The sequence below is a fragment of the Micromonospora sp. NPDC023644 genome (assembly GCF_040640115.1).
Lineage (GTDB): Bacteria > Actinomycetota > Actinomycetes > Mycobacteriales > Micromonosporaceae > Micromonospora.
In genome coordinates this window covers 1-56705 of the sequence record NZ_JBFABA010000036.1, presented here as the reverse complement: position 1 = coordinate 56705, position 56705 = coordinate 1, and the positions used below count along the sequence as shown (strand labels likewise).

54 protein-coding genes and 1 riboswitch (1 of these 55 running past the window's edge) are annotated in these 56705 nt (G+C 72.8%); of the genes, 39 read left to right on the top strand and 15 right to left on the bottom strand.

All coding sequences use genetic code 11. From position 1 onward, the window contains the following. The 3 genes in view from mqnE to AB0G08_RS22280 are tightly spaced (at most 44 nt apart) and all read left to right on the top strand, a layout consistent with a single transcriptional unit that may run on beyond the window. A protein-coding gene (mqnE, locus tag AB0G08_RS22290; RefSeq protein WP_358091080.1) for an aminofutalosine synthase MqnE crosses the window boundary here: on the top strand, positions 1–339 show its end. 831 nt of this gene lie to the left of the window's left edge; only the last 339 of its 1170 coding nucleotides appear in the window; the start codon falls outside the window, past its left edge; its stop codon occupies positions 337–339. Between the two features lie 23 nt (positions 340–362). Beyond that, positions 363–785, top strand: a complete 423-nt coding sequence (locus AB0G08_RS22285) for a hypothetical protein (RefSeq protein ID WP_358091078.1) — start codon at positions 363–365, stop codon at positions 783–785. 44 nt (positions 786–829) lie between these two features. Next, positions 830–1105, top strand: coding sequence for a DUF4229 domain-containing protein (locus tag AB0G08_RS22280; RefSeq protein ID WP_358091076.1), 276 nt, complete (start codon positions 830–832; stop codon positions 1103–1105). 185 nt (positions 1106–1290) lie between these two features. On the opposite strand, the gene AB0G08_RS22275 is transcribed toward AB0G08_RS22280, so the two are convergent. Continuing rightward, positions 1291–2646 carry a C39 family peptidase gene (locus AB0G08_RS22275; protein WP_358091074.1) on the bottom strand — a complete coding sequence of 452 codons (1356 nt, stop codon included), beginning with the start codon at positions 2644–2646 and terminating at the stop codon, positions 1291–1293. Positions 2647–2859: 213 nt separating this feature from the next. On the opposite strand from AB0G08_RS22275, the gene AB0G08_RS22270 reads away from it, so the two are divergent. The 4 genes from AB0G08_RS22270 to AB0G08_RS22255 all read left to right on the top strand — a co-directional run bounded on the left by AB0G08_RS22270 (position 2860) and on the right by AB0G08_RS22255 (position 8001). After that, a complete protein-coding gene (locus tag AB0G08_RS22270) occupies positions 2860–4743 on the top strand; it encodes a M14 family metallopeptidase (RefSeq protein WP_358091072.1) in 1884 nt (627 codons plus the stop codon). A 165-nt stretch (positions 4744–4908) separates the two neighbouring features. After that, positions 4909–4990: riboswitch (cobalamin riboswitch) on the top strand. A 110-nt stretch (positions 4991–5100) separates the two neighbouring features. Continuing rightward, the gene (locus AB0G08_RS22265) at positions 5101–6039 is read left to right on the top strand and encodes an ABC transporter substrate-binding protein (RefSeq protein WP_358091069.1); all 939 of its coding nucleotides are present in this window, start codon (positions 5101–5103) and stop codon (positions 6037–6039) included. Between the two features lie 13 nt (positions 6040–6052). Beyond that, positions 6053–7156: an iron ABC transporter permease gene (locus AB0G08_RS22260; RefSeq protein ID WP_358091067.1), complete on the top strand. Its 1104-nt coding sequence runs from the start codon at positions 6053–6055 to the stop codon at positions 7154–7156. A 44-nt stretch (positions 7157–7200) separates the two neighbouring features. Continuing rightward, entirely contained in the window at positions 7201–8001 is an 801-nt protein-coding gene (locus AB0G08_RS22255) for an ABC transporter ATP-binding protein (RefSeq protein WP_358091065.1), read from the top strand. Positions 8002–8153: 152 nt separating this feature from the next. On the opposite strand, the gene AB0G08_RS22250 is transcribed toward AB0G08_RS22255, so the two are convergent. Both AB0G08_RS22250 and AB0G08_RS22245 read right to left on the bottom strand, forming a co-directional pair. Continuing rightward, positions 8154–8915 carry a VOC family protein gene (locus AB0G08_RS22250; RefSeq protein WP_358091062.1) on the bottom strand — a complete coding sequence of 254 codons (762 nt, stop codon included), beginning with the start codon at positions 8913–8915 and terminating at the stop codon, positions 8154–8156. Positions 8916–9052: 137 nt separating this feature from the next. After that, positions 9053–11134 carry an AAA family ATPase gene (locus tag AB0G08_RS22245; RefSeq protein WP_358091089.1) on the bottom strand — a complete coding sequence of 694 codons (2082 nt, stop codon included), beginning with the start codon at positions 11132–11134 and terminating at the stop codon, positions 9053–9055. A 316-nt stretch (positions 11135–11450) separates the two neighbouring features. Here AB0G08_RS22245 and AB0G08_RS22240 point away from each other — a divergent pair, with 316 nt between their 5' ends. The 3 genes from AB0G08_RS22240 to AB0G08_RS22230 are packed head-to-tail and all read left to right on the top strand — an operon-like array spanning position 11451 to position 14323. Beyond that, positions 11451–12035, top strand: a complete 585-nt coding sequence (locus AB0G08_RS22240) for a helix-turn-helix domain-containing protein (RefSeq protein WP_358091060.1) — start codon at positions 11451–11453, stop codon at positions 12033–12035. A gap of 41 nt (positions 12036–12076) precedes the next feature. After that, positions 12077–13438, top strand: coding sequence for an MFS transporter (locus tag AB0G08_RS22235; protein WP_358091057.1), 1362 nt, complete (start codon positions 12077–12079; stop codon positions 13436–13438). Between the two features lie 33 nt (positions 13439–13471). After that, entirely contained in the window at positions 13472–14323 is an 852-nt protein-coding gene (locus AB0G08_RS22230; protein WP_358091055.1) for a menaquinone biosynthesis protein, read from the top strand. A gap of 51 nt (positions 14324–14374) precedes the next feature. Here the strand turns inward: AB0G08_RS22230 and AB0G08_RS22225 are convergent, their stop codons facing one another. Then, positions 14375–15316, bottom strand: a complete 942-nt coding sequence (locus AB0G08_RS22225) for a hypothetical protein (protein WP_358091053.1) — start codon at positions 15314–15316, stop codon at positions 14375–14377. Continuing rightward, complete coding sequence (locus AB0G08_RS22220; RefSeq protein ID WP_358091051.1) at positions 15316–16272, bottom strand: hypothetical protein; 957 nt, start codon at positions 16270–16272, stop codon at positions 15316–15318. Before AB0G08_RS22220 ends, AB0G08_RS22225 begins: the two co-directional genes overlap by 1 nt. A gap of 362 nt (positions 16273–16634) precedes the next feature. Between AB0G08_RS22220 and paaA the strand changes: the two genes are divergently transcribed. The 5 genes from paaA to paaE all read left to right on the top strand — a co-directional run bounded on the left by paaA (position 16635) and on the right by paaE (position 20400). Beyond that, the gene (paaA, locus tag AB0G08_RS22215) at positions 16635–17702 is read left to right on the top strand and encodes a 1,2-phenylacetyl-CoA epoxidase subunit PaaA (protein WP_358091049.1); all 1068 of its coding nucleotides are present in this window, start codon (positions 16635–16637) and stop codon (positions 17700–17702) included. Next, positions 17699–18019, top strand: coding sequence for a 1,2-phenylacetyl-CoA epoxidase subunit PaaB (paaB, locus tag AB0G08_RS22210; protein ID WP_121397098.1), 321 nt, complete (start codon positions 17699–17701; stop codon positions 18017–18019). The genes paaA and paaB overlap by 4 nt, the downstream gene beginning before the upstream one ends. A gap of 76 nt (positions 18020–18095) precedes the next feature. Next, positions 18096–18821: a 1,2-phenylacetyl-CoA epoxidase subunit PaaC gene (gene paaC / locus AB0G08_RS22205; RefSeq protein WP_358091046.1), complete on the top strand. Its 726-nt coding sequence runs from the start codon at positions 18096–18098 to the stop codon at positions 18819–18821. Beyond that, positions 18818–19294, top strand: a complete 477-nt coding sequence (paaD, locus tag AB0G08_RS22200; RefSeq protein WP_358091043.1) for a 1,2-phenylacetyl-CoA epoxidase subunit PaaD — start codon at positions 18818–18820, stop codon at positions 19292–19294. The genes paaC and paaD overlap by 4 nt, the downstream gene beginning before the upstream one ends. Continuing rightward, positions 19291–20400 carry a 1,2-phenylacetyl-CoA epoxidase subunit PaaE gene (gene paaE / locus AB0G08_RS22195; protein ID WP_358091041.1) on the top strand — a complete coding sequence of 370 codons (1110 nt, stop codon included), beginning with the start codon at positions 19291–19293 and terminating at the stop codon, positions 20398–20400. Before paaD ends, paaE begins: the two co-directional genes overlap by 4 nt. Positions 20401–20490: 90 nt before the next feature. On the opposite strand, the gene AB0G08_RS22190 is transcribed toward paaE, so the two are convergent. After that, entirely contained in the window at positions 20491–21255 is a 765-nt protein-coding gene (locus AB0G08_RS22190) for an N-acetylmuramoyl-L-alanine amidase (protein ID WP_358091039.1), read from the bottom strand. Then, complete coding sequence (locus AB0G08_RS22185) at positions 21255–21422, bottom strand: hypothetical protein (RefSeq protein ID WP_358091037.1); 168 nt, start codon at positions 21420–21422, stop codon at positions 21255–21257. Before AB0G08_RS22185 ends, AB0G08_RS22190 begins: the two co-directional genes overlap by 1 nt. Before the next feature lie 130 nt (positions 21423–21552). Here AB0G08_RS22185 and mqnC point away from each other — a divergent pair, with 130 nt between their 5' ends. From mqnC to AB0G08_RS22080, 21 genes are all read left to right on the top strand, one after another. Further along, positions 21553–22743 carry a cyclic dehypoxanthinyl futalosine synthase gene (gene mqnC / locus AB0G08_RS22180; RefSeq protein ID WP_358091035.1) on the top strand — a complete coding sequence of 397 codons (1191 nt, stop codon included), beginning with the start codon at positions 21553–21555 and terminating at the stop codon, positions 22741–22743. A gap of 350 nt (positions 22744–23093) precedes the next feature. Further along, positions 23094–24299 carry an LPXTG cell wall anchor domain-containing protein gene (locus AB0G08_RS22175; RefSeq protein ID WP_358091033.1) on the top strand — a complete coding sequence of 402 codons (1206 nt, stop codon included), beginning with the start codon at positions 23094–23096 and terminating at the stop codon, positions 24297–24299. A gap of 218 nt (positions 24300–24517) precedes the next feature. Next, entirely contained in the window at positions 24518–25780 is a 1263-nt protein-coding gene (locus AB0G08_RS22170) for a cell wall anchor protein (protein WP_358091031.1), read from the top strand. 151 nt (positions 25781–25931) lie between these two features. Then, the gene (locus AB0G08_RS22165; RefSeq protein WP_358091029.1) at positions 25932–26642 is read left to right on the top strand and encodes a demethylmenaquinone methyltransferase; all 711 of its coding nucleotides are present in this window, start codon (positions 25932–25934) and stop codon (positions 26640–26642) included. 65 nt (positions 26643–26707) lie between these two features. After that, complete coding sequence (locus AB0G08_RS22160) at positions 26708–26935, top strand: hypothetical protein (protein WP_358091027.1); 228 nt, start codon at positions 26708–26710, stop codon at positions 26933–26935. A gap of 148 nt (positions 26936–27083) precedes the next feature. Beyond that, the gene (locus AB0G08_RS22155) at positions 27084–28361 is read left to right on the top strand and encodes a geranylgeranyl reductase family protein (RefSeq protein WP_358091024.1); all 1278 of its coding nucleotides are present in this window, start codon (positions 27084–27086) and stop codon (positions 28359–28361) included. Positions 28362–28553: 192 nt separating this feature from the next. Next, positions 28554–28919, top strand: coding sequence for an NADH-quinone oxidoreductase subunit A (locus AB0G08_RS22150; protein ID WP_358091022.1), 366 nt, complete (start codon positions 28554–28556; stop codon positions 28917–28919). 14 nt (positions 28920–28933) lie between these two features. Continuing rightward, positions 28934–29611: an NADH-quinone oxidoreductase subunit B gene (locus AB0G08_RS22145; protein ID WP_089002433.1), complete on the top strand. Its 678-nt coding sequence runs from the start codon at positions 28934–28936 to the stop codon at positions 29609–29611. Further along, a complete protein-coding gene (locus tag AB0G08_RS22140) occupies positions 29608–30345 on the top strand; it encodes an NADH-quinone oxidoreductase subunit C (protein WP_358091020.1) in 738 nt (245 codons plus the stop codon). Before AB0G08_RS22145 ends, AB0G08_RS22140 begins: the two co-directional genes overlap by 4 nt. Continuing rightward, positions 30342–31667, top strand: coding sequence for an NADH-quinone oxidoreductase subunit D (locus tag AB0G08_RS22135; RefSeq protein WP_357872710.1), 1326 nt, complete (start codon positions 30342–30344; stop codon positions 31665–31667). Before AB0G08_RS22140 ends, AB0G08_RS22135 begins: the two co-directional genes overlap by 4 nt. 52 nt (positions 31668–31719) lie before the next feature. Beyond that, the gene (gene nuoE, locus AB0G08_RS22130; protein WP_358091018.1) at positions 31720–32889 is read left to right on the top strand and encodes an NADH-quinone oxidoreductase subunit NuoE; all 1170 of its coding nucleotides are present in this window, start codon (positions 31720–31722) and stop codon (positions 32887–32889) included. Next, positions 32886–34202: an NADH-quinone oxidoreductase subunit NuoF gene (gene nuoF, locus AB0G08_RS22125; RefSeq protein WP_121397083.1), complete on the top strand. Its 1317-nt coding sequence runs from the start codon at positions 32886–32888 to the stop codon at positions 34200–34202. The genes nuoE and nuoF overlap by 4 nt, the downstream gene beginning before the upstream one ends. After that, on the top strand, positions 34202–36715 hold the full coding sequence (locus AB0G08_RS22120; RefSeq protein WP_358091015.1) for an NADH-quinone oxidoreductase subunit G: 2514 nt from the start codon (positions 34202–34204) through the stop codon (positions 36713–36715). Before nuoF ends, AB0G08_RS22120 begins: the two co-directional genes overlap by 1 nt. Next, positions 36712–38067 carry an NADH-quinone oxidoreductase subunit NuoH gene (gene nuoH / locus AB0G08_RS22115; RefSeq protein WP_358091012.1) on the top strand — a complete coding sequence of 452 codons (1356 nt, stop codon included), beginning with the start codon at positions 36712–36714 and terminating at the stop codon, positions 38065–38067. Before AB0G08_RS22120 ends, nuoH begins: the two co-directional genes overlap by 4 nt. Before the next feature lies 1 nt (position 38068). After that, positions 38069–38710: an NADH-quinone oxidoreductase subunit NuoI gene (gene nuoI / locus AB0G08_RS22110; RefSeq protein ID WP_121397080.1), complete on the top strand. Its 642-nt coding sequence runs from the start codon at positions 38069–38071 to the stop codon at positions 38708–38710. After that, the gene (locus AB0G08_RS22105; protein ID WP_358091009.1) at positions 38707–39477 is read left to right on the top strand and encodes an NADH-quinone oxidoreductase subunit J; all 771 of its coding nucleotides are present in this window, start codon (positions 38707–38709) and stop codon (positions 39475–39477) included. Before nuoI ends, AB0G08_RS22105 begins: the two co-directional genes overlap by 4 nt. A 55-nt stretch (positions 39478–39532) precedes the next feature. Further along, positions 39533–39832: an NADH-quinone oxidoreductase subunit NuoK gene (gene nuoK / locus AB0G08_RS22100; protein ID WP_089002424.1), complete on the top strand. Its 300-nt coding sequence runs from the start codon at positions 39533–39535 to the stop codon at positions 39830–39832. Between the two features lie 11 nt (positions 39833–39843). Continuing rightward, positions 39844–41802: an NADH-quinone oxidoreductase subunit L gene (gene nuoL / locus AB0G08_RS22095; RefSeq protein ID WP_358091005.1), complete on the top strand. Its 1959-nt coding sequence runs from the start codon at positions 39844–39846 to the stop codon at positions 41800–41802. 64 nt (positions 41803–41866) lie between these two features. Then, positions 41867–43402, top strand: a complete 1536-nt coding sequence (locus AB0G08_RS22090; RefSeq protein ID WP_358091002.1) for an NADH-quinone oxidoreductase subunit M — start codon at positions 41867–41869, stop codon at positions 43400–43402. Between the two features lie 52 nt (positions 43403–43454). Continuing rightward, positions 43455–45008 (top strand): NADH-quinone oxidoreductase subunit NuoN, encoded by a 1554-nt coding sequence (gene nuoN, locus AB0G08_RS22085; protein WP_358090999.1) that lies wholly within the window; start codon positions 43455–43457, stop codon positions 45006–45008. A gap of 90 nt (positions 45009–45098) precedes the next feature. Then, on the top strand, positions 45099–46184 hold the full coding sequence (locus tag AB0G08_RS22080) for a polyprenyl synthetase family protein (protein WP_358090996.1): 1086 nt from the start codon (positions 45099–45101) through the stop codon (positions 46182–46184). 42 nt (positions 46185–46226) lie between these two features. Here AB0G08_RS22080 and AB0G08_RS22075 read toward each other — a convergent pair whose 3' ends face one another. The 3 genes from AB0G08_RS22075 to AB0G08_RS22065 are packed head-to-tail and all read right to left on the bottom strand — an operon-like array spanning position 46227 to position 48299. Next, positions 46227–46709, bottom strand: a complete 483-nt coding sequence (locus tag AB0G08_RS22075; RefSeq protein WP_358090992.1) for a hypothetical protein — start codon at positions 46707–46709, stop codon at positions 46227–46229. Next, positions 46706–47065: a hypothetical protein gene (locus AB0G08_RS22070; protein WP_334606437.1), complete on the bottom strand. Its 360-nt coding sequence runs from the start codon at positions 47063–47065 to the stop codon at positions 46706–46708. The genes AB0G08_RS22075 and AB0G08_RS22070 overlap by 4 nt, the downstream gene beginning before the upstream one ends. Before the next feature lie 46 nt (positions 47066–47111). Further along, positions 47112–48299 (bottom strand): MFS transporter, encoded by a 1188-nt coding sequence (locus AB0G08_RS22065; protein WP_358090989.1) that lies wholly within the window; start codon positions 48297–48299, stop codon positions 47112–47114. Between the two features lie 154 nt (positions 48300–48453). Here AB0G08_RS22065 and AB0G08_RS22060 point away from each other — a divergent pair, with 154 nt between their 5' ends. Beyond that, positions 48454–49236 carry a helix-turn-helix domain-containing protein gene (locus AB0G08_RS22060; RefSeq protein WP_358090986.1) on the top strand — a complete coding sequence of 261 codons (783 nt, stop codon included), beginning with the start codon at positions 48454–48456 and terminating at the stop codon, positions 49234–49236. Positions 49237–49339: 103 nt separating this feature from the next. Here AB0G08_RS22060 and AB0G08_RS22055 read toward each other — a convergent pair whose 3' ends face one another. After that, entirely contained in the window at positions 49340–51451 is a 2112-nt protein-coding gene (locus AB0G08_RS22055; RefSeq protein WP_358090983.1) for a PhoX family phosphatase, read from the bottom strand. A 251-nt stretch (positions 51452–51702) separates the two neighbouring features. Here AB0G08_RS22055 and AB0G08_RS22050 point away from each other — a divergent pair, with 251 nt between their 5' ends. Both AB0G08_RS22050 and AB0G08_RS22045 read left to right on the top strand, forming a co-directional pair. Further along, positions 51703–52197: a sigma-70 family RNA polymerase sigma factor gene (locus tag AB0G08_RS22050; protein ID WP_358091087.1), complete on the top strand. Its 495-nt coding sequence runs from the start codon at positions 51703–51705 to the stop codon at positions 52195–52197. Further along, positions 52194–52886: a zf-HC2 domain-containing protein gene (locus tag AB0G08_RS22045; RefSeq protein ID WP_358090980.1), complete on the top strand. Its 693-nt coding sequence runs from the start codon at positions 52194–52196 to the stop codon at positions 52884–52886. Before AB0G08_RS22050 ends, AB0G08_RS22045 begins: the two co-directional genes overlap by 4 nt. Before the next feature lie 13 nt (positions 52887–52899). Here the strand turns inward: AB0G08_RS22045 and rarD are convergent, their stop codons facing one another. The 4 genes from rarD to eccE form a co-directional block, all read right to left on the bottom strand. Then, positions 52900–53829, bottom strand: a complete 930-nt coding sequence (rarD, locus tag AB0G08_RS22040; RefSeq protein WP_358090977.1) for an EamA family transporter RarD — start codon at positions 53827–53829, stop codon at positions 52900–52902. Continuing rightward, entirely contained in the window at positions 53826–54326 is a 501-nt protein-coding gene (locus AB0G08_RS22035; RefSeq protein WP_358090974.1) for a GNAT family N-acetyltransferase, read from the bottom strand. The genes rarD and AB0G08_RS22035 overlap by 4 nt, the downstream gene beginning before the upstream one ends. 111 nt (positions 54327–54437) lie before the next feature. Further along, the gene (locus AB0G08_RS22030) at positions 54438–54824 is read right to left on the bottom strand and encodes a phage holin family protein (protein WP_358090971.1); all 387 of its coding nucleotides are present in this window, start codon (positions 54822–54824) and stop codon (positions 54438–54440) included. 86 nt (positions 54825–54910) lie between these two features. Further along, positions 54911–56662 (bottom strand): type VII secretion protein EccE, encoded by a 1752-nt coding sequence (gene eccE / locus AB0G08_RS22025; RefSeq protein WP_358091085.1) that lies wholly within the window; start codon positions 56660–56662, stop codon positions 54911–54913. Positions 56663–56705: the final 43 nt, after the last annotated feature.

Sequence of the window (56705 nt, the reverse complement as noted above, 5' to 3'; positions counted from 1 at the left end):
GCCGAGTCGCTGAAGACCTTCGCGGTCTCCCGGCTGCTCTTCGACAACGTCCCGCACGTGAAGTGCTTCTGGGTCATGCACGGGCTGTCGGTCGCCCAGCTCTCGCTCAACTTCGGCGTCGACGACCTGGACGGTTCGGTCGTCGAATACAAGATCACCCACGACGCCGACTCGTACGGCACCCCGAACACGATGCACCGGGACGACCTGCTGCACCTGATCTGGGACGCCGGCTTCCGCCCCGTCGAGCGGAACACCCGCTACGAGGTGGTCCGCGAGTACGACGCCCCTTCATCCCTGGCCGAGCGCCGCGCCGAGCCGCAGCAGGTCTGGGCCTGAGCCGGCACGTACCCTCGTAGGCCATGACCGAGCAGCGGAGCGGGTTTCCCCGGCGCGACGCCGAGGGGCGCATCCTCACCCTGGGCGACCTGCTCGGGGTGAGCCTGGCCGGCCTGGTCATCGGCGTGCTGGCGGTGGTGCTTTTCGACTGGGCGTTCGCGCTGATCGGCAGCGGCGACTTCGGCCGGTCGAACGGCTGGCTGGCGATCATCCTGCCGGCCTGGCTCTTCTGGGACGACTTCCGCGCCTGGGAGTTCGGCGCGGCCCGGGTGGTGGCGGCGCTGGCCGCCGCCGCGGTGGGGGTGGTCGCCGGGTTGGTGGTGGCCGGTCTCGTCGCCGGGCTCCCGTCGCTGCTCTCCGGCGGGCTGGGGGCGGCGACCTTCACCCTCGGTTACGCGGTGGTCTGGTTCCACGGCGTCCACTGGCTGGCCCGCCGGACGGGCTGAACCTGCCGCCGGGAGCCCCGGCGGCGGAGAACGGAGTGCGGAACGTGAGCGCGGCGGTCAAGTACACGCTGGGCCGGATCGGGCTGTTCGTCGCCGTGCTGGCGGCCCTCTGGCTGATCGAGCTGAACATCTTCATCAAGCTGATGGTGGCGCTGGCCTTCTCGGCCGCCCTGTCGTTCTTCCTGCTGAAGGGCTGGCGGGACGAGATGGCCGAGGAGATGGCCACCGCCGCCGAGCGCCGTCGCGCCGAGAAGGAGCGCCTCCGCTCCGCCCTCGCCGGCGAGGACCAAGACGGGGAGACGCCCGGCTCCCCGAAGTGAGCCGGGCCGCCGGAGCGACCGCGACGCCCGGCTTCCCGGAAGCGACCGAGGTGAACCGGGACGCCCGGTCGCCGCAGACGACCGGGGTGACCGCGACGCCCGGTCCCCGGGAACGGCCGAGGGGCCCGGTCGCCGGCCTGAGCCGGGCGACGCGGACCCCTCGGACGACCGGGTCGGTGTCTAGGTCACCAGTTGGTGGAGCCGGCCACCTTCGGCCACGGCTTCACCGTGGGCTTGATCAGGTAGACGACGCCGCCGGAGCCGCCGGACACCCCGCCGCTGGCGTTGGTCCGCTTGGTCCGCAGCCAGATCTGCTCGAACTGTTCACGCGGGTAGACGTTGCGCACCGCCTCGTTGCTGGACGAGGCCGGGTCGTTGACGATCACGTCGCCCTCGGCGGTGAAGCCGACCACCACGAACAGGTGCCCCGAGGTGCCGTAGCCCGCCCCGTCCAGCTCGCTGGCGAGGAACGACTGGCTGGTGACGACCGGGATGCCGGCGGCGATGAAGCGCTCCACCTCGTCCAGCGAGTGCAGCCGGGTGACCCGCGCCTCGAGGCCGGGGAAGCTGGCCGCGTACGCGGTGTTGAAGGGCCAGTTGCCGGCGCCGTCGTACTGGTAGTCGTAGACCATCCGGGCGGCGTGGTTGACCGTCGGGTCCGGGTAGGTCGGGTCGACCCAGGAGGTGTCCTCCTCGGACGCCTTGCGGCCCCAGTACTCGACCACCATGGTGGTGGAGGTGGGGGAGCACCAGGCCTGGCCGCCGCCGTCGTACTCGGGGTAGTGGCCGGTGTGGATGTTCTGCGAGTAGCGGGGCACGGCGAGTTCCTTGCCCCAGGCGATGCCGCCGGCGCTCGGCTCGACGGTGAACCGGTCCGGCACGTTCGAGCTCATCGCGCCCACCGTGTGGACGACCGGCGCGGCCTGCTGGCCCGGGGCGCGGTAGAGGGTGAGTCGCAACTGGTACGCCCGCAGCAGCACGCCGACGGAGGCGTCGTCGATGCTGAACGTGTCGGTCCAGATGGTCGACCAGGGGTCGCCCTGCCGGTTGACGCTGGTCCGCTTGATGTCGGCGTCGCCGGAGGCCCACCGCCCCATCACGTACCACTTGGTCTGGGTGCCGGTGTTGTAGGTGCCCTGCATCTCCACCTGGATCCAGGTGCCGGCCGGGGTGTCCGCGTTCCACGAGGCGATCAGCTCGGTGGCGTCGAACCCGATCTGGGTGACGGGGGAGGTCCAGGTCCCGTACTCCCAGCTCTTGGTCAGGCCGGTGTGCGGGTCGGTGTAGTCGGTGGTGCCGACCGGTCGGGCCAGCGTCACGCCCGGCCGGAGGCCGGGGACGGCCCGGGTGCCGGCGTGGGTGCCGCGACGCCACTCCGGGTAGCGGGACCAGTCCTGGAAGGTGATCTGTTCGTCGTGGACCACCGGGCGGGTGGTCGACGGTGCCGCGACGGGCGCGGCGACGGCGGGTGCCGCGGTGCCGAGAAGGGTGAGCGCGGTGGCGGCCGCGAGGGCGGCCGTGCGCAGGCGTTGTCTGGCCATGGGTCCTCCGCAGGGACGGACGGATCGTTGCAGGTCAGTGTCGCGCCCGGAAGGAACTTTCGCCAGAGGTCGACAGTTGGAAAATCCTTGCCGGTGTGAGGATCAGGATGGCATGAAAACTAGGCAGCGATGGATGTTGATATGACCATGTGCTCGGTGGTGGAGTGTCCTCCACCGAGCGGGATCTCCTCCCGCCCCCCGAGGAGGTTGTCCATGGCCTTCCGCAACACCACCCTCCGCCGTCGCCTGGCGGTCGCCGTAGCAGCCGGGTTCGGTCTGCTCACGGTCGCCGCCGCGCCGGCCACCGCCCGGCCGGCCCCGGACCGGGCCGACTCCGCGGCGGCGTCCTACCGGGTGCTCGGCCCGCGGACGGTCGACGACCGCACCGCCGTCGCCGGCACCGGCGCCGCCATCGACTTCGTCGAGCACGGCGTGCTGAACGTCTCGGCCACCCCGGCCGAGGCGGCGGCGATCACCCGGCTCGGCTTCCGACTGGAGGCGGTCCCCGCCCCGTCGGCCGACGACCACGGCCACAGCCACGCCGAGGGGGACGTCGGCACGGCCGCCTTCCCGCCGGCCGACTCCAACTACCACGACTACGCCGAGCTGACCGCCGCGGTGAACAAGGTGGTCGCCGACCACCCCGGGATCGCGCGGAAGATCAGCATCGGTTCCTCGTACGAGGGCCGGGACCTGATGGCGGTGAAGATCTCCGACAACGTCGCGACCGACGAGAGTGAGCCGGAGATCCTGTTCAACTCGCAGCAGCACGCCCGCGAGCACCTGACCGTCGAGATGGCGGTCTACCTGCTCAACCTCTTCACCGACAGCTACGGCACGGACTCCCGGATCACCAACATCGTGAACACCCGGGAGATCTGGATCGTGCCCACGGTCAACCCGGACGGCAGCGAGTACGACATCGCCACCGGCTCCTACCGCTCCTGGCGCAAGAACCGGCAGCCGAACAGCGGCTCGTCGTACGTCGGCACCGACCTGAACCGCAACTGGTCCTACCAGTGGGGCTGCTGCGGCGGCTCGTCCGGCTCGACCTCGTCGGACACCTACCGGGGCCCCTCGGCGTTCTCCGCCCCGGAGACGGCGGCGCTGCGGAACTTCGTCAACAGCCGGGTCGTCGGCGGCACGCAGCAGATCAAGGCGAACATCGACTTCCACACGTACTCGGAGCTGGTGCTCTGGCCGTTCGGCTACACGTACAACAACACCGGCACCGGGATGACCGCCGACCAGTACAACACCTTCGCCACGCTGGGCCAGCAGATGGCGAACACCAACGGCTACACCCCGCAGCAGTCCAGCGACCTCTACATCACCGACGGGGACAGCATCGACTGGATGTGGGGCCAGCACGGCATCTGGGCGTACACCTTCGAGATGTACCCCGGCTCGGCGACCGGCGGCGGCTTCTACCCGCCCGACGAGGTGATCCCCACCCAGACCTCGCGCAACCGGGAGGCGGTCCTGCTGCTCAGCGAGTACGCCGACTGCCCGTACCGGGCCATCGGCAAGCAGGCGCAGTACTGCGGCGGTGGCGGCGGCACCACGGTCTGGTCGGACACCTTCGAGACGGCCACCGGCTGGACCATCAACCCGAGCGGCACCGACACCGCGACCGTCGGGGCGTGGGAGCGGGGCGCCGCCCAGGCGACCACCTCCAGCGGGGCGAAGCAGCTCGCCCCGTACGCCGGTGCCAACGACCTCGTCACCGGCCGGCTGGCCGGCACGGCGGCCGGTGACTACGACCTCGACGGCGGCGTGACCAGCGCCCGGTCGCCGGCGGTGACCCTGCCGTCGAGCGGCACGCTGACCCTCTCCCTCGCCTGGTACCTGGCCCACGGCTCGAACGCCTCGTCGGCCGACTACCTGCGGGTGAGCGTGGTGCACAACGGCGGCACCACGGTCCTGTTCACCCAGTCCGGGGCGGCCACCAACCGCAACGGCGCCTGGGCGGTGTCCAACGCCAACCTCACCCCGTACGCCGGTCAGTCCGTGCGGATCCTCGTCGAGGCGGCGGACGCCTCGGGCGCGAGCCTGGTCGAGGCGGCTGTGGACAACGTCACCATCACCAGTTCCTGACCCGGTGGGGCCCCGCTCCGCCCCCGGCGGGGCCCCACCACCGGCCAGCAGACGTCGATCCAGGGCATATCGCTGCCGTTGGCGATCAACGAGCGCCGATGCGCCCTGGATCGACGAGGCACGTCCGGGGCGTGCGCTACCGTTCTACCGACCACGCGCAGCGAAGCCGGTGCGACACCGGCGCTGTCCCGCAACTGTGATGTCCCGCCACCCCGGCCGCGCCGGAGCGTGACGGGAACGAGCCAGGTCGCCTGCGTCCGTGGTCGCGACACGCGCTCTCGAGGAAGGGCGCCTCGCGGACGGGCGCCCCGCTCCCTGTCGGCGAAGCACCACGCTCCTCGACCGACAGGAGGACCCGTGCTCAGACGTACCCCCCGGCTCTTCGCCGCGACCCTCGCGGTGGCCGCGCTCGCCCTCGGCGCGTGCGCCGAGAAGAGCTCCGACGACGCCCCCGCCGCCGGCGCCAGCTCGGCCGGCGCCGCCTTCCCGGCCACCGTCGGCTCGCTGACCCTGGAGAAGCGGCCCGAGAAGATCGTCTCGCTCTCCCCGACGGCCACCGAGATGCTCTTCGCCATCGGCGCCGGCAAGCAGGTGACCGCCGTCGACGACAACTCGAACTACCCGGCCGACGTGCCGAAGAGCGACCTCTCCGGCTTCCAGCCGAACGCCGAGGCGATCGCCGGCAAGAGCCCCGACCTGGTGGTGCTCGCCAACGACACCAACAAGATCGTCGAGCAGCTCACCGCGCTGAAGATCCCCGTCCTGCTGAACCCGGCGGCGACCACGCTGGAGGACACCTACCGGCAGATCACGGACCTGGGCACCCTCACCGGTCACCCAGGCGAGGCCGCCGACGTGACCAAGCGGATGAAGGACGACATCGCCAAGCTGGTCGCCGACCTGCCGAAGCGCTCCGAGAAGCTGACCTACTTCCACGAGCTGGGCCCGGAGCTCTACACGGCCACCAGCAAGACCTTCATCGGCTCGCTCTACACGATGGTGGGCCTGGAGAACATCGCCGACGCGTCCGACGCCGACGGCAAGCAGGGCGGCTACCCGCAGCTCTCCCAGGAGGTCATCGTCAAGGCCGACCCGGACTTCGTCTTCCTCGCCGACACCAAGTGCTGCAAGCAGAGCGCGGAGACGGTCAAGGCGCGCGGCGGCTGGGCCGGCGTCACCGCCGTCAAGAACAACCAGATCGTCGCCCTCGACGACGACGTCGCCTCCCGCTGGGGGCCCCGCGTGGTGGAGCTGCTCCGCGTGATCGTCGACGCGACCGCCAAGGTCCCCGCGTGACCCGCACCCGTCCATGAGCCGTCCGCTCGTGAAGGCACCGCCCGCCCGGCCGGCCGGGACGCCCCCCGCGTCCCGGCCCGCCGGGCTGCGGCCCCGCTGGCTCGTCGCCGGGGTCGCCGCGGTGCTGGTCGCGCTGGTCGCCGGGGTGTCCCTCGGCCCGGTCAGCCTGCCGCCGGGCAGCGTCGCGGCCGAGCTGCTCAACCTCATCCCCGGGGTACGCATCGACAGCGGGCTGACCGAGCGGGAGATCGCCATCGTCACCGAGCTGCGGCTGCCCCGGGTGGTGCTCGGGCTGCTGGTCGGCGGGCTGCTGGCCCTGGCCGGGGGCTGCTACCAGGGCGTGTTCCGCAACCCGCTGGCCGACCCGTACCTGCTCGGCGTGGCGGCCGGGGCCGGGCTCGCGGTCACCGCGGTGATCACCCTCGGCGCCGGGGCGGGCGGGGCGCTGACCGGGCTGCCGCTCACCATCCCGCTGGCCGCGTTCGTCGGCGCGCTCGGCGCGGTGGCGATGACCTACCTGCTGGGCGCCTCCGGCGGGCGCGGCCGCTCCACCGCCACGCTGATCCTCGCCGGGGTGGCCGTCTCCGCGTTCCTCTCGGCCGGACAGACCTACCTGCTGCAACGCAACTCCGACAGCATCCAGCAGGTCTACTCCTGGCTGCTCGGGCGGCTCGCCACCGCCGGCTGGCACGACGTGCGGCTGGTGCTCCCGTACTTCCTGCTCACCGCCCTGGTGGTGCTGCTGCACCGGCGGGAGCTCGACGTGCTCTCCGTCGGCGACGACGAGGCCGCGAGCCTCGGGCTGCACCCGCAGCGGTCCCGCTACCTGCTCATCGCCGCCGCCTCGCTCGGCACCGCCGCCGCCGTCTCCGCGTCCGGCCTGATCGGCTTCGTCGGGATCATCGTGCCGCACACCGTCCGGCTGCTCGCCGGGTCGAGCTACCGGGTGATCCTGCCGCTCTCGCTCCTCTTCGGCGGCGCCTTCCTGGCCCTGACCGACGTCGTGGCCCGCACCGCCGCCGCCCCGTCGGAGATCCCGATCGGCGTGGTCACCGCGCTGCTCGGCGGCCCGTTCTTCGTCCTGGTGCTGCGTACCTCCCGCCGGGTGCTCGGGTGAGCGCGCGGCGCGTGCCGGCCGCGCGGCCGGCGGACGGTGGGGCCGTGCGGGCCCCCGACGCGACCACCGTGCCCGCCGTCGAGGTGCGCGACCTGCACGTGCGCCTGGACGGCACCCCGATCCTGGCCGGCGTGGACCTGACCGTGGCCCCGGGCGAGTGGGTCACCGTGATCGGCCCGAACGGCGCCGGGAAGTCGACCCTGCTGCGCGCCGTCGGCGGCCTGCTGCCCGCGCCGGGCGCCGTCTCCCTCTTCGGTACGCCGAGCGAGGCGCTGCGCCGCCGCGACCGCGCCCGGGTGGTCGCCACGGTGGCGCAGTCCCCGGTCGTGCCGGCCGGCATGTCGGTCTTCGACTACGTGCTGCTGGGCCGCACCCCCTTCATCGCGCCACTGGGCCGGGAGTCCGCCGCCGACCTGGCCGCCGCGCACGAGGTGCTCGACGGGCTGGACCTGACCGGATTCCACGACCGGGAGCTGGCCACCCTGTCCGGCGGCGAGCGGCAGCGGGTCTTCCTGGCCCGCGCGCTGGCCCAGGGCGCGACCCTGCTGCTGCTGGACGAGCCGATCAGCGCCCTGGACATCGGCCACCAGCAGGAGGTGCTGGAGCTGGTCGACCGGCTGCGCCGCGAGCGCGGCCTGACCGTGCTCGCCACCATGCACGACCTCTCCATCGCCGGCGAGTACGCCGACCGCATGGTGCTGCTGGCCGACGGCCGGGTGGTGGCCGCCGGCACCCCTCGCGAGGTGCTCACCGAGCAGCTCCTCGCCACCTGGTACCGCGCCACCGTCCGCGTCATCCCCGGCGACCACGGCCCCCTGGTCGTCCCGGTCCGCCCCCGCCCCTGACCCCGCTCCCCTCCACGCCCCTGACCCCGCCCCTGACCCCGCTCCCCTCCACGCCCCTGCCGCGTCGATCATGCAGTTGTGGTGCCCCGCAAAAGGGGCGGATCGGCGTGTTCCGCCCACCAGAACTGCATGATCGGCGAGGGAGGGGCGGGTCAGGGGCGGGTCAGGACGTTGAAGAGGGCGCCGTGGGGGTCGCGGAGGGCGGCGAAGCGGCCCGCCGGGGTGGTCTGCGGCGGGACCAGGATGCTGCCGCCGAGTTCGGCGGCGCGGGCCGCGGCCGCGTCGGCGTCGGCCACCGCGAAGTACACCGACCAGTACGCGGGCGTGTCCGCGGGAAACCCGTCGCCGAGCGGCGGCACCATGCCGGCCACGATCCGGGTGCCGAGCCGCCAGCCGGTGTACGTGACCGGGCCCGCCCGCTGGTCGTCCGGGTGCCAGCCGAAGACCAGCTCGTAGAAGACCTTCGCGCCCTCCGGGTCCGGGGTGACCAGTTCCGTCCAGGTGAGCGCCCCCGGGACGTCGAAGACCTCCGCCCCGGGCATCGACATCGGCTGCCAGACGCTGAACGTCGCCCCGGCGGGGTCGGCGAAGACCGCCATCCGTCCCTGGTCGAAGACCTCGAACGGGGGCACCACGACCTGCCCACCGGCTCGCTCGACCCGGCCTGCCACCAGGTCCGCGTCGTCGGTCGCCAGGTACGTCGACCAGATCGGCACCTGCTCGGGCACGGCCGGCGGGCCCGCGCCCGCGACCGCCCGCCCGCCGAGCAGGAAGACCGTGTAGCCGCCCGCCGCGGGCTCCGGGTCGATCCGGCCGGTCCAGCCGAACAGTTCGGGGTAGAACCGCCGCGCCTCGGCGAGTCCGGGGGTGGCGAGGTCGGCCCAGCAGGGTGTGCCCGGCGGGACGGTGCTCACGTCGACCCCTCTCGGCGGGGGACGGCCACGCCGGCACGCCCCTGCCGGAATCGTGGCACCGACCCGCGGCGCCCCGGGGCGGATCCGAGGAAACGTCAGCTGAACCGTCGACCCCGTCGCGCCGGGCAGGTCGCCGGTCAGCCCAGCGGCGCGGGCAGCGGTCGGGCGTGCAGCACGGCCAGGCGGGAGACCGCGCGGGTGAGCACCACGTAGAGCCGGTGCAGGCCGCGCGGCTCGGCGGCCACGATCGCGGCCGGCTCGACGACGATGACGTGGTCGTACTCCAGGCCCTTGACCAGGGTCGCGGGCACCACCGTGACGCGCGCCGCGGCGGCCGGCTCGTCGACGGTCGCGGTGTCGACGCCGGCGGCGTCCAGCGCCGCCCGCAGCCCGCCGACGGCGTCGTCGGCGGCGATCACCGCCACCGAGCCGTCGAACGTCAGCGCCGCGCGCACCTCGGCCACCGTCGCGGCGGCCAGGTCGTCGACCGTACGCACGTCGAGCGCGCCGTCGCGGCGCAGCGACTCGGCCGGGGGCACGTCGACGGCGAGCGCCGGCAGCAGCCGGTTGGCGAACGCCACCACGGCGGCGGGCACCCGGAAGCCGACCGTCAGCGGGACCACGACGGCGTCCGGCTTGCCGAGGTGGCGCAGGGACTCCCGCCAGTCGGCGGCGGCCCACGGGGCGGTGCCCTGGGCCAGGTCGCCGAGGAGGGTGATCGACCCGTGTTCGCTGCGCCGGGCGATGACCCGGCACTGCATCGGGGAGAGGTCCTGCGCCTCGTCGACGACGACGTGTCCGAAGCCGCCCGGCCGCTCGATCAGCCCGGCCGCCTCGTCGATCAGCACGGCGTCGGCCGCCGTCCATTTCGTGGCCTTCGGCGTCCGCCCGAGCTTCGTTCCGGTCGTGGTCGGGCGGCGCGCCGGGCGCGGGGCGTCCGCCGCGCCGGCTGCGGTCGTCGGGTCGGGCGTTCCGTCCGGGACGGCGATCCCGCGCAGCCGCGCCTGCTCCTCGGCGCTGAGCAGCCCGTCCGCCGCCGAGGCGAGCCGCTGCGGGTCGGTGAGCAGGGCGTGCACCAGCCCCTCCGGGGTGAGCGCCGGCCAGACCGCGTCGAGGAAGGCGGTGACCGGCGTGGCCTTGCCCATCCGGCGCAGCCAGGCGTCGCTCGGGGACTCGGCGCGGCGCGCCTCGGCCTGCCGTTGCAGCAGCGACACCACCCGGGCCCGGACGCGCTCGCGCCCCGTGGCGTACGGCAGCCGCTCCCGGCGGGTCTCCTCGACCACCCGGTGCAGCGGGTCCAGCCCGATCCGCCAGCGGAACGAGCCGTCCGAGACCATGATCGGCTCGGTCGCCTCGCCGATGTGCGCGTCGACCGCCCGGCGCAGCACCTCGGCCATCCGGGCGTCGTGCTTGATCGCGGCCACCGCCGGGTCGTCGACGGCCCGCACCGGCACCCGGCCGACCAGGTCCTCCACCGTGGCCTGCTCGACCTCGACCTCGCCGAGCGCCGGCAGCACCGCCGCGATGTACGACAGGAAGGCCCGGTTCGGCCCGACGATCAGCACCCCGGACCGGCGCAGCCGCTCCCGGTGCAGGTAGAGCAGGTACGCCGCCCGGTGCAGGCCGACGGCCGTCTTGCCGGTGCCTGGCGCGCCCTGCACGCAGATCGAGTCGGCGAGGTCGGCCCGGACCAGCTCGTCCTGCTCCGGCTGGATGGTGGCGACGATGTCGCGCATCGGCCCGACGCGCGGTCGTTCGATCTCGGCGGTCAGGATCCGGCTGGTCGTGCCCAGCTCCTCGCCCCGGTCGAGGCGCTCGTCCTCGAAGCTGGTCAGCATCCCGTTGCTGAACCCGAAGCGGCGCCGGACCGCCACGCCCTGCGGGTCGCGCGCGCTCGCCCGGTAGAACGACCGGGAGACCGGGGCCCGCCAGTCCAGCACCAGCGGCTCGCCCCGGTCGTCGGTGACGTGCCGCCGGCCGACGTGGTACCGCCGCCCGGCGTGGTCCGTGTGCCACCCGTCGGGCCCCTCGCCGGGGCCGGCGGGCGGGGCCCCGGTCGCCGGGCCGAAGTCGAGGCGGCCGAAGAAGAGCGGTGTGGTGGGGTCGTCGGCGAGTTCGGCGACCCGGCGGGCCAGGGTGCGCCCGAGCGTCTCGGCCGTGTACGCGTCGCCGGCCACCTGGTCGCCGGTGGAGAAGAGGGCCCGGGCGCGGTCCCGCATCCGGGCGAGGGCGGCCCGGGAGGTGGCGAGGTGCTCGCGTTCGGCGGCGAGGTCGGCGTCCAGGTGGAGATCAAGGTCGGTCACGGTGCATCCCGTCGGGTCAGCTGCCGGTCGCTCGCGTGTCCGGCGGGCGGATGGCCGGCCCCCGGCGCGGGACGTCCGATGCGGTGGTCACCTCACCCTGGCCGTCGAGCGACCTGACAGCTTACGCGCCGGGCGCGCGACGCTCCACCGAATTTCGGCCGTGGCGCCGTCCGGTTCCCGGTGCCGACCGGCGCCGACCCATGGGGGTCGGGTGACCAGGAATCATGGACGCATGACGGAGGCGCGTCCCGAGCGGCGCCAGATGACGGTCAGCGATCCGCAGGTGATGCGGGCGCTGGCCCATCCGGCCCGAATCGCGATCATGGAGCATCTGGGCAGGGTGGAGGGCGGTGCGACCGCCACCGAGTGCGCGGAGGTGGCCGGGCTGTCGCCGAGCGCCACCAGCTACCACCTGCGGGCGTTGGCGAAGTCGGGCCTGGTGGAGCAGGCGCCGAGCCGGGGGGACGCGCGCGAGCGGCTGTGGCGCACGGTCGGTCAGGGCCTGATGGTCGACGCGGGCCGCTCCGCCGGGCCCGAGGTGCGCGCGGCCGAGCAGGCGCTGGTGGAGGCGCACGCGGCGCGGGACCTGGAACGGGCCCGGGACTGGCTGCGGCGGGCGGGCGACGAGCCCCCGGAGTGGTACGACGCCGCGCTGTTCAGCGACACGGTGCTGCTGCTCACCGCCGAGGAGTTGGCCGGGCTGAACGAGGCGGTGAGCGCGCTGTTCGAGCCGTACCGGCAGCGGAACCGGCAGGGGGACGCGCCGGCCGGTGGGCGTTCCGTGGCGGTGCACTACCGGGTGGTGCCGCTGGCGTAAGGGGGTTGATCCGATCAGTTGTGAAGGATTATTTTCGAAGTATGTCTTTCACAACTGACGGTTCGCGCTGGTCCGACGTCTGGCTCGCCGCCGTCGCGCGTGGCACCTCGATCTGCGGGGACTTCCTCGCCGCCACCGCGCTGGCGCTCGCGCTCCAGGCCGCCGGGGCCAGCGGGCTCGCCGTGTCCGGGCTGCTGCTGGCGGCCACCCTGCCGCTGGTGGTGCTCGCCCCGGTCACCGGGCGGCTCGCCGACCGGGTGGACAGCCGCACGCTGCTGGTCGCCGTCGGGCTCGGGCAGGCCGCCGTGTGCTCCCTGCTCGCCTTCGCCGACCACCCCGCCCTGATCATCGGGCTCGTCGCGCTGCTCGCCTGCGGGTTGGCCGCGACCCAGCCCTGCCTCGCGGCGCTGCTGCCGACGATGGTGCGCCCCGCCGACCTGCCCCGGGCCAGCGCGATCAGCCAGACCGCCTCGTCCCTGGGCGCGCTCGGCGGCCCGGTGCTCGCCGGGCTCCTCGTCGGGCAGTTCGGCACCCGCGTACCGCTGCTCATCGACGCCGCGAGCTATCTCGCGCTGGTGGTCGTGGGCCTGCTGCTGAAGACCCGGCGGGGCGGCCGGCGGACCGCCGCGGCCACCCCGGAGACCGGGGCCGGCCAGGCCCCGGCGTGGCGGCTGCGCCGCGACCCGCTGCTGCTGGCCGTCGTCCTCAGTACGGCGGCCGTCATCACGGCGGTGGGCGGCATCAACGTGATCGAGGTCTTCTTCATCCGGGAGACCCTCGGCGGCTCGCCCACCACGTACGGGCTCGTCGGTGCCGCCTGGATGGCGGGCATGATGCCGGGGAGTTGGCTCTGCGCCCGGCTGGCCCGTCGGCTCACCGACGACGGCGCCCTGGTGTACGGGGTGCTGGCGACGCTCGGTGGCATCTGCCTCATGGTGCTGGTCGCCGCCGCCGTGCCGGCGGCCGCGCTGCTGGTCCCGCTCTGGCTGGTCGCGGGCGCGGCGAACGGCGGGGAGAACGTCTTCGCCAACGTGCTCACCGCCCGGCGGGTGCCCGAGGCGGCGCGCGGCCGGGCGTACGCCGCTTACGGCGCGGCCGTCCAGGGTGGCTCGATGGGCGGCTACCTCATCGGGGGCGCCCTGTTGGCCGTGCTGTCACCGCGACCCCTCATCGCGGCCGCCGGTGCCGTCGGCCTGCTGGTCGTGGCGGCGATCGTGCCGGCCGTCGTCCGGTCCGTCCGGCGTGCCCGGTCCGTCGACGCCGCCGGCGGTGGCGGACGCGCCGGCGGCGTCGACGTGGCCGGGTCGGTGGTGGCGGAGCGGACCGGCGGGGTGGCCGGCGCGCAGGGCGGCGGCGACCCGGCGGCGGATGCGGGGTTGGCCACTTCCACCCCGGCCCACTGAGCCCCCGCCCAGCGGCGGGGATACGGTCGGGGCATGGCTGAGCACGTCGCACGTCCCCGGGTCGGGCACATCCAGTTCCTGAACTGCCTGCCGATCTACTGGGGGCTGATGCGCTCCGGCGCCCTGATCGACGTCGACCTGCACAAGGACTCCCCGGACCGGCTCAGCGCCGCGCTGGTCGCCGGTGACCTGGACATCGGCCCGATCTCCCACGTGGAGTACCTGCGCCACGCCGACGAGCTGCTGCTCCTGCCCGACCTGGCGGTCGGCAGCGACGGCCCGGTGCTGTCCGTCAACATCGTCTCCACCCGTCCGCTGGCCGAGCTCGACCACGGCAAGGTGGCGCTGGGCTCGACCTCGCGGACCGGCGTGCTGCTGGCCCAGTTGCTGCTCGGCGAGCGGTACGGGGTGAACCCGGAGTACTTCCGCTGCCCGCCCGACCTGACCCAGATGCTGCTGGAGGCCGACGCCGGGGTGCTGATCGGCGACGTGGCGCTGCGCGCCCTCTACGAGGCGCCGAGGCGTGGCCTGGAGGTCACCGACCTCGGGCAGGCGTGGCGGGAGTGGACGGGCCTGCCGATGGTCTTCGCCGTCTGGGCGGTACGCCGCGACTTCGCCACCGCCCACCCGGGCCTGGTCAAGGAGGTGCACGAGGCGTTCCTGCGCTCCCGGGACCTCTGCCTGGCCGAACTGGACCAGGTGGCCGAGGCGGCCGCGCGCTGGGAGCCGTTCGACGCGGCGACCCTGGCGACGTACTTCCGCGCGCTGGACTTCTCCCTCGGCGAGCGCCAGGTGGCCGGGCTGCGCGAGTTCGCGCGTCGCGCCGCCGCCATCGGCGCCGCCCCGCCCCTGCCGGCCTCCGGCCCGGCCTTCTTCATGGGCTGAGCCCCTGACGGGCCCGGGCGGGGGCCGGGTCGGGCCGGGCGGGGGCCGGGTCTAGGTGGTAGGGCGGAGGAGGGCTTCGGTGATCTTCTGGCAGTTCCTCATGCCGTACTCGTAGCCCTTGCCGATCGGGTAGCGGACCATCACGCCCATCGTCCAGGTGTCGCCGATGGCGAGGCAGTTGATGTGCATCTCCTGCTCCCGCGTTCGGTCGATCCAGCCGTTCTTGATGGCGATGGTCTTGCGCTCCGCGGCCGGGAACGCCTTGCGGATGCCGAAGTCACCGCTGCCCCGGACGAGCCGCATCTCGCCGACCAGCCACTTGGTCCACTCGGCCCCGGCGGCGCGGCCGTCAGCGATGCAGGCGCCCATCCGGGCGGTGTCCCGGGGGGAGAGCGCGGTGCGGCTCCAGCCGCCGTCGGCGGCGACCTTGCTGTCGGTCAGCTCGCACAGGGAGATCAGCCGCTTGATCGAGGCGGACCGGCCGACCGTGTTGTAGAACTGCTCGGCCCGGGTGTTGTCGCTGTCCCGGATGATCTTCGTGGCGTCGGCGAGCCTGGCGGCGCTCGGGGTCTGGCCGGCGTCGTCGGCGCGGCGCAGGTAGTCGGCGACGATCCAGGCCTTGATCAGCGACGCGGTGGTGCTGGTCTCGTCCATGTTGTCCGAGCCGATGATCTCGCCGTTGCGGCGGTCGAGGACGCTCCAGGAGTACCAGCCCTCGATGTCCAGGTCGAGGTCCTTCGCCTGGAACGGCAGCGGCTCCGGCGTGGGGCTCGGCGTCGGCGACGGCCGCGAACTGCGGTCGCTCGGGGCGCCCGTGCCGCGTCCGGCCGGCTCGGCGGGGGCGCCCCACGTCGCGGCGGCGCGGGACTCGAACGGCGAGCCCGGCAGCAGCCGCAGCGAGACGAGCACCAGGCCGATGAGGACCACCGCGATGGCGATCAGCTTGAGCGGGGAGGCGTCGGCGGGCCCGTCGGCCCGGCGCTGCCGCGCCATCAGAGCTTCCCGGCGGGCTGCTGGGGCACCTTGAGGGCGGCACCCGGCTGCGGGGACACGAGCTGGCTGGCGACCGAGGCGCAGACCTGCGCGCCGTAGTCGAGGCCGCTCTTCTGCGGGTAGCGGAGCATCACCGCGAGGCTCCACCTGTCGGTGACCGCGAGGCAGTTGACGTGCCAGTTGCCGTCGTAGTTGAGCGGGGTCCAGCCGTTCTTCATGCTGACCGGGCCCTGGGCCTTGATGGCGGCGGGCAGGCCGTCGACGATGCCCCAGCGGCCACCGCCCGACCGGGCCTTCTGGTCCTTGGCGGCCGTGCTGCCCCTGACCTTGCTCATCTCGTCCAGCAGGAGCTTCGTCCACTTGGGGCCGGCGGCCGTGCCGTCGGCGATGCAGTCGCCGAGCCGGACGGCGTCGCGCGGGGACATCCGGGTGAAGCTCCACCAGCCCACGTAACCCGGCACGTTGCCCGGCTTGGTGTCGGTGAGCTCGCAGGTGCTGATCATCCGCTTGATCGTCGCGGCCCGGCCCACCGCGCCGTAGAGGGCGTTGGCGGCGTCGTCGTTGCTGTCCCGGATGGCGGTGGTGATCTGCTTCCTGCGCTCGGCCGGCAGCGGCTTGTCGCCGAGCTGGCGGAGGTAGTCCGCCGCGAACCAGGACTTGATCATCGATTCGGTGGAGCTGGTCGAGGTCATGTTCTTCGACCCGGAGATCTTGCCGCTCTCCCGGTCCATCAGGGCCCACGAGAAGAACTCGCCCTTGAAGTCCACCGTCACCGGGCCGGCGGCCAGGGTCGGCGGCGGGGGCGGGGTGGGCGCGGGGGCCGCGACGCTCCCGCCGCCGCTTCCGCCGCTCGCGGCGTCGTCGCCGGCGAGTCGGGCGTACGCGGCCGGAACGAGCAGGCCGCCACCGAGGAGGACCGCCACGACGGCGAGCACCAGGGTCACGCGGGATCGCATGAGTGGGTGAGCTCCAGAGGTCAGGGCCGGGGGGACCGGCTGGTTGTCGGACGGATCGGCGGCTCGCCGAGGGCCGGGGGATCCGCCCTCCGTGTTGCTCGGGGCGATCGTCGGCAGCCGATCGGTGTGACGGGGGAAGTCTACGTGCGGATCGGTGGCGCGCCAGAACCCGACACCTGGCAACTTGCCATGTAGGCGGGATATCGAGCCGCTATGCGGCTGTTGAGAGGATTCAGCTTTCCATAGTGAGCCAAGTCATAGTTTAGGCGGCTACCCGCTGTCGCGGCCCCGTGCCGAAAGTGTCTCCGGAAACCTGTTACACCCTCTGGTGTCTCGAGAGGCGAGCTGTAACACTTGACCCCATGTATGGCAACGACTTCTCCGCCGAGGACGCACCCGGCGGCGGCCTGCTCGGCGAGGTCGAGGCGGCGGAGGCGGCCCTGCGGGAGGCCGCCGAGCGTGGCCGCCGCTCCGGGGCCCCCGGCCCGGACGAGGACCTCGAGGCCTACTTCGCCGAGGTCATCGACGCCGACCAGAAGATCGAGCCGCGCGACTGGATGCCCGAGGCGTACCGCAAGACGCTGATCCGGCAGATCGCGCAGCACGCGCACTCCGAGATCATCGGCATGCAGCCGGAGGGCAACTGGATCAGCCGCGCCCCCTCGCTCAAGCGCAAGGCGATCCTGCTGGCCAAGGTCCAGGACGAGGCCGGTCACGGCCTCTACCTCTACGCCGCCGCCGAGACCCTCGGGATCAGCCGCGACGAGCTGGTCGAGCTGCTGCTGAACGGCCGGCAGAAGTACAGCTCGATCTTCAACTACCCCACGCTGACCTGGGCCGACGTGGGCGCCATCGGCTGGCTGGTGGACGGCGCCGCCATCGTCAACCAGGTGCCGCTCTGCCGCTGCTCCTACGGGCCGTACGCGCGGGCGATGATCCGGGTCTGCAAGGAGGAGTCGTTCCACCAGCGGCAGGGCTACGAGATCCTGCACACTCTGGCGCACGGCACGCCCGAGCAGAAGGCGATGGCGCAGGACGCCCTCGACCGCTGGTGGTACCCGTCGCTGGCGATGTTCGGCCCGCCGGACACCGACTCCACCCACTCGGCGCAGTCCATGGCCTGGAAGATCAAGCGCTTCTCCAACGACGAGCTGCGCCAGCGCTTCGTGGACATGTGCGTGCAGCAGGCCGAGATCCTCGGCCTGACCATTCCGGATCCGGCCCTGCGCTGGAACGAGTCCCGGCAGTCGTACGACTTCACCCAGCCCGACTACGACGAGCTGATGCGGGTCATCAAGGGCAACGGTCCGTGCAACCGGCAGCGGATGGAGCACCGCCGCCGCGCCCACGACGACGGCGCCTGGGTGCGTGAGGCCGCCGCGGCGTACGCCGCCAAGCGGGTGGAGAAGAAGGAGAAGGTAGCGGCGTGAGCGAGCGTAGCGAGCGAACGGACCAGCGCGGCGTGAGCGGTCCTTCGCCCTTGTGGGAGGTCTTCGTGCGGGCGCGGCGCGGGCTGTCGCACACCCACGTCGGCAGCCTGCACGCCCCCGACGCGGAGCTGGCCCTGCGCAACGCGCGGGATCTCTACACCCGCCGCCAGGAGGGCGTCTCCATCTGGGTGGTGCCGGCGGGCGCGATCACCGCGTCCAGCCCCGACGAGAAGGACGCGTTCTTCGACCCGGCGGCCGACAAGGTCTACCGCCACCCCACCTTCTACGACGTGCCGGACGGGGTGGCCCACCTGTGAACGAGCGCAGCGAGCGAACCATCCGGCTCAGCACCGGGGCGCCTCGCGCCGCCGCCGAGCGGAGCGAGGTGGCGGCGTGAACGGCCCCTTCGACTTCGTCCTCGCCCTCGGCGACGACGCGCTCGTCGCGGCGCAGCGGCTGGCCGAGTGGACCACCCGCGCGCCGGAGATGGAAGAGGACATCGCGCTGGCCAACATCGCCCTCGACCAGCTCGGCGCGGCCCGGCTCCTGCTGTCGTACGCGGGCGAGCTGGAGGGCGCCGGCCGGGACGAGGACGCGCTGGCGTTCCTCCGCGACGACCGGGAGTTCCGCAACTGCCTGCTGGTGGAGCAGCCCAATGGCGACTTCGCGGTCACCATGGCGAAGCTGTTCTTCCTCGCGGCCTACCAGCTCCCGCTCTACACCGCGCTGGCCGGGTGCGCCGACGAGCGGCTGGCGGCGATCGGCGCCAAGGCCCGCAAGGAGTCGGCCTACCACCTCGACCACGGCTCGCTGTGGGTGCGGCGGCTCGGCGACGGCACCGAGGAGTCGCACCGGCGCATGCAGGCGGCGGTCGACCAGGTCTGGCCGTACGTGCACGAGCTGTTCGCTTCCGACCCGGCGGCGCCGGTCGACCCGGCCACCCTGCGGGCCGACTTCGACGCCACCGTCGCCGCCGTGCTCGACGAGGCCACGCTGACCCGGCCGGAGTCCGGCTGGGCGCCGGCCGGCGGGCGGGACGGCGTGCACACCGAGCACCTGTCCTACCTGCTCGCCGAGATGCAGGTGCTGCACCGCGCCCACCCCGGGGCGCGCTGGTGACGGACCCCAGGGAGGCCGTGGCGGCGGTGGTGGACCCGGAGATCCGGGTCGTCACCATCGACGACCTCGGCATCCTGCGGGCGGTCGACGAGGACCCGGCCACCGGCCGGGTGGTCGTGACCATCACCCCCACCTACACGGGCTGCCCGGCGATGGACGTGATCCGCGCCGACATCCGGCGGGCGCTGGCCGCCGCCGGCCGCCCCGACGCCGACGTGCGGACCGTCTACAGCCCGGCGTGGAGCACCGACTGGATCTCCGACGCCGGGCGGGCCAAGCTCGCCGCCGCCGGCATCGCCCCGCCGTCGCCCGTGCGCACCGGCAACGTGGTGCCGCTGACGCTCGCCGTCCGCTGCCCGCGCTGCGGCTCGCCCGACACCGAGCAGGTCAGCCGCTTCGGCTCGACCGCGTGCAAGGCACTGTGGCGGTGCCGTTCCTGCCGTGAACCCTTCGACCACCTGAAGGCGCTGTGACTGTCACCATCACCCGCCCGGTCCGTCGCCGGCCGGTCTTCCACCCGCTCTCCGTCGCCGCCGTCGACCGGCTCACCGGTGACGCCGTGGCGGTCACCTTCGCCGTGCCCGAGGAGCTGCGGGAGACGTTCGCGTTCTCCGCCGGCCAGCACCTCACCGTCCGGCGCCCCGGTGCCGCCGGCGAGGACGTGCGGCGGTCGTACTCCATCTGCTCCACGCCCGACGACCTCACCCGGCACGGCCGGCTGCGGATCGGCGTGCGGGAGATCCCCGGGGGCGCGTTCTCCGCGTTCGCCTGCGGCGCGCTGCGCGGCGGCGACACGATCGAGGTGCTGCCGCCGCTCGGGCACTTCACCACGGCCTTCGCGCCGGACCGGGTCCGCCACTACGGCGCGGTGGTCGCCGGCTCGGGCATCACCCCGGTGCTCGCGCTGGTCGCGACGGCGCTCGCCGTCGAGCCGGCCAGCACGTTCACGCTGGTGTACGGCAACCGCACGGCGAACACGGTGATGTTCGCCGAGGAGCTGGCCGACCTGAAGGACCGGTGGCCGACCCGGCTGCACCTGGTGCACGTGCTCTCCCGGGAGCAGGGGGAGTCGCCGCTGCTCTCCGGTCGGATCGACGCCGACCGGCTGGGCCGGCTGCTGGACACCATCGTTCCCGGCGACGCCGTCGACGAGTGGTTCCTCTGTGGTCCGTACGACATGGTGGTGGACGCCCGGGAGGTGCTCGCGGCGCGTGGCGTGCCGGAGTCGGCGGTGCACACGGAGCTGTTCCACGTCGCCGAGGCCCCGGCCCCGCCGCGGCGCCCGGCCGACGAGCCCGGGGGCGGCGCCGAGGTGACGATCCTGCTGGACGGCCGGTCGTCGCGCTTCACGATGGGGCGCGACGAGCGGGTGCTGGACGCGGCGCTCAAGGTGCGCGGCGAGCTGCCCTACGCCTGCAAGGGCGGGGTCTGCTCGACGTGCAAGGCCAAGGTGGTCGACGGCGCGGTCACGATGGCCCGCAACTACGCGCTGGAGCCGGACGAGGTGGCCGCGGGCTACGTCCTCACCTGCCAGGCCAGCCCGACCACCGACCAGCTGACGGTCGACTACGACGCCTGACCGGTCTGCCCGCCGGTCGGCGGGGGGAAGCCGGTCGGCGGGGTCGGCGCCGGCACCGCGTCGACGCCGCCGACCTCACCCCGCCGGTGCTCAGCTCGGGGCCTTGACCTGGCCGTCGTAGGCGATGCTGCGCCACAGGTCGAACTGGCGGTCGTTGCCGACCAGGGGCTGGCCGACCAGCGCGACGGCGGCGTGCACCTCCTCGTCGTTGCGCAGCTGCCGGAAGTAGCCGGGGCCGACCAGGGCGATGCCCCGGTTGGTGGACTGGATCAGCTTCATGTCGTTCTCCGTGAGGTCGAGGGGCGGGTTGCCGGCGAGCTGGCGGGCCACGTCGGCGCGCATCGAGTCGAGGTCGACGAACGAGGGGTCGATCTTGCCGCTGGTGCTGGTCTCGCGGTGGCCCCGGGCGTGGCTGGCGTCCCGGCCGAGCCGCCGCAGCACCGCGGCGGTGGCGAGCACCGAGGCGGAGTACTGGGCGCCCGTCATGGCCTGGCTGACCCCGTTGTAGTCGATCTCCCAACCGATCATCAGGGTGTTGCCGTCGCCGGCCGGGATGGGGCCGCTGCCGCGGCTGACGCCGGCGTGGTTGGCCCGCCCACCGGAGATGACGTGGAAGACGCCGTGGTAGTCGACCAGGGCCTGGCAGAGCGGGCCGGGCAGGTCGGACCGGCCGTTGATGCAGATGTTCAGGGCGGGGTGCGGGTTGCCGGCGCTGGAGGTGGCCGCGGTGTGGTGCCAGAGCACGCCGATCGGGGCGAACGAGCTGCCGGCCACCCGGCCGAGCCAGTTGCCGTGCTCGACCACCGTGACGCCGGCGGCGCGGAGCACGTCGGCGAGCCAGGGGATGGTGGCCATCAGGCCGCCGTCAGGTCGGCGAGGCACTCCGGCGCCCGCGCCGTCGCCGCGTGCGCCGGTCGGCCCGCCGTCGCGACGGCCAGCGCGGCGGCCGCGAGCGGCGCGAGGCCCAGCAGCGCCCGGCGGCGTAGGGGAGGACAGGTGGGGGAAGGCGCTTCCACAATCATCCACGGATGCTAATTGATCGATGAGTTGGGGGTAAGTCCCCCGGTTCCCGGCCGCCCGGCGGGGGCCTGTGGCGCGGTCGACAGGAGTCCGGCGAGGCCGGCCGGGGAGGGGGCGACGTAGGCTCGGGGGGTGAGTGTGAGCCGGGAGATCGACGACATCCTGCAGCGTGGCGCGGACGGCGGGCGGATCACGCCCGAGGAGGCCCTGCTGCTCTACACCGAGGCGCCGTTCCACGCCCTGGGCGAGGCTGCCGACGCGGTGCGCCGACGGCGCTACCCGGACAACATCGTCACGTACCTGATCGACCGCAACATCAACTACACCAACGTCTGCGTGACGGCGTGCAAGTTCTGCGCGTTCTACCGGGCCCCTAAGCACAAGGAGGGCTGGACCCACCCGACCGAGGAGATCCTGCGCCGCTGCGGCGAGGCGGTCGAGCTGGGCGCCACCCAGGTCATGCTTCAGGGCGGCCACCACCCCGACTACGGCGTGGAGTACTACGAGGAGCTGTTCTCCTCGGTCAAGAAGGCCTACCCGCAGTTGGCGATCCACTCGATCGGCCCCAGCGAGATCCTGCACATGGCCAAGGTCTCCGGCGTCAGCCTGGACGAGGCCATCGCCCGGATCAAGGCGGCCGGGCTGGACTCGATCGCCGGCGCCGGCGCCGAGATGCTGCCCGCCCGGCCGCGTACGGCGATCGCGCCGCTGAAGGAGTCGGGCGAGCGCTGGTTGGAGGTCATGGAGCTGGCGCACCGGCAGGGCGTCGAGTCGACCGCCACCATGATGATGGGCACCGGCGAGACCGCCGCTGAGCGGATCGAGCACCTGCGGATGATCCGCGACGTGCAGGACCGCACGAAGGGCTTCCGGGCGTTCATCCCGTGGACGTACCAGCCGGAGAACAACCACCTCAAGGGCCGGACCCAGGCCACCACCCTGGAGTACCTGCGACTGGTCGCGGTGGCCCGGCTCTTCTTCGAGACGGTGCCGCACCTGCAGGCGTCCTGGCTGACCACCGGCAAGGACGTCGGGCAGCTCGCCCTGCACATGGGCGTGGACGACCTCGGCTCGATCATGCTGGAGGAGAACGTCATCTCCTCCGCCGGCGCGCGGCACCGCTCCAACCTGCACGAGCTGATCGGCATGATCCGCTCGGCGGACCGGATCCCCGCCCAGCGCGACACCCTCTACAACCGGCTGGCCGTGCACCGGACCCCGGCCGACGATCCGACCGACGAGCGGGTGGTCTCGCACTTCTCCTCGATCGCCATGCCAGGCGGCGGCGCCGGAAAGGCCCTGCCGCTGGTCGACGCCCGCTGAGCGGCGCGTCGCGGCCACCCGCGCGACCCCGACACCCCACCGTCGTCCGGCGGTGGGGTGTCGTCGTACGCGGGCCGCTGGGTGGACGGTGGCGCACGCAGCGTGACCGTCGGCGGCTTCGCGGGCCAACCGATCGGGTGAATTCCCGTGGGCCGTTGATCTCGATTAGGTTGCCATTCGGGGCCGGTGCCGGGGCGGCGGGGGCAGCAAGACATATCAATCCGGGCATTCCTTAAGCGATTCTTAGCCGCGCTGTTCAACGCGCCCGACCTGGGGGTGGCGTGCGTGATCGCTTACCGCTAACGTCCCCGGCCGTACCTTTCCTTCACCCCAACGGGGGGAACTCTTCCATGATCTTCCGTAACCGTTCGCTGGCGCGTATCGGCGCCGGCGCGCTGCTCGCCTCCGGCGCGTTGACCGCTCTCGGTAGCCCGGCCCACGCCGCAGGCACGGAGACGGACCTCGCGATCGAGGTGGCCGGCACGCGGGTCGCCGCCAACGCGCAGGGCAAGCTGGCCTACGCGAAGGTGACCAACCTCGGCAAGAACACCCCGAGTGAGCTGGCCGTGCGGGTGGACGTCTCCAAGGTGGACTTCGACAAGGTCATCGCCTGGCCGGCCGTCGAGGACGGCTGCGACATGGAGGGCACCGAGGAGAAGCCGACCGCCTTCATCTGCTACGCCACGGAGAAGGGCCTGCCGGGCCCGGGTGAGACCACCGACCTGCCGGTCGTCCTGTTCAAGAACGAGGCCGAGGGCACCTACCAGGCCCCCCTCTCCTTCAAGCTCGTCTCGAAGGACGACACCAACGCGGCGAACAACACCAAGACCGCCACGCTGGACCTCTCGGACGCCAGCGGGCCGGATCTCTCGGTCGTCGCCGAGGACGTCAAGCAGGCCGTGAAGATCGCCGACGGCGACCCGGTCTACTCCGGCGACCTGCACGCGGGCGGCCGGTCGGCGCTGACCTACTTCATCAGCAACCAGGGTGACCTGGCCGCCGCCGGTCTCAAGATCAGCGTCAAGCTGCCGAAGGGCGTGACCCCGACCGAGGTGGAGCCCGGCTGCGAGTACGCGGCCGACAAGTCCACCTTCACCTGCACCTACGCCAACTTCGGGCTGATCCCGCAGGACGAGGACACCAGCGACGAGGACAAGCTCTACTCGGCCTACGGCTTCTACCACCTGTTCGACGTGGCGGCGAACGTGAAGCCGGGCGCCCTCCAGGGTGGCCTGGTCAGCGTCGAGCCGGTCGGCACCGCGCCCAGCCAGCAGCGGACCAAGGCGGTCAACCTGCCGGAGAACATCACCGGCCTGCAGGCCAAGGATGTGGACGCCACCGACAACTCCGACGGCTACGCCGTGATCGTCGCGGCCAAGGGCGGCACGGGCGGCGGCGGTGACGACGACGGCGGCCTGCCGGTGACCGGCGCGCAGACCACCCTCATCGGCGGCATCGGCGGCGCGGTGCTGGTCGCGGGTGCGGTCATGTTCATGGTGGCGCGGCGGCGCCGGGTCGTCCTGGTGACCCCGGGCGACGAGAAGCCGACGGCCTGACGGTCGTCCTCCATCGACCCGCGAGGGTCGTTCACATAACGCACGGCAGCGGGGGCGGGATGGGTGACCATCCCGCCCCCGCTGTGTGTCTCCTCCGACCGTCCGGATCGGCCGGACGGAGGAGACACGGTCTCCCTGCTGGCGCGTCGCATCGACCTTCGATAACGTCCGCCCCGGTTCCGCAACCATCCGTTTCTTCCCTACCCCACGGGGGACCGATGACCCTGTTCCATCGCTCGGCCCTGGCCCGCGCCGGTGCCGTGGCGCTCCTCGCGGCGGGCGGCCTGACCACCGTCGCGGTTCCCGCCCACGCCGCCGACGGGCCGGACCTTGCCGTGATCCCGATCAGCACCCAGCTCGCGAAGGGTGTCGACGCGGCCCGGAGCAAGCCGTTCAAGTTCACCGTCACCAACGCCGGCACGGCCACGGCGGAGAACGTCTCGTTCCGGGTGGACACCCGGGAGCTCAAGAAGAGGCGGGTCGGCTTCGTGGTGCCCGAGGGCTGCCACGTCATCGAGGACTACCTCTACCAGTGCTCCCTCGGCGACCTGCCCGCCGGGACCAGCAAGGACTTCGGCGTCCCGCTGTTCAGCACGGGCGGCCGGGGCGACGGCGGCGTGCTGGTCGTCGGCGTGGCCACCACGACGCCCGAGAGCGACCTCGGTGACGAGGTCGTCGAGGTGCCGGTCACCGTGACGAAGCCGGGCTACGACCTCACCGCCTGGGTGCAGGACGTCCAGGGCAACGTCGTGGTCAACGGCGCGGTGGCCGACGAGCCGGACCTGAGGCCGGTACGCCGGGGCGAGACCGTCGCCCTGGACTGGGCGGTCTACAACGACGGCAGCCGGCCCGCGACCGGCGTCTTCTACGGCATCACCCTCCCGGCGGGCGTGAGCTTCGTGACGCTGCCGGAGGGCTGCGTCGAGCAGGCGCTTCCCGACAGGGAGCAGGCGTTCTGCGAGGACGCCGGCGTGACCGTCCGCCGCGGGCAGTACTACACCGCCGACGTCACGGTGAAGGTCGGCGACGACGTCACCGAGCCGGTGCTCCGGGAGGGCGACCTCTTCGCGTACGGGCTGGACGCCGCCGAGGGCGAGCCGGAGGGGGAGCCGCAGGTGGCCGGCCCGGCGCAGCGGAAGGCCTTCTCCGAGGTCGACGCGCTGGACAACCACACGGTCTTCGAGGCATTCGTCGACCTGTCGGCGCAGCCGAGCCCGACGCCGACGCCGACCGGGGAGCCGACGCCGACGCCGACCGTGGCGCCGACGGCCACCCCGACGGGCGGGCCCACGGCGGTCCCGACCACGACCCCGGGCACCGGTGGCGGTGACGGCGGCGGGCTGCCGGTGACCGGCGTGCAGGCCGGCCTGATCGGCGGCATCGGCGTGGCCGTGCTGCTGGCCGGCGGCGCGCTGCTGCTGGTCTCCCGGCGGCGCAGGGTCGTCCTGGTGGCGCCCGGCGACGAGAAGTCGACCGACTGACGTACGGCCGCACGGGGGCGGGGTGGGCGACCACCCCGCCCCCGTGGCGTACCCGGCCCCGTGGCGGGTCGGGCCACCGCGCCCTGTGACGTACCCCGGCCGCGGTCGACCCACCAGCCGTCGGCGCGGGCGGGGCTGGCAGAGTGGAGGGGTGAGCCGTACCCCGCAGGGCCAGCGCGCCAGCCTGGACAAGCAGCCGCACGAGGTCGCCGCGATGTTCGACGGCGTGGCGGCTCGCTACGACCTGACCAACACCGTCCTCTCCTTCGGGCAGGACCGCTTCTGGCGGCGGGCCACCCGGGCCGCGCTCGACCTGCGGCCGGGCGAGCGGGTGCTCGACGTGGGCGCGGGCACCGGCGTGTCCACCGAGGAACTGGCCCAGTCGGGTGCGTACGCGGTGGGCGCGGACCTGTCCCTCGGCATGCTGCGCGTCGGCAAGCGGACCCGCCCGGAGGTGCCGCTGCTGGCCGGGGACGCGTTGAAGCTGCCCTTCGCCGACGCCAGCTTCGACGCGGTGACCATCTCCTTCGCGCTGCGCAACGTGAACGACACCGACGCCGCCCTGCGGGAGCTGGCCCGGGTCACCAGGCCGGGCGGCCGGCTGGTGGTGTGCGAGTTCAGCACCCCGGTGAACCCGGCGTTCCGCACGGTCTACCTGTCGTACCTGATGCGTTCGCTGCCGAGCGTGGCCCGCGCCGTCTCCAGCAACCCCGACGCGTACGTCTACCTGGCCGAGTCGATCCGGGCGTGGCCCGACCAGCCCGCCCTGGCCGCGCGGATCGGCGCGGCGGGCTGGGGCAGGGTGGCCTGGCGCAACCTGACCGGCGGGATCGCGGCGCTGCACCGCGCGGTCCGCGCCTAGTCCGATCCGGCACGTTTTTCGCAAGTATCCGTTTTTGCTCCACTTTGTTCCGTAAGCTCGCCTCCATGACGGGACGACACCAGGCGGTCGGCGCGGAGGCCACCGACGACGCGACCGAACTCATCGCCCAGCTCAAGGAGCTGGCCGGCGCGGATCCCGCCGACGTCCGACAGGTGGTGGCCGAGGTGCTGGCCGCCCTGGACCGCGCCGCCGGCGGCGCGCTGCGCGAGCACCTGCCGGAGACGATCCGGCACGACGCCGGCCTGGACCCGGCCACCTCCGCCCGGCGCTGACGCCCGCCCCGGCACCCCGCCTCCGACCTCGGCCGACGTGTCCGGGGCAAGTTAGGTACCCCTGATCCGGCGTGGTCATGACGTCGGTCATAGACTCCCACCGTCTGGCTTGTGAAGCATTTCACGAGCATGCGGGAGGAGGCGCGGAATGGCCGCGGTGGAACAGGACGCCGACGTGATCGTCGTGGGCGCCGGTCCCGGTGGGTCGGCTACCGCGTACCACCTGGCTCGGCACGGCGTGCGGGTGTTGCTGCTCGAAAAGACCGAGTTCCCCCGGGAGAAGGTCTGCGGCGACGGGCTGACCCCGCGCGCGGTGCGGCAGCTGATCCGGATGGGCGTGGACACCTCCCCCGAGGCGGGCTGGCTGCACAACCGGGGCCTGCGGGTCATCGGCGGCGGCGTCCGGCTGGAGCTGGACTGGCCCGACCTGGCGAGCTTCCCCAACTACGGCCTGGTGCGCACCCGGCTCGACTTCGACGACCTGCTCGCCCGGCGGGCCGTGGAGTCGGGCGTCGAGCTGCGCACCGGCGTGAACGTCACCGGCCCGGTGCTGGGCCCGGACGGCCGGGTGACCGGCGTCGAGGCGGAGGTCGGCCCGGGCAAGGAGCCCGCCACCTTCCACGCGCCCCTGGTCGTCGCGGCCGACGGGGTCTCCGGCCGCTTCCCGCTCGCCCTCGGGCTGGCCAAGCGCGAGGACCGGCCGATCGGCGTCGCTGTCCGCCGCTACTACCGCTCGCCGGCCAGGCACGACGACAACTACCTGGAGTCCTGGCTGGAGCTGCGCAGCAAGGACAGCGGCGACAACCTGCTGCCCGGGTACGGCTGGATCTTCGGGCTGGGCGACGGCCGGGTCAACGTCGGCCTCGGCGTGCTCAACTCCTCGTCCGCGTTCGGCAAGACCAACTACCGTCGGCTGCTCACCGACTGGCTGGCCAACACGCCCGCCGACTGGGGCATGACCGACGAGGCGAACGCGGAGGGCCCGATCCTCGGCGCCGCCCTCCCCATGGGCTTCAACCGGGTGCCGCACTACACCCGTGGCGTGATGCTGGTCGGTGACTCCGGCGGCATGGTCAACCCGTTCAACGGCGAGGGCATCGCGTACGCGATGGAGTCCGGCGAGCTGGCCGCGGAGGTCGCCGTGCAGGCGCTCGCGCGCCCCGCCGGCGCGGACCGGGAGCGCGCCCTCGCGGCGTACTCGACGGAGCTGAAGGCCCGCTTCGGCGGCTACTACCGGCTCGGCGGCATCTTCGTGAAGCTCATCGGCCGGCCCGAGATCATGCGGATGGCCACGAAGCACGGCATGCCGCACCCGATGCTGATGCGCTTCGTGCTCAAGCTGCTGGCCAACCTGACCGACCCCCGCGACGGGGACGCGATGGACCGCGTCATCAACGCGATGACGAGAGTGGCGCCGGCCGTGTAGCGCGAGGAGTGAGCCCGCGAGCCCCCGCGGTCGCCAGCGAAGGCAGCCCCGTGTGACGGCCCCGTCCACGGTCGGCGACGACCGCGGAAGCGGACAAGGGAGATCGACCCCCGCCGACGACCGTCGCGAGGGACGTGAATAGTGTGATTTTTGACAAGGACCAGGGCAGGGAAGGACGAGCAGGAGAAAACGATGTCGCTCTCGCCTTACGCACCGATCATCGGGCTGTTCGCCCTCGCCGCGGGGTTCGCGCTGTTCTCCGTGGGCGCTGCCCGCTTCGCCGGTCCCCGGCGCTACAACAAGGCCAAGCTCGAGGCGTACGAGTGCGGCATCGAGCCCAGCCCGCAGCCGATCGGCGGCGGCCGGTTCCCGATCAAGTTCTACCTGACGGCGATGCTCTTCATCGTCTTCGACATCGAGATCATCTTCCTCTACCCCTGGGCGGTCTCGTTCGACGCCCTGCCGATCTTCGGCTTCGTGGAGATGGTCCTGTTCATCGTCGCGGTCTTCGTCGCCTACGCCTACGTCTGGCGGCGCGGCGGCCTGGACTGGGACTGAGGGAGGAACCTCAGATGGGTATCGAGGAGAAGCTTCCCGCCGGTGTCCTGCTCACCTCGGTGGAGAAGCTGGTCAACTGGTCGCGGAAGACGTCGGTCTGGGGGGCCACCTTCGGCCTGGCCTGCTGCGCCATCGAGATGATGGCCGCCGGCGGTCCGCACTACGACATGGGCCGCTGGGGCATGGAGGTCTTCCGGGCCTCGCCGCGGCAGGCCGACCTGATGATCGTGGCCGGCCGGGTGAGCCAGAAGATGGCCCCGGTGCTGCGCCAGATCTACGACCAGATGGCGGAGCCCCGCTGGGTCATCTCCATGGGCGTCTGCGCCAGCAGCGGCGGCATGTTCAACAACTACGCCATCGTGCAGGGCGTCGACCACATCGTCCCGGTCGACATGTACCTGCCCGGCTGCCCGCCCCGGCCCGAGATGCTCATCGACGCGGTCCTCAAGCTGCGCGAGAAGATCGGGCACGAGCCGCTCGGCCCGAACGGCCGCAAGATGCTCGAGGCGCGCCAGGCCCGCGGCGACGTCCCGGTCGTCCCCTACGGCTCGATGCCGTCGTCGTACCGCAGCGACAAGGCCCGGCGGGCCGAGTGGACCAAGGCGGTCCGTGAGGGTCGCGAGGAGCAGCTGCGGATCGAGAACTGGATGAAGGCCCAGAACCACCTTCAGCACGGGGGTGTCCAGAAGTGACCGCGCCTCAGGACAGGAAAGACGACGGCGGCGTGCCGGTACCGGTCACGCCGGCCGGCGCCAGCAGCACCGCACCCGCCGAGTACCCCCCGGCCAGCCCGGCCGGCCGGGGCATGTTCGGCAACCAGGGCACCGGGGACGTGTCCGGCTTCGGCGGCCTCGTCCGCCAGCGCCGGACGATCGAGGACGCGCCCCGGCCGTACGGGGGCTACTTCGACGAGGTCCGCGACGCGCTGGAGGAGGCGTACCCGGCCTTCGCCGACGCCGTCGAGAAGGTCGTGGTCGACCGGGGCGAGCTGACCCTGCACATCCGCCCGGAGCGGATCGCCGAGGTCTGCCAGGTGATGCGCGACGACATGGCGCTCCGCTTCGAGCTCTGCTCCTCGGTGTCGGGGGTCGACTACCTCGGCGCCGACGCCCGCCGCCTGCACGTCGTCTACCAGCTCACCTCGATGACCTACCGCCGCACGGTGCGGCTGGAGGCCGCGGTCTCCGCCGAGGACCCGCACCTGCCGAGCGTCACGTCGATCTACCCGACGGCCGACTGGCAGGAGCGCGAGGCGTACGACATGTTCGGCATCGTCTTCGACGGTCACCCCAACCTGACCCGGATCCTCATGCCGGACGACTGGGAGGGGCACCCGCAGCGCAAGGACTACCCCCTCGGCGGCGTGCCCGTCGAGTACAAGGGCGCTGAGATCCCGCCGCCGGACCGGAGGAGGTCCTACCAGTGACCACGTCGAACTACGCCGCCGAGCGCGACACCACCGAGGGCAGGGTCTTCACCGTCACCGGTGGCGACTGGGACAGCGTCGTCTCGGGGACCGACCCGATCAACGACGAGCGGATCGTCGTCAACATGGGCCCGCAGCACCCGTCGACGCACGGCGTGCTCCGGCTGGTCCTGGAGTTGGAGGGCGAGACGGTCCGCGAGGCCCGCTCGGTCGTCGGCTACCTGCACACCGGCATCGAGAAGAACCTCGAATACCGCAACTGGGTCCAGGGCAGCACCTTCGTGACCCGGATGGACTACCTCTCCCCGATCTTCAACGAGACGGGGTACGCGCTGGCGGTGGAGAAGCTGCTCGGGATCTCCGACCAGATCACCGAGCGGGCGAACACCATCCGGGTCCTGATGATGGAGCTGAACCGGATCTCGTCGCACCTGGTCTGGGTGGCCACCACCGCCATGGAGCTGGGCGCGATCAACATGATGCTCTACGGCTTCCGCGAGCGTGAGTACATCCTGGAGATCTTCGAGATCATCACCGGCCTGCGGATGAACCACGCGTACGTCCGGCCGGGCGGCGTCGCCCAGGACGTGCCGGACGAGGCGATCGTCAAGATCCGCGAGTTCCTCAAGCTGCTGCCGAAGCGGCTCAAGGAGTACGAGAACCTCCTCTCCGGGCAGCCCATCTGGCTCGAGCGGACGAAGAACGTCGCGGTGCTCGACGTGACGGGCTGCGTCGCGCTCGGCGTGACCGGCCCGGTGCTGCGCTCCGCCGGCCTGGCCTGGGACCTGCGCAAGACCATGCCGTACTGCGGCTACGAGACGTACGAGTTCGACGTGCCGACGCACACCGACGGCGACGTGTGGGGCCGCTACGTGGTCCGGCTCGCCGAGATCCGGGAGTCGCTCAAGCTCGTCGAGCAGGCGTTGGACCGGCTCAAGCCGGGCCCGGTCATGGTGGCCGACAAGAAGATCGCCTGGCCGGCGCAGCTCGCCATCGGCGTCGACGGCATGGGCAACTCGCTGGAGCACGTCGCGAAGATCATGGGTCAGTCGATGGAGTCGCTGATCCACCACTTCAAGCTCGTCACCGAGGGTTTCCGGGTGCCGCCGGGCCAGGTCTACGTCGGCATCGAGTCGCCCCGCGGCGAGCTGGGCGTGCACGCCGTCTCCGACGGTGGCACCCGGCCGTACCGGGTGCACTACCGGGAGCCGAGCTTCGTCAACCTCCAGGCCCTCCCGGCGATGGCCGAGGGCGGCCTGATCGCCGACGTGATCGCCGGTGGGGCTTCGCTGGACCCCGTCATGGGTGGGTGTGACAGGTGAGCGCGAGGAGTGAGCTTGCGAGCCTCGCAGTCGCGAACGGAAGGCGACGCTGATGAGTGTTTTCACTGACGAGACCCGCGAGCGGGCACGGGAGATCATCGCCCGCTACCCGGCCGACCGGTCGCGGTCGGCGCTGCTGCCGCTGCTGCACCTGGTGCAGGCCGAGGAGGGCTACGTCTCGCCGGCCGGCGTGGCGTTCTGCGCCGAGGTGCTGGGCCTGAACAAGGCCCAGGTCGGGGCGGTCGCCACCTTCTACACCATGTACAAGCGCCGACCGACCGGCGACTACCTGGTGAGCGTCTGCACCAACACGATGTGCAACGTGCTCGGTGGCCAGGAGGTCTACGACACCCTCGCCGAGCACCTCGGGGTGGGGCACGACGAGACCACCGCCGACGGGAAGATCACCCTGGAGCACGCCGAGTGCCTGGCGGCCTGCGACTACGGCCCGGTGATGACCGTCAACTACGACTTCTTCGACGGGGTGGACCCGCAGACCGCGCGCGGCGTGGTCGACGAGCTGCGTGCCGGTGGCCGGCCGATGCCGACCCGGGGCGCCCGGCTCTGCACCCTCAAGGAGATGGCGGTGCAGCTCGCCGGCTTCGCCGACGAGCGGGAGGGCGCGGTCGCCGACGGCGGGCCGGGGGAGCCCACCCTGCGGGGGCTGCGGCTGGCGCAGGAGCACGGCATCTCGGTGCCGGGCTTCGACCCGAACACCCCGATCCGGAGCAAGGCCGAGGCCGACAAGGCCGCCGCCGAGGCGAAGGCCAGGAGCGAGGCCGCCGCGAAGCCGGCCCCCGCGGCGGCCAGGGCCGTCCCGGCCGCGAGCGGCAACGGCGCCGGGCCCGCCACGGGCACCACCGGCAACGCGGGCACCGGCGCGCCGGCCCCCGCCGCCGAGGCGGCCGGCAGCACCACCCGGGACGTGAAGGCGCCGGACGACAAGTCGCCCGAGGTGCGGGCCGCCGAGACCCGGCAGCCCGACGCGGCGACCGCCGTGCCGGACGCGCCCGGCACCAAGATTCCGGTGGACCCCACGCCGCCGGCTCCCCGCGACGCGCAGGAGGCGGAGGCCGCCGGCGCGGCGGCCAACGCGCCGGCCGGCGACGGCAAGCCCGCCGGCGACGAGGCCGGGGCGCAGGAGCGCAACCTCAAGGAAGCCGAGGCGGGCACCGGTGGCGCCGGCTCCGCCGTCGCGAGCGAGACGGGGGTCCAGAAGTGACCACTCCCCGGCCGGAGACCCTGGCCAAGCTGACGCCGGTACTCACCAAGCGCTGGCTGTCGCCGGACGCCTGGCGGATCGGCACCTACGAGAAGCTCGACGGCTACGCGGCCCTGCGCAAGGCGCTCAAGGCGCACCCGGACGACCTGATCCAGCTGATCAAGGACTCCGGCCTGCGCGGTCGCGGCGGCGCCGGCTTCCCGACCGGTCTCAAGTGGGGGTTCATCCCGCAGGGCGACGGCAAGCCGCACTACCTCGTGGTCAACGCCGACGAGGGCGAGCCGGGCACCTGCAAGGACCTCCCGCTGATGACGCACGACCCGCACGCGCTCGTCGAGGGCGTGATCATCGCGTCGTACGCGATCCGGGCCAACCGCGCCTACATCTACATCCGCGGCGAGGCGGTGCACGCCGCGCGCCGGCTGCGCAACGCCGTACGGGAGGCGACCGCCAAGGGCTACCTCGGCCGGAACATCCTCGGCTCCGGGTTCGACCTGGAGCTGGTGGTGCACTCGGGCGCCGGGGCGTACATCTGCGGCGAGGAGACCGCGCTGCTGGACTCGCTGGAGGGCTTCCGGGGCCAGCCCCGGCTGCGCCCGCCGTTCCCGGCGACCCACGGCCTGTACGCGAGCCCGACGGTGGTCAACAACGTCGGCACCATCGCCAGCGTGCCGTACATCGTGCTGGGCGGCGCCGACTGGTGGAAGACCATGGGCACGGAGAAGTCGTCCGGCCCGATGATCTACTCGCTCTCCGGCCGGATCGCCAACCCCGGCCAGTTCGAGTGCACGATGGGCGTCACCCTGCGGGAGCTGATCGAGCTGGCCGGCGGCATGCAGCCCGGCCACAACCTGAGGTTCTGGACGCCGGGTGGCTCGTCGACGCCGCTGCTCACCGCGGAGCACCTGGACGTGCCGCTGGACTTCGAGGGGGTGGCGGCGGCCGGCTCGATCCTCGGCACCACGGCCACCCAGATCTTCTCCGACCAGGACTGCCCGGTCTACGCGACCTACCGGTGGCTGGAGTTCTACCACCACGAGTCGTGCGGCAAGTGCACCCCGTGCCGCGAGGGCAACTACTGGATGGTCCGGGTCTACCGGCGGATCCTCGCCGGTCAGGGCACCCACGAAGACCTGGACACCCTGCTGGACACCTGCGACAACATCCTCGGCCGCTCGTTCTGCGGTCTGGGTGACGGTGCGACCAGCTCGGTGACCTCGTCGCTGAAGTACTTCAAGCAGGACTACCTCGACTACATCGAGGGACGTACCGCGCCGAAGCTGTCGGACAAGCAGCTGGTGGGAGCCCACTAATGACCGACGTAGCGAAGCAGACCGAGACCGTCACGCTCACCATCGACGGCGTCGAGGTCACCGCCCCCAAGGGGGCGCTCCTGATCCGGGTCGCCGAGCAGTTGGGTACCGAGATCCCCCGGTTCTGCGACCACCCGCTGCTGGCCCCGGCCGGCGCGTGCCGGCAGTGCCTGGTCGAGGTGGAGGGGCAGCGCAAGCCCGTCGCCTCCTGCACCCAGACCGTCGCCGACGGCATGGTGGTGCGTACCCAGCTCACCTCTCCGGTCGCCAAGAAGGCGCAGGAGGGGGTCATGGAGCTGCTGCTGCTCAACCACCCGCTCGACTGCCCGATGTGCGACAAGGGCGGCGAGTGCCCGCTGCAGAACCAGGCGATGTCCACCGGCCGTGCCGACTCGCGGTTCCACGAGCACAAGCGGGAGTACCCGAAGCCGCTGCCGATCAGCACGCAGGTGCTGCTCGACCGCGAGCGTTGCGTGCTCTGCCAGCGCTGCACCCGGTTCTCCGAGGAGATCGCCGGCGACAAGTTCATCGACCTGATGGGCCGGTCGTCCGCCGAGGAGATCAACATCTACCGGGACGAGGACTACGGCGTGGACGCGGGCTGCCCCGGCCACGCCGACGCCACGTCCGACTCCGGCGACGTGCCCTTCAACTCGTACTTCTCCGGCAACACGGTGCAGATCTGCCCGGTCGGCGCGCTGACCGGCACCCAGTACCGGTTCCGGGCCCGGCCGTTCGACCTGGTCTCGAGCCCGAGCGTCTGCGAGCACTGCTCGGCCGGGTGCGCCCAGCGCACCGACTGGCGGCGGGGCAAGGTGCTGCGCCGGCTGGCCGGCGACGACCCGGCGGTGAACGAGGAGTGGAACTGCGACAAGGGGCGGTGGGGCTTCCAGTACACCCGCGCCTTCGACCGGCTCACCACCCCGCTGGTCCGCGACCCGCAGACCGGCGAGCTGCGTGAGGCGGCGTGGAGCGAGGCGCTGGCCGTCGCCGCCGAAGGGCTGCGCGCGGCGCGGGACGGCGGGCGGGGCACGGCGGTGCTCACCGGCGGTCGGCTGACCGTCGAGGACGCCTACGCGTACGCGAAGTTCGCCCGGGTCGCGCTGAACACCAACGACATCGACTTCCGGGCCCGGCCGGTCTCCCGCGAGGAGACCGACTTCCTGGCCAGCTCGGTGGCCGGGGTCACCGACGTGACCTACGCCGACGTGGAGAAGGCGCCGGCCGTGGTGCTGGTCGGGCTGGAGCCGGAGGAGGAGTGCCCGATCCTCTTCCTGCGGCTGCGCAAGGCGTACCTGAAGAAGAAGCTGACGGTGTACGCGATCGCGCCGTTCGCCACCCGCGGCCTGGAGAAGCTCGGGGCCAAGCTGGCCCGGGTGGTGCCGGGCGAGGAGGCGAGCGTGCTCGCCGAGCACGCGACGGTCGCCGAGGCGCTCAGCGCCGAGGGCGCGATCCTGATCGTCGGCGAGCGGCTGGCGAGCGTGCCGGGCGGTCTCTCCGCGGCGGCCGACGTGGCCCGGCGTACCGGCGCGAAGCTGGCCTGGGTGCCGCGGCGCGCGGGTGACCGCGGCGCGGTCGACGCGGGCTGCCTGCCCAACCTGCTGCCCGGTGGCCGCGTGGTCAACGAGCCGGCCGCCCGGGCCGAGCTGGGCGAGGCGTGGGACATCCCGGCCGGGGTGATCCCGAGCCAGGCCGGCCGGGACACCGACGGCATCCTCGCCGCCGCAGCCAACGGTCAGCTCGGCGCGCTGGTGGTGGCCGGGGTCGACCCGGCCGACCTGGCCGACCCGCGGCTGGCCGAGGCGGCCCTGGACGAGGTGCCGTTCCTGGTCAGCCTGGAGCTGCGGATGAGCGCGGTGGCCCGCCGGGCCGACGTGGTCTTCCCCGTCGCCCCGGTGGCCGAGAAGGCCGGCAGCTTCCTGGACTGGGAGGGCCGGCTGCGCCCCTTCGATGCGGTGCTGCGCACCGCCGCGATGACCGACGGCCGCGTGCTGGACGCGCTCGCCGCGCAGCTCGACGTGCAGCTCGGCACCGGCGACGTGCTCAGCGTCCGCCGCGAGCTGGGCGCGCTGCCGCGGACCCGCACCGAGCGCCCCGCCGCCCCGTCGGTGGAGCCGGTCGCGGTGCGCGAGCCGGGCGCCGGTGAGGCGGTGCTCGCCACCTGGCACCAGCTGATCGACCTGGGCAGCCTCACCGACGGCGACGAGCACCTCGCAGGCACCGCCCGCCCGCCGGTGGTCCGGCTGGGCAAGGGCACCGCCGAGGCGCTCGGCGTGGCCGACGGCGACCCGGTGACGGTGGGCACCGACCGGGGGGCGCTGACCCTGCCGGCGGAGATCACCGAGATGCCGGACGGCGTCGTCTGGCTGCCGACCAACTCGCCCGGCGCGACCGTGCGACGCAGCCTCGGCGCGACGTCCGGAGCGGTCGTGCGGATCTCCGCCGCCGCGGTCGCCGCCGACGCGGCCGACCGCCCGGGCCCGCTCCTCAACGCAGGGGGTGTACACCAGTGAACGCGGTCTACCTGGCCCAGGACCCGACGCTGGCCGACTTCGGCCGGGACCCGTGGTGGCTGGTCCTCATCAAGATCGTCTTTGCCTTCGCCTTCGGCCTGGTCGCCACGCTGCTCGGCGTCTGGTTCGAGCGGCGGGTCGTGGGCCGCATGGCGGTGCGGCCCGGCCCCAACCAGGCCGGCCCGTTCGGTCTGCTGCAGACCCTCGCCGACGGCCTGAAGATGGCCTTCAAGGAGGACATCCTGCCGAAGGCGGCCGACAAGGTCGTCTTCTTCTTCGCCCCGACCATCTCGGTGATCTGCGCGGTCACCTCGCTGTCGGTGGTGCCGTTCGGCCCGATGGTGAGCATCTTCGGCCACTGGACGCCGTTGCAGGTCACCGATGTGCCGGTGGCGGTGCTGGTGCTGCTGGCCTGCTCGTCGATGGGCATCTACGGCATCGTGCTCGGCGGTTGGGCCTCCGGCTCGACCTACCCGCTGCTCGGCGGCCTGCGCTCCACCGCCCAGATGATCTCGTACGAGGTCGCCATGGGCCTGAGCATCGTGGCGGTCTTCATGACCGCCGGCACGATGTCGACCAGCGGGATCGTCGCCGCCCAGGGCGAGGGCACCCGGCTGAGCATCGCGGGCCTCGAGATCCCGGCCCCCGGCTGGTACGCGATCCTGCTGCTGCCGAGCTTCATCATCTTCTTCATCTCCACCGTCGGTGAGACCAACCGCGCGCCGTTCGACCTGCCCGAGGCGGAGTCCGAGCTGGTCGCGGGCTACATGACCGAGTACAGCTCGCTGAAGTTCGCGCTCTACATGCTCAGCGAGTACGTCGCGATGGTCACCATGTCCGCGGTCACCACGACGCTCTTCCTGGGCGGCTGGCGGGCCCCGGCGCCGATCACCACCATCTGGGCCGGCGCCAACTCCGGCTGGTGGCCGATGCTGTGGTTCTTCGCCAAGGTCGTCATGCTGGTCTTCGTCTTCGTCTGGCTGCGGGGCACGCTGCCCCGGCTGCGCTACGACCAGTTCATGCGCTTCGGCTGGAAGGTCCTGCTCCCGATCAACCTGGTCTGGATCCTGGTCCTGGCCGGCCTGCGCTCGATCGAGGACTGGGACTCGCGCAGCAAGCTGATCGCCGTCGGCATCCCCGCCGGCCTCCTGCTGCTCGCCACGCTGCTCTGGCCCAGCCGGAAGCCGCAGCCGAAGCCGACGGTCCAGGAGCAGGTCAACGACCGGCCGCACGGCAGCTTCCCGCTGCCCCCGATGGACCTGCAGGTACCACCGAGCCCGCGCACGAGGCGCGTGGTCGCCGAGCGGGAGCCGGCCAACATCGCCGCCGGCCCGGACTCCAGGGAGGTGTGACGTGGGCGCGATCACCGGAACGTTCAAGGGATTCGGTGTCACCTTCTCGCACATGTTCAAGAAGGTCGTCACCACCGACTACCCGTTCAAGCCGCCGGTGTCGGCGCCGCGCTACCACGGGCGGCACATCCTCAACCGGCACCCGGACGGGCTGGAGAAGTGCATCGGCTGCGAGCTGTGCGCCTGGGCCTGCCCGGCGGACGCGATCTACGTCGAGGGCGGCGACAACACCGACGAGCAGCGCTTCTCGCCGGGTGAGCGGTACGCCAGCATCTACCAGATCAACTACGCCCGCTGCATCTTCTGCGGGCTCTGCATCGAGGCCTGCCCGACCCGCTCGCTCACCATGAGCAACGAGTACGAGCTGGCCCGGGACAGCCGGCAGGACCTGATCTTCACGAAGGAGCAGCTGCTCGCGCCGCTGCTGCCGGGCATGGAGCAGCCGCCGCACCCGATGCGGTTGGGCGACAGCGAGAAGGACTACTACGTCGGCGCGCTGACCAACCCGGGCACCTCGGCCGGTGCGGAGCACTCGGCCAACAACCCGGGCCGGTACCAGGTGGAGGAGCACCCCGGTGTGACCTTCCCCGGCGCCGAGCAGCACGCCCAGCGGGCGGCGGCCGCCAAGGGAGACGGAGCATGATCACGCAGACGGTGCTCGCCGCGGCGGGCGGGGTCTCCGGCGGGGAGCAGGTGACCTTCTGGATCCTGGCCCCGCTGGCGCTGATCGGCGCGATCGGGATGGTCGCGGCGCGCAACGCCGTGCACTCGGCCCTCTGGCTGGTGCTGACGATGCTCTGCCTGGGCGTGTTCTACGTGCTCCAGGCCGGGCCGTTCATCGGCATGGTGCAGATCATCGTCTACACCGGCGCGATCATGATGCTGTTCCTCTTCGTGCTGATGCTGGTCGGCCGCGACGCCTCGGACTCGTTGATCGAGACGCTGCGCGGCCAGCGGGTCGCGGCGGCGGTGCTCGGGCTCGGCTTCGCCGGCCTGGTCGGCGGCGGGCTGTGGCGCGCGCTGGACGGCACCACGGCCGTCGGCCTGGAGCAGGCCAACGCCGAGGGCAACGTGCAGGGCATCGCCCGGCTGCTCTTCACCAAGTACGTCTTCGCCTTCGAGCTCACCTCGGCGCTGCTCATCACGGCCGCGGTCGGTGCGATGGTGCTGGCCCACGTCGAGCGGCGCAAGCAGGACAAGCTGGACCAGCCGAAGACGATGCGGGCGCGCTTCGCCCCGGGCAACTACCCGGGCCCGAAGCCCGGCCCGGGTGTCTTCGCGACCTCCTCCTCGGTGGCCACCCCGGCCCGTCTGCCCGACGGCCGGCTGACCGATCGGAGCACCTCGGACATCCTGCCGGTGCGCGAGCTCACCGACCGGGAGACCACGCTGAAGGGGACGGACAAGTGAGCCCGAGGAGTGAGCTTGCGAGCCCCGCAGTCGCGAACGAAAGGTTGGCGCAGCGATGACGCCGGACTACTACCTGGTGCTGGCCGCGGTGCTCTTCACCATCGGCGCCGTCGGTGTGCTCATCCGGCGCAACGCGATCGTGCTGTTCATGTGCGTCGAGCTGATGCTCAACGCGGCCAACCTGACCCTGGTCACCTTCAGCCGGATCAACGGTGACCTCAACGGCCAGATCATGGCGTTCTTCGTGATGGTGGTGGCGGCGGCCGAGGTCGTGGTCGGGCTCGCGATCATCATGGCGATCTTCCGGACCCGGCGCTCCGCGAGCGTCGACGACGCCAACCTGCTGAAGTACTGAGGGGTCCTGCGGTGGGAACGATTCTGACGAACGCCCCGGCTGAGCCGGTGGGCACCGTCGCCTACGCGACGGCGGACGGGCTGCTGGGCAGCGTCTGGCTGCTGGTGGCGATCCCGCTGGTCAGCGCGGCGGTCCTGCTGCTGCTCGGCCGGCGCGCGGACCGCTGGGGGCACTGGCTCGGGGTGGCCGCCATCGGCGCCGCCTTCGTGCTGGGCCTGACCTACTTCTTCCAGCTGCGTGGCCTGGAGAACAAGTCGGTCGAGCTGAGCCTGTGGGACTTCATCACGGTCGGCGACCTGCGGGTGGACTTCGGTCTGCTCTTCGACCCGCTGGCCGCCGTCTTCGTGCTGCTGATCACCGGGGTGGGCTTCCTGATCCACCTCTACGCGGTCGAGTACATGGCGCACGACGCGGGACGTCGGCGGTTCTTCGCCTACTTCAACCTGTTCGTCGCCGCCATGCTGCTGCTGGTGCTCGGCAACAACTACGTGATGCTCTACTTCGGCTGGGAGGGCGTCGGTGTGGCGTCGTACCTGCTGATCTCCTTCTGGTACGAGCGGCCCAGCGCCGCCACCGCCGGCAAGAAGGCGTTCCTGATGAACCGGGTCGGCGACGCCGGCCTGGCGATCGGCATCTTCATCATGTTCGCCACCCTCGGCACCACCCAGTACGACGAGGTCTTCAACGGCGTCGGCTCGCTGACCGCGACCACGGTGCTGGTGCTCGGCCTGCTGCTGCTGCTCGGCGCGACGGGCAAGTCCGGCCAGTTCCCGCTCCAGGCGTGGCTGCCGGACGCGATGGAGGGCCCGACCCCCGTGTCGGCGCTCATCCACGCCGCCACCATGGTCACCGCCGGCGTCTACCTGATCGCCCGGTCGAACCCGATCTTCTCGGCCAACTCCACCCTCCAGTTGGTGGTGGTGAGCGTCGGCGCGCTGACGCTGCTGATCGGCTGCATCATCGGCTCGGCCAAGGACGACATCAAGCGGGTGCTGGCCTGGTCGACGGTCAGCCAGATCGGCTACATGTTCCTCGGCGTGGGCCTCGGCGGCGCGGCGTACGCGCTGGCGATCGTGCACCTGCTGGCGCACGGCTTCTTCAAGGCCAACATGTTCCTCGGCGCCGGCTCGGTCATGCACGGCATGAAGGACCAGGTCGACATCCGCCGCTTCGGCGGGCTGTCGAAGTACATGAAGGTCACCTGGATCACCTTCATGATGGGCTGGCTCGCCATCATCGGCATGTTCCCGTTCTCCGGCTTCTTCTCCAAGGAGCCGATCATCGTGGCCGCGTTCGAGCGGGACGACTGGACGGCCTGGCTCTTCGGCATGGCCGCGCTGCTCGGCGCCGGGCTCACCGCGTTCTACATGACCCGGCTCTTCGTGCTCACCTTCCACGGGCCGAAGCGCTGGACGGAGGACATCGAGCACCCGCACGAGTCGCCGAAGCTGATGACCATCCCGCTGATCCTGCTCGGCGCGGGCTCGGTCGGGGCCGGTTTCCTGCTCGCCACCTCGGTGCCGGACTGGCTGGAGGCCACCGCCGGGCTGGGCGCCCAGGAGGAGGGGCACCACGCGGTGCTCTCGCACACCGTGATCACCGTGCTCTCGCTGCTGGTCACCGTCCTCGGCGCGGGCCTGGCCTGGTTCCTGTTCCGGGGCGGCACGGCCACCGCGCCGCAGCCGGCCGGGGTGCTGGTCACCGCCGCCCGCCGCAACCTCTACACGGACGCGTTCAACGAGGCGATCTTCGAGAAGCCGGGCATCTTCCTCACCCGGGCCCTGGTCTACCTGGACAACCGGGGCGTCGACGGGCTGGTCAACGGCCTGGCGGCGGGGATCGGTGGCGGCTCGGGCCGGCTCCGGCGGCTCCAGACGGGCTTCGTCCGGTCGTACGCCACCTCGATCCTGACCGGCGCGCTGCTGGTCCTGGCGGCGTTCCTGGCCGTCGAGGCGGGGTGGCTGGCGTGATCGACCTCTTCCAGGCGGCCGTCACCGGCGGACCGCGCAGTGACGACGGAGGTAAGGCCGCATAATGTCCGACTTCCCGTTCCTCTCGGTGCTCACCGTGGCACCGCTGGTCGGCGCCCTGGTGGTGGCCTTCCTGCCGCGCAGCCGGCCGGAGCTGGCCAAGCAGGTGGCGCTCGGCTGGTCGCTGCTGGTGCTGGCGCTGTCGGTGGTCATGTGGGTGACCTTCAAGGTCGGCGGTGACCGCTTCCAGTTCCGCGAGTCCTACGCGTGGATCCCGAACTGGGGCGTCAACTTCACCTTCGCCGCCGACGGCATCGCGCTGGTGATGCTGATGCTGATCGCGGTGCTCGTGCCGCTGGTGATCCTGGCGTCCTGGCACGACGCCGAGTCGTCCAAGCGGTCGGTGCCGGTCTACTTCGCCCTGCTGCTCGTCCTCGAGTGCACGATGATCGGCGTCTTCGCCGCCGCCGACGTCTTCCTGTTCTACGTGTTCTTCGAGGTCATGCTGGTGCCGATGTACTTCCTCATCGGCAGCTACGGCGGCCACCAGCGGCAGTACGCGGCGGTGAAGTTCTTCCTGTACTCGCTGGTCGGCGGTCTGTTCATGCTCGCCGCGGTGATCGGCCTCTGGGTCGTCGGCGGGAAGACCTTCGACTGGCAGGCGCTGTCGCAGGTGGACATCTCCACCGGCACGGAGCGCTGGCTGTTCCTCGGCTTCTTCCTCGCGTTCGCGATCAAGGCGCCGTTCTTCCCGTTCCACACCTGGCTGCCGGACGCCGGTGGCGCGGCCCCGGCCGGCGCGGCGGCCCTGCTCGTCGGCGTGCTCGACAAGGTCGGCACCTTCGGCATCCTGCGCTACTGCCTGCCGCTGTTCCCGGACGCGGCCAAGTGGTTCGCCCCGTGGGCGCTGGCGCTGGGCGTGATCGGCATCATCTACGCCGCGCTGCTGGCCGTCGGCCAGAACGACCTGAAGCGGCTGGTGTCGTACACCTCGATCGCGCACTTCGGCTTCATCGGGGTGGGCATCTTCGCCTTCACCACCCAGGCCGGCACCGGCGCGGTGCTCTACATGGTCAACCACGGCCTCGCCACCGGCCTGCTCTTCCTGGTGGTGGGCATGCTCATCGCCCGGCGCGGCTCGGCGCTGATCAGCGACTTCGGCGGCGCCGGCAAGCTGGTGCCGATCCTGGCCGGGGTGCTCTTCTTCGCCGGTCTGGCCTCGCTCGCGCTGCCCGGCACCGCGCCGTTCGTCTCGGAGTTCCTGGTGCTGATCGGCACGTTCACGGTCAACAAGCCGGTCGCGGTGATCGCGACGCTCGGCATCATCCTGGCCGCCGCGTACGTGCTGTGGATGGTGCAGCGCACCACCCAGGGCACGCTCAACCCGGCGCTGACCCAGATCGACGGCATGCGGCGTGACCTGAACCTGCGCGAGAAGTTCGTGGTCGCCCCGCTGATCGCACTGATCCTGTTGCTCGGCTTCTACCCGAAGCCGGTCACCGACGTGATCAACCCGGCCGTGCAGGCGACCATGCAGGACGTCGGCCGAACCGACCCCGCCCCGACCTCGGGCGGCACCGTCCAGGAGGCGGCCAAGTGAGCGCGAGGAGTGAGCTTGCGAGCCCCGCAGTCGCGATCGAAAGGTTTGCGCAGTGACTGAGCTCAAGTTGCCCTCGATCGACTACGCGGCGCTCGCGCCGACCCTGATCATGCTGGGCGCCGCGCTGCTGGGCGTGCTGGTCGAGGCGTTCGTGCCCCGCCGGCTCCGGCACGTGGTCCAGCTGTCGATGGCCCTGCTGGCGGTGCTCGCCGCGCTGACCATGGTGGTGCTGGCGGCCGACGAGCGGAAGATCACGATCGGCGGCGCGATCGCGGTGGACGGGCCGACGCTCTTCCTCCAGGGCGCGATCCTGGTCCTCGCCGCGATGGCGCTGCTGCTCATCGGCGAGCGCTCGGTGGAGCGGGGCGGGGCGTTCGTCGCCCAGGCCGCGGTCACCGCCGAGTCGGCCGACGACCGGCGGCAGGCCGAGGGCAAGAACGGCCTCACCGAGGTCTACCCGCTGACCACGTTCGCGATCGGCGGCATGCTGATCTTCGTGGCGGCGAACGACCTGCTGACCATGTTCATCGCGCTCGAGGTCTTCTCGCTGCCGCTGTACCTGCTCTGCGCGCTGGCCCGCCGCCGGCGGCTGCTGAGCCAGGAGGCCGCGCTGAAGTACTTCATGCTCGGCGCGTACGCCTCCGCGTTCTTCCTGTTCGGCGTGGCCCTGATCTACGGCTTCACGGCGGGCATCCCGGGCCGGCAGGCGGGTGTCGACTTCGCCACCATCGACGCCGCCGTCGCGGACTCCCCGGCCAGCCCCGTGCTGCTCTTCGCCGGCATGGCGCTGCTCGCCATCGGGCTGCTCTTCAAGGCGGCGGCCGCCCCCTTCCACGTCTGGACGCCGGACGTCTACCAGGGCGCGCCGACCCCGGTCACCGGTCTCATGGCCGCCTGCACCAAGGTTGCCGCGTTCGGCGCCCTGCTGCGGGTGTTCCACGTCGCCTTCGACGGGGCCCGGTGGGACTTCACCCCGGTCCTCGGCGTGGTGGCGGTGCTGACGATGCTGGTCGGCGCGGTGCTGGCGGTCACCCAGACCGACATCAAGCGGCTGCTGGCGTACTCGTCGATCGCCAACGCCGGTTACCTGCTGGTCGGCGTGCTGGCCCCGGGGGCCGACGGCATCTCCGGGACGATGTTCTACCTGGTCGCGTACGGCTTCTCGGTGCTCGCCGCGTTCGCCGTGGTGACCCTGGTGCGCGACGCCGACGGGGAGGCCACCCACCTGTCCCGCTGGGCCGGGCTGGGACGGCGCTCGCCGTTCTACGCCGGGATCTTCACCTTCATCCTGCTGGCCTTCGCCGGCATCCCGCTGACCAGCGGCTTCACGAGCAAGTTCGCGGTCTTCGGCCCGGCGCTCGACGGCGGGCAGGCGTGGCTGGTGATCGCCGGCGTGCTGACCAGCATGGTGCTGGCCTTCCCGTACCTGCGGGTCGTGGTGATGATGTGGCTCTCCGAGCCCGGCGAGTCGACGCCGACCGTCGCCGTGCCCGGCGGGCTGACCTCGGCCGCGCTGATGATCGGCGTGCTCGCCACGCTGGTGCTCGGTGTGGCGCCCGCGCCGCTGCTCGACCTGGCCACCGGCGCCGCCGAATTTGTCAGATGACCGACGCTGACGCCCGCGGGGGCCGGTACGCCACGGCGTGCCGGCCCCCGCGCCGTATCCCCCGTCCCGGGCAGGTCGGAGGGGTGTGGCATGGTTGATGGCGTGGTGAATCCGGCTGGCGAGCGTTCAGGTGCCCCCGGGTCCGGCGGCCGTCGGACCAGGGTGAGCACGAGTCAGTTCGGCGCGCTCGGCCTCTATCTCGCCGACCCCCGCGTCGAGGCGTCCGTGCTGGGCCTGTTGGAGAGCGTCGAGTCGGAGCTGCGGGCGGGCGTGGCCAGCGCCGACCCGTTCGTCACGGAGGCCGCCCGGCACCTCGTGGAGGCCGGCGGCAAGCGGTTCCGGCCGCTGCTGGTGGCGCTGGGCGCGCAGTTCGGCGACCCGACCAACGCGCAGGTCGTGCCGGCCGCGGTGGTGATGGAGCTCACCCACCTCGCGACGCTCTACCACGACGACGTGATGGACGAGGCCGCCGTGCGTCGGGGGGCGCCGAGCGCCAACTCCCGGTGGACCAACTCCGTCGCCATCCTCGTCGGCGACTACCTCTTCGCCCGCGCCGCCGACATCGCCGCCGACCTGGGCATCGAGGCCGTACGCCTCCAGGCGCGCACCTTCGCCCGGCTGGTGCACGGCCAGATCGCCGAGACCGTCGGCCCCCGCCCCGGCGACGATCCGGTGGCCCACTACCTCGACGTGATCGCCGGGAAGACCGGCTCGCTGATCGCCACCTCGGCCCGCTTCGGCGGCATGTTCGGCGGTGCCGCCCCGGAGCACACCGAGGCGCTGGCCGGCTACGGCGAGACCATCGGCGTGGCCTTCCAGCTCTCCGACGACCTGCTCGACATCGCCTCGGAGTCGGTGGAGTCGGGCAAGACGCCCGGCACCGACCTGCGCGAGGGCGTGCCGACCCTGCCGGTGCTCTACGCGCTCGGCTCGGACGACGCCGACGCCGCCTCGGTGCGGCTGCGGGAGATCCTGGCGACCGGCCCGCTGACCGACGACGACCTGCACGCCGAGGCGCTCGGCCTGCTGCGCGAGAGCCCGGCGCTCAAGCGGGCCCGGGAGACGGTCCGCAGCTACGCCGAGGAGGCCCGGGAGCAGCTCTCGCCGCTCCCGCAGGGCCCGGCCCGCCGCGCCCTCGAATCCCTCTGCGACTACATCGCCGACCGCACGAGCTGACGCCCCGGGGCCGCCCCGCGGCGAGGGCGGCCCGTCGGTCGCTCACTCGTGCTCGTAGTACCGGACCTGGATCCCCTCCCGGCGCACCGTCACCTCGGCGTGGTCGCCGAAGGCATCCAGCAGGACGTTGTCGAAGCCGCCCTCCTCGAGGGCCACGGCGAGGGCGTACGCGCGCTGGTAGCGGCCCTCGTCGCGGCCCTGGTAGGGCCCGCGCCTGCCGGAGACCCGCCGCGGACCCCCGAGGCTGGGGTGGGGTTCGGCGTACTCGCCCACTCTGAGTTCTTCCGGGCCGACCCGAGGCATGTCGCCGGTGGTGCGCACCCAGAACCCCTCGACGCTGAAGTCGCACGTGTCGCCGTCGTTGAAGTAGGGGGAGTACTGCCGCCAGCCGAACTCGGTGACGGCGTCGTCGTCGAGCAGGGCTCGCAGCAGGGGCTGCAGTTCCTCCAGGGGGCGCTGCGTAGCCCGGCGGGCCGGGGTGATCTCGCCCTCGACCGGGATGCCGAGAAAGCTGATGTGACTCACGTGTCGCCTCCGAGCAGGGTGGAGAGGGGCAGGTCCTTACGTTGGGCGCCGGACATCCAGGGACGGATCGGCATCCCCGAGAAGTAGTCGGCGGGGCTGGGCAGCCAGCCGAGGTCCTCCAGTACGTGTCGTTCGGCGATCAGGCGGACCGGTACGCTCCTGCGGCCGACCTGCAACGTGTCGCCGAAGATCCGCTGGCAGAGGTAGATGCCCGCGGTGTGGTGGTACATCGCGCGGTGCCGGACGTCGCCGATGATCTGCTTGGAGGAGTCGATGAACTCCTCGATCGGCAGGTAGTCCTCCGGGGTGCCTCCCCACTTGCGCGCGGCCGACTGGGCGTGGTGCCAGGAGTTCATGACAGGCAAACTAGCTTCCGGTGCCGACAGGTCGGCCCGGCAGGGCTCACCGGCGGGCGAGCATCCGGCTGCCGGTGAGCATCAGGGCGGCGGCCAGCAGCATCGACCCGGCGGCCACGAGCCACATCGCCGGGTAGCCGGCGTGCGCGGCCACGGCGCCGAGGCCGAGCGGGCCGAGGCAGCCGCCCGCGTACACCCCGGTCTGGGTGACCGAGGTCGCGGCGGCCGGGGCCTGCGGGTGCAGCCGGACCACCGCGAAGGTCATCAGGCCCGGCCACGCCCAGCCCAGGCCGAAGCCGAGCAGCACGCCCGCCACCAGCGGCACCGACCCGGCCGCCGCGAGCAGGCCCAGCCCGGCCGCGCCGACCACGAGCATGCCGGCGATGAGGGCGACGTGCCCGGTGGCGCGGCGGTCCGCGAGCCAGCCGACGCAGACCCGGGCCGCCACGCAGACGGCGCTGCCCAGGGTCAGGGTCAGCCCGGCCAGACCGGGCGACAGCCCCCGGTTGGCGGAGGAGTCGACGACGAAGGTGCCGAGCGCGTTCGCGGCGGCGGCGGCGAAGGTCCCGGCGGCCCCGACCACCACCAGGGCCGCCGTGGCGCGGCCGGCGCGGCTGGGGGCAGCCGTCCGGGTGGGGCGTGGCTCCCGCGCGGGTACGGCCGGCAGCGTCGCCAGGGCCGCGCCGGCCGCGGCCACGAACGCCCAGCGCCAGCCGGCCGTCAGCGCCACGGTCGGCACCGCCGCCCCGGCCAGCAGGGTGGCGACGGGGATGGCGGCCTGCTTCACCCCGAACGACAACCCCTGTCTGCGGGCCGGCACGTGCCGGGCGAGGGTGGCGTTGCTGGCGAGCTGGCCGAGGGCGTTGGCCGTGCCGGCGAGCGCGAGCAGCCCGAGCAGGACCGGGTACGACCGGGCCACCACCACCACCGCCACCGCCAGCAGGCAGGCGGCGGAGAGCAGGATGCCGGCGCGGGCCACCACGGCCGGCCCGTGCCGCTCGGCGAGGACGCCGGAGGGCACCGAGGCCAGCGCGCCCACCCCGAAGTAGACCGACACGGCCAGGCCCAGGCCGGCCGGGGAGAAGCCCAGGTCCTCGCCCATCTGCACGGCGAGACCGCCGAGCAGGAAGACCGGCAGGACGCAGGCGATGGTGACGGCGACGGCCCCCGCCACCGCCCGGGCGGGCCGGGGCGGAGTGTCGCCCGGGGCGGACTGCAACGCGGTGTCGGTCATGGTCCGGCAAACCTACGTGAGCAGCGATTGCGTCACGGTACGTGCCTGTCGGGGTACGCGCCGTTCATGGCAATCTGGCATCCTCCACCCGAACAGGCATTTCGCACCGGGCCTGTTTTTCATATGGTGTAAGTCCCCGGCGGCGGAGGTGGTTGTGCGCGACCCCTTGGCGGAACCTTCGGATCTCATCCGGAGCGTGTCCCGCGCGCTACGAGTGCTCGAGTCGGTCGGTCGCGCCCCGAAGGGGCTCACCGTCAAACAGATCGCCCGGCGCTGTGAGCTGACCGTGGCGACGACCTACCACCTGGTCCGCACGCTGGCCTACGAGGGCTACGTGATCCGTCGCGAGGACGGCACGTACATCGTGGGTCTGGAGGTGGCCGACCGCTACCGCGAGCTGGTGACGGCGTTCCGGGGGCCGCCGGCGGTCGGGGAGAGCCTGCGCCGGGCCGCCCTGGACACCGGCTACAGCCACTACCTCGGCCGGTTCGTGGGCGGCCAGGTGGCGGTCACGGCCGTGGCCGAGGGCCCGCGCTCGCCGTACCTGGAGGACCTGGTGCCCGGGTTCGACGAGGGGGCGCACGCGACCGCCCTCGGCAAGGCCCTGCTCGCCACGCTCACCGCCGAGCAGCGCTTCCGCTACCTGCGCGACTACGGCATGCGCCCGTTCACCTCCGCGACCCTGACCACCACGGAGGCGTTCGAGGTCGACCTGGCCGCCGGGGACCGGCGGGGCATGCAGCTGGAGCTGGGGCAGTTCCGGCAGGGCGTGGCCTGCGCCGCGGTGCTGGTCAGCCCGGACAAGGACATGGAGCGCCGGGTGGTGCTGGCCTGCGCGCTGCCGGCCGGCGAGATGATGACCTCCGCCCGCGTGGTGCGGGCGAAGCTGCTCACGGTCGCCCGGACGATCGCCGACAACCTGGCCGCCGACAGCTGACCCCGCCGGCGCCCGCCGCGTCGGGCCGGAACGGCCCGGGGCCCTCTCCCCGGCTGGGAGAGGGCCCCGGTGGCGGTCCAGCGCCGGACCGCCCGAGGAGGGGTCAGCTGCCGATCGGGCCGCCGTCCAGGCGCCAGGCGACCACCACGCCCGGCTTGGCGTAGTCACCGTCCGGCCAGTTCGAGGCCGGCTTCTCGACGGACGCCCCGCTGACCTCGCCCGGGTGCTGCACGGCCACGAAGACCGAGCGGTTGTCCCCGGTGATGAACGGGCCGCAGGCCTCGGCGCCCACCGGCACCGTGAGGAACTGCTTCAGGTGGCCCCGTTCCGGCCCCTCGACGGCCGTGGCGAAGAGGCCGTCGTTGCTGCCCAGCGCGTTGCCGTCCGTGGAGATCCAGAGGTTGCCGGTGGCGTCGAACGCCACGTTGTCCGGGCAGGAGATCGGGGAGACCTTCGTCTTGTCGTACCCGGCGAAGAAGGTCGACGGGTCCGCCGGGTCACCCGCGACGATCGGCAGCGACCAGGCGAAGGTCTCGGCCGCGTTGTCACCGCGCTCCTCCACCAGCTCCAGCACCTGGCCGTGCTTGTTCAGGTTGCGCGGGTTGGCCTCGTCGGCGGCCGGCTTGCCGGCCTTGCCCCGGTCGGTGTTGTTGGTCAGCGCCACGTACACCTTGCCGGTGAGCAGGCTCGGCTCGACGTCCTCCGGGCGGTCCATCTTGGTCGCCCCGACCTTGTCGCCGGCGAGCCGGGTGAAGGTGAGCACGTCGGCGGCGGTCATCCCGTCGACGTACGAGCGGTTGCCGCTGACCAGCTTGATCCAGCGTCCCCGGCCATTGAACGCGCCGTCGGAGGGGAGCCGGCCGGAGCCGTCGATCTCGTCGGCGCTGCTCTGCTTCAGCTCGGCGACGTAGAGGGTGCCCGACTCCAGCAGGGTCAGGTTGTGCCGGCGGGCGACCCAGGAGCCGCCCTTCATGAACTTCTTGTCGGAGACGAACTTGTAGAGGTAGTCGAAGCGCTCGTCGTCGCCCATGTACGCGACCACGTGCCCGCTCTTCGCGACGATGACGTTCGCACCCTCGTGCTTGAACCGGCCCAGCGCGGTGTGCTTGCGCGGCCGGCTCTCCGGGTCGTACGGGTCGATCTCCACGATCCAGCCGAACCGGTTGGCCTCGTTGGGGTGCTTCGCCAGGTCGAACCGCTCGTCGGCGCGCTCCCACTTCCGGCTGCCGCTCGGGTGGCGGGTCGTGGTGGTGATGCCGTACCGGGACAGCTTCGGCTTCACCTCCTCGGCCACCGCGTCGCCGCCGACGAAGTACTGGTTGAAGTTCTCCTCGCCGGAGAGCACGGTGCCCCACGGGGTCACCCCGCCGGCGCAGTTGTTCAGCGTGCCGACGACCGTACGGCCCTTCGGGTCGGCGGCGGTCCGCAGGTGCGCCGAGCCGGCGGCCGGGCCGGTCAGCTCGAACTTCGTGGCCAGCGCCGTGACCCGCCGGTTGTACGGCCGCCGGCCCTTGGTGACCGGCCGCCACTGTCCGGTGCCGTCGACCCGCTCCAGCTCCACCACGGACATGCCGTGCGCGGCCATCGCGATCCGCAACTGCTCGACGGTCAGCGCGTCCTGGCTCACGAAGCCGGGGAACATCAGGTCCTCGTTGGTGTACTCGTGGTTGACCACGAGCAGCGCGCGGCGGCGCCCGTCGAGCGGCAGCACCCCGACGAAGTCGCTGTTGTAGCCGAACTGCCCGGCCTGGGCGGCGGCGGTCTGGGCGCGCAGGTCGAACTCGGGGGCGCCCGGCACGACCGGGTCGCCCCAGCGCATGACGACCGCGTGGTCGTACCCGTTGGGCACGACGAGGCTGTCCAGGGTGTTCGGCGGGACCGCCTTGAAGGTCAGCGCGCCGTTGCCGACGCCACCGGCGGGGCGGTCGAAAACGGCGGCGTCCGGGACCACGGGGGTGGCGGGGGCGGCCGCCGCGGGGGCGGCACCGGCCACCGCGCCGCCGAAGCCGAGGACCAGCGCGCCGACCGCGCCGGCCCGGACCACGCCGCGCCGGGACACCTCCGCCTTCACCACGTCGCCGAAGTACGCGTTGTCGGAGGTGTTGGGCACCGGGTGGTCGCACGCGTTGCCGCACCGGTAGAGACAGGTCATGGCATCGCGGCTGCCGTGGCGGGTGGCGCCCAGCAACGGGAGCAGCCGGGGACGGTCGCTCATGGAAGGAGCCTCCTGAAGGGGGGTCGGTGCACGCCGAACCAGCCGCTGGCGTGCGTACCCGCCGGACGCTAGGAGGGCGCGGTGAGCGGTCGTCGGCGGCGGCGTGAACCGGGTATGAACACCTCAGCCGGGAATCCCACGGTGACCTGCGGCTGAACCGTTCGGGGCGGCGGCACGTGTTCCCGTGCGAACGTCACCGCCGGACTCGCGCCGACAGCGAGGAGACCGCCATCAGCGACCACGACGCCCAACTGCTCCGCGCGCTGCACGACGAGCACGCGGAGGCGCTGTACGCGCACGCCCTGCGGCTGGTCAACGGCGACCGGCAGCGGGCCGAGGACCTGGTGCAGGAGACGCTGCTACGTGCCTGGCGGCACCCGGAGTCGCTCGACCCGACGCGCGGCTCGGTCCGCTCCTGGCTCTTCACCACCGCCCGCAACCTGGCCATCGACGCCTGGCGGCGCCGCGCCGCCCGGGTCGGCGAGGTCTACACCGACGAGCTGCCCGAGCCCCCCGTGGCCGTGGACGAGGCGGAACGCGCGGTGGAGGCGTGGATGGTCGCCGAGGCGCTGAACCGGCTCAGCCCCACCCACCGGGAGGTGCTGGTGGAGTGCTTCTACCAGGGACGGTCGGTGGCGGAGGCGGCCTCGCGGCTGGGCGTGCCGCCCGGCACGGTCAAGTCCCGGACCCACTACGCCCTGCGCTCACTACGGTTGGTCCTGGCCGAGATGGGAGTGACCGAATGACCCGGTGCGAGTTCGCGCACGACGACGGCGCGTACGTGCTGGGTGCGCTGGCTCCCGCCGAGCGGGTGGCCTACGAGCGGCACCTCGCCGGCTGCGCCGCCTGCCGGCAGGCGGTCGCCGAGATCGCCGTCCTGCCCGGGCTGCTCGGCCGGCTCGGCCCGGCCGGGCTGGAGCAGTTCCTGCCGCCGCCGGAGAACCCCCGGGTGCCCGAGCTGCTCGTCGCCGCGCGGGAGCGCCGCCGCCGGGAGCGGTCGTCCACCCGCCGCCGGTACGCCCTCACCGCACTCGTGGCAGCCGCGCTGGCGCTTCTCGTCGGCGTCGGCACCGCCGCCCTGCTGCCCCGGGAGGCCGCCGCGCCGACCCCGATCGAGGTGCGGATGGTCGCCATGCAACCGGTCGCCGGCACGGTGCCCGTGCACGCCGAGATCGCCCTCGACGGCACCGACTGGGGCACCGAGGTGCGGATGCGCTGCGGGTACGACGCCAGGGCCGGCTACGCCAAGGCGTACACCTTCCGGCTGGTGGCGCACGGCCCGGACGGCGCGACGGAGCAGGTCGCGTCCTGGCTCGCCGCGCCCGGCGACGACCTGCGGATCACCGGCGCGACCCGGTTCACCGACGCGGAGCTGGTCCGGCTGGAACTGCTCCGCGCCGACGGCACGCCCGTCCTCGCGTACGACGTGCGCTGACGGGCCGCGCCGGTCAGCGGGTCGCCGCGACGGCCCCGGCCCGCCGGGCGGCGAGGTTGGCGGCGCGGGTACGGCGGGCGTGGCGCACGGCGTCGACGGTGAAGACGATCAGCGCGACCCAGACCAGGGCGAAGCCGGCGAGCCGGGCCGGCGGCATCGGCTCGTGGAAGATCAGCACCCCGCAGCCGAGCTGGAGGATCGGGGCGAGGTACTGGATCATGCCCAGGCCGGTGAGCGGGAGCCGGTTCGCCGCCCCGGCGAAGAGCAGCAGCGGGATCGCGGTCGCCGCCCCGGCCGACACCAGCAGCACGGTGTGCCCGACCGACACCTGCCCGAAGGTGCCGTCGCCGGTGGCGGTGAGCCAGCCCAGGTACGCCAGCGCGGGCACCGCCAGCACCGCCGACTCGACGAAGAGCCCCTCCGCGGCGGGCAGCCCGAGCTGCTTCTTGGCCAGGCCGTAGCCGGCGAAGCTGAACGCCAGGACCAGCGCCAGGTACGGCAGCCGGCCGTAGTCGACGGTCAGCACGGCCACGGCCAGGCCGCCGATGCCGAGCGCCACCCACTGCGTGGGGCGCAGCCGCTCGCGCAGCACGGTGACGCCCAGCAGCACCACCACCAGCGGGTTGATGAAGTAGCCGAGGGCGGTCTCCACCACCCGGTCGGAGTTCACGCCGTAGATGTAGGTGCCCCAGTTCACCGCGATCAGTGCGGCGGCGACGCCGATGCCGGCCAGTGCCCGGGGCCGGCGCAGCAGCGCCCGCAGGAAGCCGACGTTGCGCATCGCCGCCAGCAGCAGGGCGACGAACACCACCGACCAGACGATGCGGTGGGCCAGGATCTCGATCGACCCCGCCGGGCGCAGCAGCCGCAGGTAGAGCGGGAAGAACCCCCAGAGCAGGTACGCGACGAAGCCGTAGAGGTAGCCGAGGCGGATTGGCGTCACGCCTCCACCGTAAGGGGCGCCTGGCCGCCCGGTTCCTTGCCGGTGACCGGGCTCACCGGCTGGTTGCGCTGGTCGAGCTGCATCCAGCGGTGCGGGTCGGTCATCGGGGCGAACCCGACCTTCGCGTAGACCGGGTGGGCGTCGGCGGTGGCCAGCAGGATCCGGCGTACGCCCAGGCCGGCGAGGTGGTCGCGGACCGCCCCGGCCAGCCAGGTGCCGAGCCCCCGGCCGCGCTCGCCGGGGTCGACGTAGACGTCGCAGAGCCAGGCGAAGGTGGCCCGGTCGGTGACCACCCGGGCGACCGCGACCTGCCGGCCGTCACCCGGGCGGTAGACGCCGAACGGCACCGACCCGGCGAACGCCCGCGCCACCGTCTCCCGGTCCCGCCCGATCGCCCAGTAAGCGTCGGTGGAGAGCCAGTGGTGCACCAGGTCCAGGTCGATCCGGTCCGCCTCGGTGCTGAGCAGGTAGCCGTCGTCGCGGGTCAGGGTGAACATGCCCGCGAGGCTAGCCCGGCCACCCGGCCCGATCAGCGACCAATTCCCGCCCTCTGGTCGCCAGCCTCTCCCCGGCCTGCCTCTGCCCGGCCCGCCTCCACGCGGCCCGGGTCAGTCCCGGTCCAGGACGGCCCCGAGGATCCAGGTGACGATGCCGACGAAGAGCGCGCCGAGCACCGCCTCGGGCCAGAAGCCGTCGACGTGGAAGGGCAGCCCCGCCTGGTCGGCGATCCAGCTGGTCAGCAGGAACAGCAGCCCGTTGACCACCAGCGCGATCAACCCGAGGGTCAGCAGGTAGAAGCCGCAGCCGACGGTCTTGACGATCGGCTGGAGCACCGCGTTGACCACGCCGAAGATCACCGCGACGAGGAGCAGCGTGACGACCGCCTCGCCCGCCGACGCCGAATCCAGCGTGATGCCCGGGATCAGCAGCGTGGCCAGCCAGAAGGCCAGCGCCGTGCTGCCCAGCCGGATCAGCAGCCCTTTGAGGAAACCCATGGCGGGGATCGTGCCACGGACGGACAACGTGCGGAAGCCGTGATCGTCGGACGTCCTCGCCGCGCTGCCCGGGCGGGACCCCGCGCTCAGCGGCGGGAGGGGCGGCCGATCAGTTGCGTCTCGATCGGGGTGGGGGAGACCAGCGCCCAGCGCAACGCCCGCCGGTTGACCACCGCGACCATGTCGTCCCGGATCCGGGTCAGCCACTCCGCCGACCCACCGAGGCCCAGCGCGGCGCCCGCCACGGCGGCCTCGGTCGGGTCGAGCGGTTGCAGCACGGCCAGGTCGGCGCGGCCCAACGCGTCGGCGTCGGCGGGGGTCAGCTCGTCGCGGACCAGCAGCGTGGTCCGCCACGGGGATCCCGGCTCCGTGTCGGCGGACGCCGGGCCGGCGTCGACCACCACCAGCAGCGGGCGCAGCGGCGAACCCGGCTCGCCCACCGGACGGCCGGGCGGGACCACCGGGATCATCGCGCCGGGGGTGCCGACGCCCCGGACGAACGGCTCCCACCCGCGCGGACGGGCGGTCTGCACCACCACCCGGGCCCCGAGCGCCATGGCCCGCACCACCACCAGCTGCGCCGCGCGTACGCCGCCCACCAGCATCACCCGGGTGCTCTCCGGCCGGAACAGCCGGATGGTCACCGCGCCGCCGTGCCGGTTCGTGCCGACCATCAGCCCCGCCTCGCCGAGGGTCAGCTCCAGGCCGTCGGGGGCGGGACCCGGACCCGCCGCGCCCGCCGCCGCCAACGGCAGCGTGCCGGCCAGCCCGTCGCGCTGCGCGCCGTCGAGCCGGTGCACCTCGCCGCCCACCTCGGCCACCAGCCGGCGCAGCGCCTGCGCCGCGAGCGAGAGCTCCGCCGGGGTGGCGGCGGCCAGTCGTACGGTCAGTTCGGTCGGCGCCGACGCGGGGTCGGCGCCGGCCCACGGCCCGACGCCGAGCGAGACGGTGGTCGCCGTCGCGGGCAGCGCGAGCAGCCGGGTCACCAGCCGCCGGCCCGCGTCGGTACGCGCGTCGGGCCAGCGGCGCAGCCGGAACGTGGTCTGGAGCAGGTCGCCCGCCCGGACCGCCTGCCAGGACTCCTGTGCGGGGTGGTCGTCGTGGTGGGCCAGCTCCGCCAGCACCCGCAGCGTCGCGTGCTCGCCCAGCGGGCGGACGGCGACGGGCCCGATCCGGCGCGTGATCCGGCGCACCGTGCCGGAGAGCGCCCGCCGCAGCTCCTCTGCCGTCCAGCCCTCGGCGCGGAGCACCCGGACGGCGAGCACGGCCCGTTCCCGGCCGGCGAGCCGCCCGTCGGTGAGCTGGCGGTACGAGGTGGCGACGGTGCCGCCACCCGCGCCGACGGTCGGCGCCGGCGAGCCCGTCAGCAGCAGCTGGAGTCGGACCGGGGGGCCGTCCGGCGCGGCGGCCGGCAGCAGCGACGCCGGGACCGGCAGCGCGCGGGGGGCGTCGCCGAGCAGGTCGGCCGGGTCGCCGAGCTCCAGCACGGCCACCATGCCCGCGGCGTCGTCCAGCACGGCGGCCGGCGTGCCGGCCAGTTCGGCGGGGTGGACGACCGCGCCCGGGTCGACCAGGTTCAGCAGGGCCGCCGGGCCGGCCGCCGGCGGCAGGGCGCGGCGGCGCGTGGCGTAGCCCAGGCCGGTGGCCAGCCACTCGAAGACCCACCGCCCCCGCAGCCGCACCCATGCCACGGGCAGCAGCAGCGCGGCCACCCCCACGGCGGCCAGCGTCGCCAGCACGCCCCGACCGGCGGCGGCGACCACGGCCGCCACCGCCACCTGCGTGGCGACGAGCTGACCGGCCCGGACACCGGCGCCGCTCCGCCGCGCGGCCGGGATCCGCGGCGGTGGTGGGGCGACCCGGGACGCCGCCGCGCCCGCC

Excerpts from the sequence above, each read along its gene's own strand:
- AB0G08_RS22055 (WP_358090983.1), bottom strand. The coding sequence starts at position 51,451 with ATGAGCGACCGTCCCCGGCTGCTCCCGTTGCTGGGCGCCACCCGCCAC.
- paaA (WP_358091049.1), top strand. The coding sequence starts at position 16,635 with ATGTATGGCAACGACTTCTCCGCCGAGGACGCACCCGGCGGCGGCCTG.
- AB0G08_RS22030 (WP_358090971.1), bottom strand. The coding sequence starts at position 54,824 with ATGGGTTTCCTCAAAGGGCTGCTGATCCGGCTGGGCAGCACGGCGCTG.
- AB0G08_RS22090 (WP_358091002.1), top strand. The coding sequence starts at position 41,867 with ATGTCCGACTTCCCGTTCCTCTCGGTGCTCACCGTGGCACCGCTGGTC.
- AB0G08_RS22245 (WP_358091089.1), bottom strand. The coding sequence starts at position 11,134 with ATGCGGGACCGCGCCCGGGCCCTCTTCTCCACCGGCGACCAGGTGGCC.
- AB0G08_RS22105 (WP_358091009.1), top strand. The coding sequence starts at position 38,707 with ATGATCACGCAGACGGTGCTCGCCGCGGCGGGCGGGGTCTCCGGCGGG.
- AB0G08_RS22230 (WP_358091055.1), top strand. The coding sequence starts at position 13,472 with ATGGCTGAGCACGTCGCACGTCCCCGGGTCGGGCACATCCAGTTCCTG.
- AB0G08_RS22260 (WP_358091067.1), top strand. The coding sequence starts at position 6,053 with ATGAGCCGTCCGCTCGTGAAGGCACCGCCCGCCCGGCCGGCCGGGACG.
- AB0G08_RS22285 (WP_358091078.1), top strand. The coding sequence starts at position 363 with ATGACCGAGCAGCGGAGCGGGTTTCCCCGGCGCGACGCCGAGGGGCGC.
- AB0G08_RS22190 (WP_358091039.1), bottom strand. The coding sequence starts at position 21,255 with ATGGCCACCATCCCCTGGCTCGCCGACGTGCTCCGCGCCGCCGGCGTC.
- AB0G08_RS22270 (WP_358091072.1), top strand. The coding sequence starts at position 2,860 with ATGGCCTTCCGCAACACCACCCTCCGCCGTCGCCTGGCGGTCGCCGTA.
- AB0G08_RS22155 (WP_358091024.1), top strand. The coding sequence starts at position 27,084 with ATGGCCGCGGTGGAACAGGACGCCGACGTGATCGTCGTGGGCGCCGGT.
- nuoE (WP_358091018.1), top strand. The coding sequence starts at position 31,720 with ATGAGTGTTTTCACTGACGAGACCCGCGAGCGGGCACGGGAGATCATC.
- AB0G08_RS22225 (WP_358091053.1), bottom strand. The coding sequence starts at position 15,316 with ATGGCGCGGCAGCGCCGGGCCGACGGGCCCGCCGACGCCTCCCCGCTC.
- AB0G08_RS22145 (WP_089002433.1), top strand. The coding sequence starts at position 28,934 with ATGGGTATCGAGGAGAAGCTTCCCGCCGGTGTCCTGCTCACCTCGGTG.
- AB0G08_RS22275 (WP_358091074.1), bottom strand. The coding sequence starts at position 2,646 with ATGGCCAGACAACGCCTGCGCACGGCCGCCCTCGCGGCCGCCACCGCG.
- AB0G08_RS22220 (WP_358091051.1), bottom strand. The coding sequence starts at position 16,272 with ATGCGATCCCGCGTGACCCTGGTGCTCGCCGTCGTGGCGGTCCTCCTC.
- AB0G08_RS22080 (WP_358090996.1), top strand. The coding sequence starts at position 45,099 with ATGGTTGATGGCGTGGTGAATCCGGCTGGCGAGCGTTCAGGTGCCCCC.
- AB0G08_RS22185 (WP_358091037.1), bottom strand. The coding sequence starts at position 21,422 with ATGATTGTGGAAGCGCCTTCCCCCACCTGTCCTCCCCTACGCCGCCGG.
- AB0G08_RS22045 (WP_358090980.1), top strand. The coding sequence starts at position 52,194 with ATGACCCGGTGCGAGTTCGCGCACGACGACGGCGCGTACGTGCTGGGT.
- AB0G08_RS22235 (WP_358091057.1), top strand. The coding sequence starts at position 12,077 with ATGTCTTTCACAACTGACGGTTCGCGCTGGTCCGACGTCTGGCTCGCC.
- AB0G08_RS22065 (WP_358090989.1), bottom strand. The coding sequence starts at position 48,299 with ATGACCGACACCGCGTTGCAGTCCGCCCCGGGCGACACTCCGCCCCGG.
- AB0G08_RS22240 (WP_358091060.1), top strand. The coding sequence starts at position 11,451 with ATGACGGAGGCGCGTCCCGAGCGGCGCCAGATGACGGTCAGCGATCCG.
- AB0G08_RS22175 (WP_358091033.1), top strand. The coding sequence starts at position 23,094 with ATGATCTTCCGTAACCGTTCGCTGGCGCGTATCGGCGCCGGCGCGCTG.
- AB0G08_RS22170 (WP_358091031.1), top strand. The coding sequence starts at position 24,518 with ATGACCCTGTTCCATCGCTCGGCCCTGGCCCGCGCCGGTGCCGTGGCG.
- AB0G08_RS22070 (WP_334606437.1), bottom strand. The coding sequence starts at position 47,065 with ATGAACTCCTGGCACCACGCCCAGTCGGCCGCGCGCAAGTGGGGAGGC.
- AB0G08_RS22120 (WP_358091015.1), top strand. The coding sequence starts at position 34,202 with ATGACCGACGTAGCGAAGCAGACCGAGACCGTCACGCTCACCATCGAC.
- nuoK (WP_089002424.1), top strand. The coding sequence starts at position 39,533 with ATGACGCCGGACTACTACCTGGTGCTGGCCGCGGTGCTCTTCACCATC.
- AB0G08_RS22035 (WP_358090974.1), bottom strand. The coding sequence starts at position 54,326 with ATGTTCACCCTGACCCGCGACGACGGCTACCTGCTCAGCACCGAGGCG.
- AB0G08_RS22160 (WP_358091027.1), top strand. The coding sequence starts at position 26,708 with ATGACGGGACGACACCAGGCGGTCGGCGCGGAGGCCACCGACGACGCG.
- AB0G08_RS22150 (WP_358091022.1), top strand. The coding sequence starts at position 28,554 with ATGTCGCTCTCGCCTTACGCACCGATCATCGGGCTGTTCGCCCTCGCC.